This is a genomic window from Mycobacterium tuberculosis complex sp. N0072, from assembly GCF_030323725.1.
GTDB lineage: Bacteria > Actinomycetota > Actinomycetes > Mycobacteriales > Mycobacteriaceae > Mycobacterium > Mycobacterium tuberculosis.
In genome coordinates this window covers 4308886-4365175 of record NZ_CP040689.1, presented here as the reverse complement: position 1 = coordinate 4365175, position 56290 = coordinate 4308886, and the positions used below count along the sequence as shown (strand labels likewise).

Genomic DNA, 56290 nt, shown 5'->3' with positions numbered 1-56290 from the left:
CGCCGCTGGCAGTACCAAATCGGTCATCCGTCTGCCGGTCAGGATCGTCACCCGGGTGGTGGCAGGCCGCGCAGCGGTTGCCCCCGCGGCGGTAGGACCAGCAGCAACAGCAGGTGCGCTCAACGACGTCCAGCCCTCTCGAAATCGTCGGATAGCGCTGCGGCCAATTCGAGGACCTTGCGCTTGTAGATAGGGTCGAGCAAGTCGAGTGAAATCTCGGTTCCGGCCGCAATGTGCCTGTCCCACGGCATGACCACGACCCGGCCGGGTTGAACTTGCTGTTCGAAATGCCGCACCAGGTCTTTAACTGCGACATTGGGTTCTCCCGGCATGATGTGATTGATGACCACGCATGCGCGGCTCGCCAAATCTTGGTAACCGTTGTTGCGCAACCAGTCCAACGCGACCGACGCCTGTTGTGCGCCGTCGATTGAGACACTTGCCACGACCACGACACCGGACACCGTGGACAGCACGCCGCGGGTCAGCGGGTCGAAGAAGCCGGCCCCACAATCAGCCAAGACGAGGTTGTAAAACCTCGACGCAGGATCGGCGATGAAATGCCAGTCGGCGTCGCTGAGCGCGCGCTGCGCCGAGCTGTATTCCGGTGCCGGCAGCACTTCCAGATTGACCGCATTGACGCTAGTGTGTGCGCGGATGTCGTTGTAGTGCGACAGCTCTTTTTCTGCAAGCACATCAGCGATGGTCGCGCCCGATTGTCGCCCTACCCGATCGGCGAGGTTTCCGGCGCCTGGATCCGCGTCTAGAGCCAGGATCCGGTCGGCCCGCACCTGAGCCAACGTCGACCCCAACGCTGCTGTCAGCGTGGTTTTGCCAGCCCCACCTTTGAGACCGACGACGGCGATCTGATACGACCCGCGGGGATTGCGGCGGACTCGAGCGTGCAGGTCCAGCTCGTACTTCTCGTCGGGTGACAGGCCCAGGTTGATTCGCGTCAACGCATGCACCCAATGTCGCCAGCCGCGCTGCGACACCACTTTGGGCGGCTTCGTGGCCTTCGGTTTCTGGGGCTTCACCTTCTTCACCTTCGGCCCCTTGGCCGCCGGCCTTAAGGATTTCTGTGTCGCGTCGAGATCCGGCGCTGCACGCTTGCGGCGACGACCGCCAGTGGTTGCGGCCGTAATTGAATCGGGTTGCGCCGCGGCATGTTGGGCGGCTAAATCGGGGTGGACGCGTCGCTCGGCACGCCGACCGGAGTTGCGCTGCGGCGAGGGGCTGGGGGGAGGTTCTGTCGGCGCGGGGCGGGTGGGCGGAGCCAGATACGATCTCGGTTGGCCCAACGGCGCTGGCGAGGGCTCCGTTCCGGGGGCGAGCTGCGCGCCGGATGCTTCCTCTGCGCGCAGCCGCGCCTGGATGGATGGACCAGTTGCTACCTTCCCGACGTTTCGTTCGGTGTCTGTGCGATAGCGGTGACCCCGGCGCGCACGTCGGGAGTGTTGGGGGGCAGGCCGGGTCGGTGGTTCGGCCGGGGACGCAGACGGTCTGGACGGAGCGGGCGGGGGTTCGCCGATTGGCATCTTTGCCCAGGGCGGTGCTGGTGCGGTGCGCCGGGGTTGATGTGGCCCGTGCGAGGGTACGTGGGGCGCCGGTGATTCCGGTTGCTGCGGCGCTCCGGTTGGCGTTTGTGGTGTCGGTGGTCTGGGGGGCGCCAACTGGGATTCGGTTGGGGTGGGTGCAGGTCCGGCGATGGGCATCGGAGGTGTGGGTGGTTTGGGTGGGGCCGGTTCGGGTCCGGCGATGGGCATGGGGGGTGTGGGTGGTTTAGATGCGGCCGGTTCCGGCGAGGGCGGCTCTCCTGCGGCGATCGGCATCGGAGTTGGCGGAGGCGGAGGTGAGGGTGGGGGTGGCGGCGGCGGGGCCGACACGAACCGCTCCGACAGGTCGTCGGACGTCGGGGGCGGAGTCTGGCCGTTGGGCTTCGGTAGGTTTGCCGATGCGGGCGCCGGCGGAAACGAAGCACTGGGGTCGAAGAACGGCTGCGCTGCCATATCGTCCGGAGCTTCCATACCTTCGTGCGGCCGGAAGAGCTTGTCGTAGTCGGCCGCCATGACAACCTCTCAGAGTGCGCTCAAACGTATAAACACGAGAAAGGGCGAGACCGACGGAAGGTCGAACTCGCCCGATCCCGTGTTTCGCTATTCTACGCGAACTCGGCGTTGCCCTATGCGAACATCCCAGTGACGTTGCCTTCGGTCGAAGCCATTGCCTGACCGGCTTCGCTGATCGTCCGCGCCAGGTTCTGCAGCGCGTTGTTCAGCTCGGTAGCCGTGGCGTCCCATTTTTGCTGGACACCCTGGTACGCCTCCGAACCGCTACCGCCCCAGGCCGCTGCGAGCTTGGTCAGGGACTGCTTCCCCTCGTCAAGGAGGGAATGAATGGACGTGACATTTCCCTGGATTGCGCTTGCCGCGGCCTCGATACCCGCGAAATTCCACTGCTGCTCTGTCATGTTTTTGCTCCGTTTCTTTTCGTATTAGCGGGTCAGAAGCCCATTTGCGAGGACAGCGCCTGCTGCTGCTCCTCGTCGGCCCTCGAGTATTGGACGCCGGCCTGACGAATATTCGTCGAGATCTCGTCGAGTTCCTGCTTCTGCTTATTGGCTGCTTCTTGGAAGCGCACCACCGCGGCCTGGGCGGCCGTCCCCGCCGCGCCGCGCCACTGGCCCTGCAACGAACCTGCCGTCGACTCCACCTGGTCGATCTGGGTTTTCAGGTCGCCGGAGATCCGCTCGAAATTACCTGCCTCCTGCGCGAGGGTAGCGGCATCGGTCTTCATCTCTGCCATGCTGGACTACTTTCTCTCTTTACCTTCCTCGCCAAAATGTTGGCAAGTCTTCCGGCCCGGGTGGCCGGGAAGTCTGTTGTCATTACGGGAGCTCACCAGTCGTCCTCTTCGTCCCAGTCGTCCTCGTCGTCTTCTTCACGCTCCTGCGCGAGCGGTGCCGGCGCGACCAGACCCGGCCTGGTGGAGCCGCCGGATTGCGCACCCTGGCCCATCGCTCCCGCACCCACCGGAGCGGCGCCACCCGTCGCCGACGATCCGGCAGCAGCCGCCGGCATCACCGAGGGGGCAACCGGCTTTTCGATCAGCTGAGACATCAGCGGCGTGCGGGTCAACGACCCACCTGCGCCAGGTAGCGACTCCGCGCGCAGCAGGCCCGCGCCCGCGCTGGGGCCTGATCCACCAGCCAGCGGATGGTTCGACAGCGGACTGGTGCCGAGCAGGCCCATCTGCGCGGCTTCCTCGTCGGCTGGGTTGCCGCCGCCGGTGCCGCCCACCTGGCTGAACAACGACGTCAGCTGCTGCAGCGGCTGGGTCAGCTGCTGCATCGGGCCGCTCATCTCACCCAGTTGGCCGAGGGTCTGGGTAGCCGCCGGCGGCAACTGGCCAACCGGTGTTGAGCTGCCAGGGGAGGGCATTCCGAAGATCGGGTTCGTCGTGCTCTGGCTCGCGCCGGGATCAAGGATCGACGCCATCGGCTCGAGCTTCTCGAAAAGCGTGTTAACCGCGGTCTCGGCCTGGTAGACCTCCATTGCCAGGGCTGCCTGGTTCCACATACGGATGAAATAATCCATCTCGGTCAACGCGATCGGGATCGTGTTGATACCGAAGAAGTTGGTGGCCGTAAGGACGGCCTGGGTGATGTGGTTGGCGGCGATCTCCGGCAGCGACGGCGTCGTGGCCATGGCCTGGGTGTATGCCGCGGCTTGCGCCGTCGCCTGCATCGCACGGGTCTTGGCCTGTGTTGACGCGGTTTGTAGCCAGACCACCATCGGCGTTGCAGCCGCAAGCGCCTTGTCGCTGCCACCTCCAGTCCAGGCTTCTCCCAGAGAGTTCAGGCGCGCGGTCAACTCGACGGCCTGAGCGTCCAGAGCCGCCGAAAGCGTCTGCCATCCCGCGGCCGCCGCAAGCATTGGAGCCGGACCCGCGCCGGCCATCAGCCGTGCGGTATTTAGCTCCGGTGGCATTGCGTGCCACAGCATGGTGATCACTCCCTCCGATGTGTTGGGGGCCTATTAGGCGAAGACGCCGGCGGCGCCGTCGTCGATTTGCGAATAGGTGCGGGCGACGTCCTGGACCGCTTCGCCCGCACGGTGGAGCTGGTCTTGGGCCGATGCATTGGAAGCCAGCAATTGGATGCCCTCCGATGTGAACGCCGTCGCCGCTTGGGCGGAGACCTCATCGGCCCCCGCGGGAACCAGCCCGGTCACCGACGTCAGCGCCGTCGAGCCGGCCGTCACGCCGTGCAGAGCGTTGTCGCTCACTTGCGTGCCAATGTCGGCAGCGATCGGATCATGTGACATTTTTTCCATTTGCCTACTTCTTCCCTCCCTGTATTTGTATCCCGTACACAAACCGTTCGGTTATAGCCGGAAACAAACCCGATGGTCAGCATTGCCCGAACTCGATTACCGGGCTGAGCTCGGGTCCTGCTACACCGGCAATGAAATAATCTTAACCGGCGCTTGGGGGTGCTGCGAACACTTCTTCTGGAGGCTCGATGTAGGGGGCCTGGATGACCTCTTTGCCGTCTGGCGAGACGAGAAATGCCTGGCCAGGGGGGCGCCGCTTGACCTTGAACTCACTGGATGGGAATTCCTGCTTCTCGCCCGAAAGGAACATTGTCGGAGCGCCCGACCCGAATGCGGCGCCGACGAACTTGTCCATGGTTGCCTTGTAAGCCTGGCTCATCTGACAGGTGACAATGATGTGCAACCCGATATCTGCCGCCGCCGGCAATAACGGGGCCAGCGGTGCCATCGGCGGCATCCCCCCGGCGGCACCCACGATCATGTGCCAATCGTCGACCAGAAGCACGACGTCAAATCCGCTCCACCACGAACGCGAGCGTAGCTGCGCCGTCGTCAGGTCGGTCGGCGGCAACCGCTTCTTCAGGTTGACCGCCAGTGCTTGAACGGCCTCGTCTAGCGACGCGCTGTTGCGGTTGATCGCGCCGGCGCCCAGCAGATGGGTGTCCGGCACCGCGTCCAGCAGGCCCGAGCGGTAGTCCGCGAGCATGAACCGCACCTGCTGGGGACTGTTTCGGGCACAAATGGCGCGCGCGATCGCGTGGGCAATGGTCGTCTTGCCCGATTTGGCCGCACCGAAGATCAGTAGGTGCGGGTTCGTGTGCATGTGGCAGTGAGCCGGCGTCAGGTCCGTCTCGCGCAAGCCGATCGGAATCTCCCAGCGAGTGCGGTAGTCGGACTCTGGTCCCGGCGGGTTCGGGTCGAGTTCGTGCAGGTGGATACGCTCCGGCAGGACCCGCACCGGAGGTGCCTGTTCGGTGTGCTGGGAAGCGATCTGCGTCACCCCCGCGGTGATCGCCTCCACCAGGTTATCGGCGCTGTGCACGCCGTCGAACCTGGGCACGCCGATCATCAGATGGTGCTTTTCCATCGACACTGCCCGACCCGGACGATTCGCCGGGATCTCGCGGGTAATCCGGTCGATCTGGGTTTCATTGACGTCACCAAGCCGGAACTCGATCTTGGTGCCGAGGTAGTCGCGAACACGCGACTTCAGCTCTGTCCAGCGTGGCGTGGAGATGATGACGTGGACGCCGAACGCCAGCCCCTGGGCGGCCAGATCTTGAACCTGCCCCTCAAGGTCGGGGAACTCGCCGACAAAACCGGGCCATCCGTCGATGATCAGAAAGACGTCGCCGTATGGATCGGACGCAACGGGTTGACTTGGATCGTCACGCAGCTGCCGGTACATCCCGATCGAGCCCACTCGGTGTTCCTTGAAGGTGGTTTCCCGTTGCCGCATGACGGCTTGCATCTCTGCGACCACCCGGTTGACCTTGTCGGGCTCGGACCGATTGGCTACCCCACCGACGTGTGGAAGGTTTTCGAGATAGATCAGCCCGCCGCCACCTAGGTCGATGCAATAGAACTGAACGTTGCGCGGTGAGTGTGTGGCGGCAGCCGACATCACCATCGTCTGCAGTAGCGTCGACTTCCCGGTTTGAGGTGCGCCCCCAATACCGATGTTGCCGCCGGCCCCGGAAACGTCTACGCCCCACACATCCTGTAGATGGCGGCGCGGTTCATCCATGATCCCCAGGGCAAATCGCAGGGGTTGTCGCCGATCACGGGCGATGAGCTCGTTGAGCGGGACCGGATTGGTCAACGGCGGCAGCCACATCTTGTACGCACGCGATTCAGCAGTGCCGAGCTGGTCCAGCACAACCTCGCGCAGCGTCCGTACTTCCGGTTCAGCAGTCATGCGCGCCGCTCCTCCTCATCGCTGCGCTTTGCATCGTCGCCGGCGCGGGCCGTTGGCGCCGCTCCTCCTCATCGCTGCGCTTTGCATCGTCGCCGGCGCGGGCCGTTGGCGCCGCTCCTCCTCATCGCTGCGCTTTGCATCGTCGCCGGCGCGGGTCACGGTGTCGGCGCCTCCTCGAGAACCGGTGCCGCGGTGAACCTGTGAATGCGCGCGGCTTGTCTAGTGGTCTGTTGACCGGGCCCTCCGGCTTCACCATTGGTTTCGACGCCTGCCGCCGGCGGCATGTATGGCCCACTGATGTAGAAGGTGCTGAACTTGACCGGGTCTTCCATGCCGACCCGGAGAAACCCGACACCGCTCTCCTTGTTGGTGATGTACTGCGCCTCCGGTGTGCCGATTACCGCCTTGGATTCATGAGAGCTGGTGGTGCGCAATGCGATTCGATATGTCAGGTTTGGCTCCAGTTTGTCGATGCGAACACCGCCGGTCTGCAGCGACTGGGTAGCCAGCAGCAGATGGACCCTCAGCGACCGCCCGACGCGGCAGATCCGGTCGAACAGCCCGATGAAGTCCGGGTGACTCTGCAACAGCTCGGCGAACTCGTCGACGACGACGAAAAGCGTTGGCAGCGGGGGTAGGTCGGCACCGCGTTCGCGGTACTTCTCGTATTCGGCCACGCCGGACAGGGCTCCGGCCGCGCCGACTTTCATCCCGGCCTGTCGGAGGATCGACTGGCGCCGATCGAGTTCTCCGGTCAACACCTCGCCCATCCGGCTGACGAGCTCGGCTTCCTCGGCCATGTTGGTGACGACAGCGGCAGTGTGCGGAAGCTTTTCCATTCCCAGGAAGGTTGAACCACCTTTGAAGTCGGTGAGCAGGAGATTCACCTGATCTGGATGAGTCATTGCCACCAGCGACAGGATCAGGGTGCGCAGGAATTCGGACTTCCCAGACCCCGTGGTCCCGATGAGCATGCCGTGCGGTCCGGCGCCGAATTCCGCGCCCTCTTTGATGTCCAGGTACATGACGTTGCCGGTCTTTAGTTCATGACCAAACGGGATCTTTAGCCGGTCACGGTCGGTGTCGGTGTACATCCTCCAGCGGGAAGGTGTTATCTCCTCGACACTTTGCGCACCGACCAGCTGGTGCCAGTCGGTGGCCACCTTCTTCTGGACCCGCGACGTCTTGTCGAGGATGGTGCCCGTGATGGACCATCCGGCCAACTTTCGCGCGATACGGCTGGCTTGCTGCGGCGACATCCGATCGGTGACCGATGTCACCTGGCGAAACGATTGGTTAGGGAGCCGGTCATCAGCCGTCCCATCCTCGTGCACCCTGATGCGGTAGGCCGAGCCGCGATGGTTGCCCAACGTGACCACCGTGACACCGGCCCTACCGTCGGGCGGGAATCCAGCCTTGCCGCCGGTCAGGTCGACGACGACTACGTAGGGGCCGCCGGGAAGCGAATCGGGTGCGTGTGGCCCGCGCGCGGCCAGGTCCGACAGACCTTCCTGGCGCGTGAAGATCAGCCGGGTGGACCCGGCCGCATCGGTTTCGGTCTGGTGCTGTACGTGCGGAAGCCATTTGAGCCAGGACCAGTCGGGGTCGTCGGGTTCCTCGGTGAGCACCCGGATCTGCAGCAGGTCCGGTGGGTGGAACACGGCTAGGTGACAGATCATCGCCGTCATCAGGCCGGCTGCCCCCGCCAAGTCCCCGCCGATCGCGATAGTCGGAAAGGTACGGAGTTGCAGCAGTTTCGGGCAGTCATGGATCAATCCATGGGTTCGTAGAAACTTGACCACCCACATATGACTGACCGGCTCCAGGAACGGCTGAGGTGCTGCGCTGGCGGCGGCCAACTCCCCGCCGACGGCCGGCTTCAATAATCGATCCACCGCCGGCTGGTCACCGATACCGATTCGGGTGGCCGCATAGAAGTCGGCGTTGGCCGGCCGGGACCACTGCCGTTGGGTGCCGACGATCGACAACAGATCCTCGGGATGCGGTGCGTGGTAGGAGAAGAACGCCACCTGAGAGGTGGCCGAGGACGTCACTCGGGTGCGTAGTCCTGCCAAATACCGCAGGTACTCCTTGCGGTCGGCGTTGATTTCGGGCACCTTCTTGCCGCCACCACCGGTGCTACCGGCCAGACCGCCGACCATCATCACGATCATCATCAGCGGCATCATCAACATGTACGGCGACAGCTGCCTGGTGCCGCCGGCCACCATGATGGCGATCATGCCGAGCATGGCGCCACCCATCACGTAGGGAAGGATCTTTTGGACGCCCGACGGTGGGATGTCGATGCCCAGGTCATCGGGCGGCGTGAGGCTGATCTCGCCCGGGGTCAACCGGGGGCCACGGGTAATGGTGGGAGTGAACTTCTTGGTCGTCATCAGGGGGCTCCGGAGGCTCCGGCGGGAACTTTTCGGGGGCTAGGGTCAGCGGGCAGCGTGTCGTGCTCGAGCAGTGCGGCATCTTTCGACAGCACCGGACCGTCGACCAGGAGACGAACGATCTCCCAGGGCGCGTTTTGGGGTGAACTCAGGCCCAGCGACTTGGCTGTCTCCGCGTTAGGCACCCCATAACGCACGCCCTGTGGATCGATGTAGTACATCGATTCGGTGTATCGAGGATCGGGGGATTGCAGTGCCACGAATTTTCCGCCGTCGAGGTAAACGGTCGCCGTCCCGTGGATCTGCTTGATCCCCATGTTCATCGCTGAGGGCGATATCGGCAGATGCCGGCCGGACAGCACCGTTGACTGCGGCGACTGGTCGCCGGCGCTGCGTTGCCATGACCAGCACAGCGCGGGATCCTGCGGCCGGGACACGATCTTGAGCGGTTCATCGGGTAGCGGTGAGGGGTATACCCGTTCGGCGATTCTGACGACCAGACTGGGCACCATTGCCGGTGGCGCGACCAGCCCGTGCGCCTGGGTGGCGCGCAGCGCCGCAGCGGTTGTCGCGTTGACCTGCGCGATGCCGTCGGGCAGCACCACATAGTATTGCGGGCCCTTGTCGGTGTGGATCTGGAAGACCGATCCGATCACTAGATCATCAGGTAGGCCAAGCGAATTGGGCGCGCCCGCCGCCGGTATCGGCGGCAGCTGCCAGGGCCCCATATCAGGCAGCGCGTTGAACATGCCCTCCGAGATCGGGGTTGGCCTGGCCGTCACCGGTATCCCCATCGACGAGGTGAGGGCGCGGTCGGTCAGATCTATGGCGTGGCGTCCCTTAGTTGTGACGATCCAGGTTTCGCCCTGGTAGGACACCAGCACCGCTTCGTGTGACTGGAGCGGATCGATCGAAGCATCGATCTCCAACGGCATCGCGATGACCGCGGTCTGCACTACCGGGGAAGTGGAGTCGGCTCGGGCGACGGTGTCGCATAGGGTCCAGATCGAGGTGCTGCCCGCCGAAACAGGCGTGGCGTAGGGGGCGCCGGGGATTCCAACGGTCTGGCCCATCGGCAGCTTGCTCAGTTCGGAGGACTTCACGGTGGCCGGGTTGGCCGGATTGCCCAGCACCAGCCGCGCCGAAGTCAGGTTGTAGACCGGATGCAACTGTCCGGACAGCAGCACGTAAAGCTGGTTGGTCGCGCGGTCGGTGAACAGGCTGGTGCCGCCGAGTTTGCCTTGTGGTTTGAAGTACGCCAGCAGCGCGGCACCCGCCAGAATCAGGACCGCGACGACGATGCCAAGAGCGATCGAGCGGCTGTAGAACTGCAGCGGGTCGTCAAACATCCGGGTGTCCCGGCGCACGATGGCGTGTTCGAGCCGGCGCAGCAGAAAACGCCAGCCGCTAACCTGAACCTTGGTGGTGAGGCAAAGCCCCATAGTTCATTCTCTCATGTTGAGGTGTGCGTGCACCGCGGCGATAGCCTCCGCCATATCTGAGCCGTTGATCTCGCGAAGCCGGTCTTCGTCGAGGGTGTCGATATCGAGGACCTGGGCTAGACGCATGTCCCGGCATTGCTCGCTGGCCTCCACCAGCTGGCGCGCATACCGACCGTTGCCGGCGACGTCCAGGGCGCGCCGGCCGCGCAACATGCGCTGCTCCAACTGCTTGGCGGCCTGAAGAAAGTTCTCGGCCGCCTCTGCGGTCAACGCCGAATCATCAGCAGCGGCAATGACGTTGGCGATCTTGAGGAGTTCCTCGGGGGAATAGGTGTCGAACTCGATGCGAGTGGCGAACCGCGACCGCAGACCCTCGTTGGTTTCCAGCAGCCGATCTATGTCGGAGCTGTACCCGGCGATGATCACCACCAGCCGGTCCCGGTCGTTCTCCATCCGCGCCAGCAGCGTGTCCAGCGCCTCTTGACCGAACGGATCGGTGCGGCCGTCTCTTTCCTGCACCAGCGCATAAGCCTCGTCGATGAAAAGCACCCCGCCCAGCGCCTGATCGATCGTCTTAGCGGTCTTGACCGCCGATTGCCCCTCGTACTCGGCGACGAAGTCCTTGCGCGACGTCTCGACGAGTTTGGGTTCGGCAATGACGCCTAAGCCGGCCAGGATATTGGCCACCACCCGCGCGATCGTGGTCTTGCCGGTACCGGGCGGTCCGGTGAAGATCATGTGCTTGCTGGGCTGGGCGACCTTCATACCCTTGGCGGCGCGGACCCGGGCCATCAGCGTCGCCGCGCGGTAGCGTTCAATCTGATTTTTAACCCGGGTGAGCCCAATTTGGCGGTCGAGTTCGGCTTGGGCCTCGGCGAGCAGCCGCTCCCGGCCGGAGTTGTCGGTCACGACACTGCCCGGATCCCAGGGATCGGCGCGGGATGCGATCTGTTCGGCGGTGGTCGTCTTCAGCCGGTAGGGGGGATCCTTCAGCGCCGCAGCCACTTTGGGCTCGGGGTGAGTGGTCTGTAACCATTCCAGCAGCGCCACCGCGGCGCTTTCGTTGCCCTGGCTGCGCCGTGCCATCGCCAGATACCAGGCGATGGCGCGCGCACACGCCTCACCGGCGGGCGAGTCGTTGGCCTCGGTGAGTCGGCGTTCGGCTTCGGTGAACAAGGCCAGGTTTGCCGCGGCAACCCCGTGCGCCACACCGGCCGCGCCGGCCAAAAACTTGTCCGGCCATTTCCCAGCACTCTTGACCTGGTCGATCACGTCGGTCCAGCGTTCGGCCGCGCCGTAGACAACCGCCTTCATCCACGCCACCAGGTGCTCGGAACCCGCGACCGGGGCGGCCTCTAAGGCCTCCATGGCGTCGGCGTAATTGCCTTGCGCTGCCTCGCATGCGGCAAAGCCCATGGTGATCGCTAGCGGCGAGGTGACCGGGTAGGTGATATCGCCGTACAGCCCCCCGATGGCAATCCTGGCGTTTAACGTGCTCATCGAGATCTGGACCGATCCCGACAACTGTCCGAAATTGCGGCGCGAATACCAGGCGCGAAACAGCGTCACCCGGTCGGTGTCCCCACACCGGATCCGGCCGATCCATGCGTCGCAAGCGGATTCGTCGTAGTTGGTGATCTCGGTGAACAGATCTAGCGACCGCGCCTCCGACATCGGCAACATGCTGACGGCGCTTTCGAACAGACTGGCCAAGCGATCAGTCATCGGCCTTGTACCGGGAGGTGTAGTCGACATCGTAGCGGGTGGCGAACACTTCGGCTTCGGCTGCGGCAGCCTCTTCCGGCGTCGGCAGATTCAGGGTCATCCCCACGAATTCCCGCAGCAGGGCGCTGCCTTCTGCGTCTTCGTCGGTCAGTTCACCGATGTTCTCCACCATGAACGTGTACTGCGACGCCCGCGCCTTTTGGCGGGCCAGATCGGCAATAACGAAGATCTCGTCGGCCAGCTGCGCTTCGGACATGCTGGTCGCCTTGTCCGTCAGCTCGACGTGCTGGATTCTGCCGTCCATCAGGGTTGAGACCGACACCGACCCTTGAGGGTTGGTCACCGTGAACAACTCCAGCTCCGGCTCCTCGTCGCGTTCGGTGAGCGCATGGAGGGCGTCCAGGTCGCCTTCGGCGTCATCGGTCTGCACCGGCGCATAGTCGTCTAAGGCGTCCAGCGGCGACGCCTCGTTGGTGTGGGCGGCGGAGAAATCGAGGGCGTCGAGATCACCGTGGTCGTCGTCGTTGCCCGGCGGGTCCACCATGGCGTCCCTTTCTGAAGTCGTAGCGGAGATGTGAGGGGTCAGCCTCGGGAGGAGGCTTGTGCGTGATCTGAGGTGTGATCTAGCCAAGCGCCCGCAGGGAGCAGCTCTAGCAAGCCGTCCAGCGCACGCTCCAAGTTCTGCTGAGTGCCGGGCAGGAAGCTTCCGTACAGGTCGCCTCCAACACGGCGGGGAAGCGACACCAGCCTACCGAGCTTGGAGTCCAGGACGCCAGCGGCGGCGTCGGTCTGCGTCGTGGTGCCGCCGGGGTGGCGTTGGCTGGCAACGATCTCCACCCAGCCGGTCGGGTTACCCACGATCTCGGCATAGACGCGGGCCGAGGCCGGTGCGATACCGTATTGCGTCAATTGGGACGCGGTTGTGCATTCGGCTAGCTCGGTTGCCACACCCGTCAGGGGTTCGACGTTGGCGGGTTCGGCGGGCCCCAGCACCGCTGTCACCATGCCCGCCAAGCCGACCTGCGGCGCCACCAACTGCAGCACCAGCATGTCGCCGTCGCGCGCCGCGATCACATGGCGGTCGCCCCTGCGGCACACGACGAAGCGCACCATGACGCCGCCAATGTCGCGCCGCCACCAGCGACCCTCCAAGGTCCGATCTGGCCTGCCCAGGGTTTCGACCATCTCCGCGACCGTCGGTTGGGGCTCCCCGTGGAGGTCGAGCACCCCTTGCGCTGTGAGGTCACGCTGCACCTGTTCCCAGACGATGTCTCGCAGATCCTCTTGCGGGATATTCGGCCGAATCCCAAGCGTGACAGGGAAATCAACCAGGTGTAACCGATCGGCGATCACCAACATGCCGTCGATGGTTACCTCGACGCCGACCACGTTGTCGGCGGTGCCCGCGCGGCCTGCAGCGGACGGACCCGTCATGATCAACCGAAAATCTTGTCGATAACACCGGCTAGGCCATCGTCGGCCTTGAGGTAGGCGCCGGCGGCTGCGAGCAGATTATTGGCCAGTCCGCTGGTGACTCCCTGCAAACCCGTGCCCGTGCTGCTACGGGTGGTCTCAAACTCTTGCAGCGTGTCATTGAATTTCGACGTGAACGAACCATGGGTAAGCTGAACTCGTCCGCTAATCCCGGCGACCGTATCGGTCGCCCTTTTGATATCACCCACGATCTCGTTGTGCATGCCCGCCAGCACCTTCAGGAACGAAGGCACGACACCGAGAAATCCGGTCATGGGTTGAACCCTCCTCTACGTTTAACTTTCTACTCGCTATGGCTTCGACTCGCTATGGCACAGACCTGCTGGCGACTCGGTGTCCGATCAAAGGACGGTCCCCTCCTGCCCCCGTTGGCTGGCCGCGGTGCCAGCGTCGATGGGTGCACGCTCCGCCTCGGCCACGCCTGCGGCCGCGCCTTCCTCGTCTTCCTTCTTGTCGCTCACGAGGGTGGCGTGCTGCTGGCCTCCTTGCTGGGCCTGCGACGAGATCAGTTGCGCTTGTTGGCTGCCCATGCTGGCCAGTTGGCTGGGGCCACCGCCGGCCGCCACGAGCTGTTGCAGCTGACCCATGGTGGCGGTCACCTGACCCACGGTGGGCAAACTGGCAAAGCTGAGCAGATTGCCAAAACCCAAGCTGGGCAGGCCGGCGAAGCCGCCCAAGAAGTCAGGCAAAGCGGCCAGCTCAGTCCAGGTGGGTAACTTGCCCAAATCGCCTACGCCGGGCAGCAGGTCGCCCAGACCCGGCAAGCCGGGGAACAAGTTGGGAATGCTGGGCAACCCGGGCAGTGCGGGGAACCCGGGGATGGCGGGGAACTCCGGGAACCCGGGGAGCCCGGGGAAACCGGGTAGGGAGGGGAACCCGGGGAACCCTGGGAACGACGGGAGGTCGGGGAACAACGGGCTGCCGGGGGTGGGCGGCCATTTGAAGTCGGGTAGGCCCGGGATGTCGGGCAGGCCGGGGATCGGAATGTCGGGCAACTTCGGCGGCCAGAGGCCGTCGATGATGTCGGGCAGGCTGGGCAACCCGGGCAGGCCGGGGAACTTTGGCAAGGTCGTCAACATCTCGATCAGCCTGCCGAGAATTCCCCTCAGGTTGGTCGCATTCATCAGCGTCATAATCGTTAGATAGAGCAATGCGCCGCCGACAACGGCCATCGCGATGCCGGACATAGGGATTGCGAGCTCCCACGACCACAAGTGGCCGAGCAGCGGAATCTTTTCGAGGCCCTTACAAACCTTGTAGACACCGTCAATCATCTTCTTCATGGCCCGCAGGACGTCGCGCGTATCGGAGACGTATTTGGCCTGATTCGAGATCATGTTGCCGGTTAATTTGTCGAGATCGCCCATCACCTGTGCGCGAAGTTGTTGCGCGATGTTCTGGTTTAGGTAAGCTTCCGCCGCTTGGCCGATCCAGTTGGTGCCCGGAATGGCGAGTCCCATTTTGTCGCTGATTTGTTTGAACAGCGACGAACCGGTGTTGAAAATGTCGCCTGGGTCGGGGATTCCCTCTCCAAGCAAGAGTAACTGGCCCCAAATAAAGTTACTCGTCGTCTTGCAAAGACCGCTACCCGATGCCATTTATGTGTTTCCTTACGCTCGCCGTTCCGGTGCGCCATCATTATCTGCACCTTTGCACTGCACATTGAGCTTAGCAGCGCTCGGAGGGGGGTTGGTGCACGAATTTTTTGGTGACGCTGGCGTTTTCAAGTTCGCGGCACGATGGAACGCACCGTCAAACGCCGGAGAACGCGCGCGTTCCCCGGACCGTTGAACTTGAGCGTTACGGCGTGCCTGTACTTGTGGGACGCTCGGAGCCGACCTCAATTGATCTGACGGATCAGTGCTTCGATCGCTTCGGTGGCCTCGGCTGGCAACTCTTCCTCGGCTTCGGCGCCGACGATCATTTCTTCTGCGACGCCGGCCGCTTGGGCAGTCTCCAGGGTGGAAAGGTTCGCGCGCCGCCGTGCGGCATATAAGCGCTGCGCCAGTGTGGCACCAGGGGCGGTTGCTCCCAGCCTCATTAATTCGTCGTGGTGGCGACGTACCGCGCCCAACGCCTTGATCAATTCCGGGGTAATCCGGCTGATGCGGGTTGCTTGGACGGCAATCGCCTCGAGCTGGCGCAAATCAGCAAGGATCGGCGCGGCACGTTCGGTGAACTCGGGGTCCTCGGTCGCCGGCAACGCTGCGATAGCCAGACTGCAGCCGTCTACGGCGGCGGTGACAGCCTGCGCGATCAAGGACGCCGGGCCGTCGGCAGGCCGGAGTCCGGGGGACGCGTCGGGGTTTGTTGCGGGCTCGGTGGGCTCGCCCCGACGGATTCGCGCGATGGTTCCAGCGGGCCACTGCAGCACTTCTTCGAGTTTTGCCCGGGTCCGTTCCCGGGGCCAACTACGGCCTTTCTCGAACGCGATGAGCGCGCCCGCGTTGATGATCCCGTCGGCCGCCAAGCTGCGTTGGCTGATGTCAAGTTCACGACGGCGCGCAGCCGCGGCCGCCCCTGCGCGAACCACGCCGGGGTCCGGTGCGACCGGCGCAGCGTTGTGCGCCGGGTCGTCCGACAGGTCCGCTGATGGTTGTACGCGGCCGTGCTGTGCAGCGGAATCCGACGGCCTGACGACTTCGAACGTCAACGCCTTGCCTCCAGGGGGATCGCCGAATCGGATTAGGGTCTTATCGCTGACGGTCACCGAGCTGCCGCGTCGTCCGCCGACGAACATACCTCTCGGGATGTTGCCGACGATCCGCCACCGTCCATCATCGGATACCGCTCGCAGATGTGTCTGAGAGATTCGAGAATCGTCGATCTGGGTGCCGACTCGGCACGAGTGGCCAATGATCGCGACACCGCGACGGGGCTCAATCACGTCTGATGTGCCGCCGCTGCACGCGACCAGCGGCGCCGGTCCGACAGTCGACCCTGCTTTAGACATCTGCGTTGATCCCTTATTCGCGGGTACTAGCCGGGACGGTGGGCAGACTTTCCGCTCGCCCGCCATCCTAACCGTTGCACCCTTCTACTGCTATGACTTCGCTACATTTTGGATCTAGCGACGCGACGGCCCGCTATGGAAATAGTTTCCTAGCCAAACCGAACTGCCGCTACAGTTCACTTTACACCTGAACTGTCGCATGTCAGAACACTTTTCCTGGAAGATCTGCCCGAAGGGGTCGGATACGCGCCGGCGAGGCCAGATACACAGCTGATTAACAGGATCTATGCCCTGGTACTCGGCGGTGCGCGTACTAGACTCGGAGCTCGCCGAACCGGAGCCGCAGCACCGCTAGGCAGGCAGAGGAGGAAACTGTTGCATCGCTATGGTTAATGCGATACGCTTTCGCGGCAGAGGCTACAACCTGCAACGCTTTCTGGAGGAACGTAGACATGACAGTAACCGCCCTGTATGAGGTCCCGCTCGGCGTTTGCACGCAAGATCCCGATCGTTGGACGACGACTCCCGACGACGAGGCCAAGACCCTGTGCCGGGCTTGCCCGCGCCGGTGGCTGTGTGCACGCGACGCCGTCGAGTCCGCGGGTGCGGAAGGGCTGTGGGCAGGGGTCGTAATTCCCGAATCAGGCCGGGCGCGGGCATTCGCGTTGGGCCAGCTGCGATCCCTGGCCGAGCGCAACGGTTACCCGGTGCGCGACCACCGGGTGTCTGCCCAATCGGCATGACGCAACCGCCGCCTGGACCGCTGGTTCGAGGGGTCTGCGGAACAGTGGCGGTGAGATGCCCTGGATGTGGACAGCGCGAGAACATCGACAAGATTTCTCGCGCTGTCCACATTGCGCGCCGCGTTGCGCCCGCCAGGATTCGACGATGGGCGCCGAGATTGACGTTTTGCAGGCCTGCGCTCGGGCGATCCTGCTGTTGCCGACCGGGTCAGCCAGCCAGGTCACCGGGGCGGGCTGCCGTGTGCGTCGGCGGGTCGCGACGCGAAGTACGCCGTCACCGTCGCGGCGACCTGCAGGATTTTCAGCCGCGTCGTCGGGGCCATTTCGTGGCTCATATCGATGACCCCCCCGGGCCGCAAATGGGGATCGAAGGGCACCTCGACCACAGGCTGCCCGTGGTCGATGAATTCCTGGGCCAGCAATGACTTGGTGCGCTTGTCGGCGTGTCCGTCCGAATCGTTGAGCACCACGATGCTGCGTCGCAACAAACCTGTCAGGCCATAATCCGACAGCCATTCGATGGTGTTGGCGGCAGCGGAGGCACCATCCGCCCAGGGCGAGGACACCACGATCAGAGCATCCACATCGCGCAATACCTCCTGGGTGACCGCCGCCTCCATGGAGGAACCGCAGTCGATCACCGAGATTGCGAAATGGTGATCCAACCTTAGGGCGGCTTCGCGGTAGATGGCCGGATCGAGCACCCGGCGCGGACCGGATGCCGGCTGGCCTGCCAGGACGTACAGTCCCGCGGAATTTCGGCCCAGGCGCGCGGTGATATCGGTGAAGGACCGCAGATTCGTGTCGGTGGTCAGCTCCCAGAACGAACCAGCTGCTCGAGGATCGATTCGGCTGCTCAGCCTGCCGAAGGCGGTGTCGGCGTCGATCCCGACGATACGGTCCTGCTGGCGCAGTTCGGCAAGGATCGATCCGACGCACGCCGCAACCGACGTCTTTCCCACACCTCCTTTGCCCAGCACGGCGACCTTGTGGTTGCCATGCAGGACGGTTCGTATCGTTGCTTCGAATTGGGCCTCCTGGCGCTGCATGCCCGACCGGCCCAGGCCGACAAGGCCAAAGGTGACCAGCCGCACCATGCGTCGCCAACCACGCTCGCCGGGTCGCGTCCGACTGCGTATCGGCGCCAGGGCGGGGTCGGCCCAGGTGCTCGGTGGCGGGGCCTCCGGCTGGCGTGGCCAAGCCGGGTCCGGCAATGGACGCAGTGGAGCTGAAGGCAGGCGCGGCGGCCCTGGTGGCGTAGCGGCAGCAGCGTGCCGGCCAGGCGGTGGCGCGGGGCAGCGATCTCCGGACGGCGGACGGGGCGAGTATCCCCGCGGGGTGCCGGGCTGGTGTGGTCGGATCCGATCGCGCAGGAATTCGTCACGCTCGTACATAAGCTCCTCAGGTGACAGGCGATCGATTGTCGCGCCGGTGGCCGGCTGAGGCGAGCTCGCGGCTGATGAGCCCCACGGTAAGATCGCCCATGCCGGACGCCGACCAATATCGTCCCGTATCGGCTAGCTCCCTGGACTGACTGCTGGCTGTCTAGACGCCCTTTTTAGACCCCTTTTAGTATCGCGCAAACTCTGGGGGGTTGCGCTGGGTAGTCGTCGCGGCGGCATCGCCATGCAACAACACAGATACCCGCCGTTCCGGCGGTTGTTCCCACCGGCGCAAGTGGCGAAACAGCGGTGCTCCGGATTTCACAGCAAACGTATCTAAGCATTTCCTGTGGCTGGCGATCAGACCGCCACGCAGCTAGCGCAGCCGGATTTGGACGAGGAAAAATGCATGTGACGATACGGTCGGTTGCTGGCCACGCGGCAGCTACGGTGCCGCCGGCTGACGAGTTAGTATTGGGAAAGTTGGCATGTCAAGCGGGTTTTGTCATATCGTTTTACGACTTGTCGAGTCCGATTCCAGGGCCAAGCGTTCACTGCTGCACGGACGAAGCCCCGACCGGATCACGCCCGCTTGACGGACAGCCTATCGACAAGACCGAAGGGGTCTTGCCCGCTACCTCCGGGTGCGGCCCCGTCGAATCCGCAAAGGCGGCCGCGCAGAAAGTCTGCTGAAGGGTTAGGTGGGTATGACGCCTAAGCGCGTCGGGTTGTATAACCCCGCGTTCGAACACGATTCGTGCGGGGTTGCCATGGTTGTGGACATGCACGGCCGTCGTAGCCGCGACATCGTGGACAAGGCGATCACCGCCCTGCTCAACCTCGAGCATCGGGGCGCGCAAGGCGCCGAACCCCGCAGCGGTGACGGCGCGGGCATCCTGATTCAGGTTCCGGACGAATTCCTTCGCGAAGCCGTGGATTTCGAGTTGCCTGCCCCAGGCAGCTATGCCACGGGTATCGCGTTCTTGCCGCAGTCATCTAAAGACGCCGCCGCGGCCTGCGCCGCCGTACAGAAAATCGCCGAGGCCGAGGGGCTGCAAGTCCTGGGTTGGCGCAGCGTCCCCACCGACGACTCATCGCTGGGCGCGCTGTCCCGTGATGCCATGCCCACCTTCCGGCAGGTGTTCTTGGCTGGCGCGTCCGGCATGGCGTTGGAGCGGCGCTGCTATGTGGTCCGCAAGCGGGCCGAGCATGAACTCGGCACCAAGGGTCCGGGTCAAGACGGGCCGGGCCGGGAAACCGTGTACTTCCCGAGCCTGTCCGGCCAGACGCTCGTCTACAAGGGCATGCTGACCACCCCGCAGCTCAAGGCCTTCTACCTCGATTTGCAGGACGAGCGACTGACCAGCGCGCTAGGCATCGTGCACTCGCGGTTCTCCACGAACACTTTCCCGTCCTGGCCGCTGGCGCATCCATTCCGGCGGATCGCGCACAACGGGGAGATCAACACCGTCACCGGTAACGAGAACTGGATGCGGGCCCGCGAGGCGCTGATCAAGACCGACATCTTTGGGTCGGCGGCCGATGTCGAAAAGCTGTTCCCGATCTGTACCCCGGGTGCCTCGGACACCGCGCGCTTCGACGAGGTGCTCGAACTGCTGCACCTGGGCGGACGCAGCCTGGCCCACGCGGTGCTGATGATGATCCCTGAGGCCTGGGAGCGCCACGAGTCGATGGACCCCGCGCGGCGGGCGTTTTACCAGTATCACGCCTCGTTGATGGAGCCGTGGGACGGCCCGGCGTCGATGACGTTCACCGACGGCACCGTCGTGGGCGCCGTGCTGGACCGCAATGGCCTACGCCCGTCGCGAATCTGGGTCACCGACGACGGTTTGGTGGTGATGGCTTCCGAGGCCGGTGTGTTGGACCTGCATCCGTCGACGGTGGTGCGCCGGATGCGGCTGCAGCCGGGCCGGATGTTCTTGGTGGACACCGCGCAGGGCCGCATCGTCTCCGATGAGGAGATCAAGGCCGACCTGGCGGCCGAGCATCCGTATCAGGAGTGGCTTGACAACGGACTAGTTCCGCTCGACGAATTGCCGGAGGGCAAAGACGTGCGGATGCCCCACCATCGAATCGTCATGCGGCAGTTGGCATTCGGCTATACCTACGAGGAGCTCAACCTGCTGGTAGCGCCGATGGCTCGGCTCGGTGCCGAGCCAATCGGGTCGATGGGCACCGACACTCCAGTTGCGGTGTTGTCGCAGCGTCCGCGCATGCTCTACGACTACTTCCATCAGCTGTTCGCCCAGGTGACCAACCCGCCGTTGGACGCCATCCGCGAGGAGGTGGTGACCAGCCTGCAGGGCACCACCGGCGGCGAACGTGACTTGCTCAACCCGGACGAGAACTCCTGCCACCAGATCGTGCTGCCCCAGCCGATTCTGCGTAACCACGAGCTCGCCAAGCTGGTCAGCCTCGATCCCAACGACAAGGTCAATGGGCGCCCACACGGATTGCGGTCCAAGGTGATTCGCTGTCTGTACCGGGTCTCCGAGGGAGGTGCTGGGCTGGCTGCCGCGCTGGAAGAGGTACGTGGCGCGGCGGCGGCGGCAATCGCCGACGGCGCTCGGATCATCATCTTGTCCGACCGCGAGTCCGACGAGGAAATGGCTCCGATACCGTCGCTGCTCGCCGTTGCGGGAGTGCACCACCACCTGGTTCGGGAACGGACCCGCACCCAAGTGGGTCTGGTGGTCGAGTCCGGTGATGCCCGCGAGGTGCACCACATGGCCGCGCTGGTCGGATTCGGCGCGGCCGCGATCAACCCCTACCTGGTGTTCGAGTCGATCGAGGACATGCTCGACCGCGGTGTTATCGAGGGCATCGACCGTACGGCGGCGCTGAACAACTACATCAAAGCCGCAGGTAAGGGTGTGCTGAAAGTGATGTCGAAGATGGGCATCTCGACGCTGGCCTCCTACACCGGTGCGCAACTGTTCCAGGCTGTCGGCATCTCCGAGCAAGTGCTCGACGAATACTTCACCGGGCTTACCTGCCCCACCGGCGGGATCACCCTGGATGACATCGCGGCCGATGTCGCAGCCCGGCACCGGCTGGCCTATCTGGACCGGCCGGACGAACGCGCTCACCGCGAACTCGAGGTGGGTGGGGAATACCAGTGGCGCCGCGAGGGCGAGTACCACCTGTTCAACCCGGAGACTGTGTTCAAGCTGCAGCACTCCACGCGAACCGGCCAGTACAAGATCTTCAAGGAGTACACCCGTCTGGTCGACGACCAGAGCGAGCGGATGGCATCGCTGCGTGGTCTGCTCAAGTTCCGTACCGGGGTTCGTCCTCCAGTCCCGCTGGACGAGGTCGAGCCGGCCAGCGAAATCGTCAAGCGCTTCTCAACGGGGGCGATGAGCTACGGCTCGATTTCCGCTGAAGCGCACGAGACGCTGGCCATCGCAATGAACCGGCTTGGTGCCCGGTCAAACTGTGGTGAAGGCGGCGAGGACGTCAAGCGATTTGACCGCGACCCCAACGGGGATTGGCGCCGAAGCGCCATTAAGCAGGTAGCCTCCGCCCGGTTTGGCGTCACCTCGCATTACCTGACCAACTGCACCGACCTCCAGATCAAGATGGCGCAGGGCGCGAAACCTGGTGAGGGAGGTCAGCTTCCGGGGCACAAGGTGTACCCTTGGGTGGCCGAGGTCCGGCACTCCACGCCCGGTGTCGGTCTGATCTCACCGCCGCCCCACCACGACATCTACTCCATTGAGGATCTGGCGCAGCTGATCCACGACCTAAAGAACGCCAATCCATCCGCGCGGGTACACGTCAAGCTGGTCTCCGAAAACGGGGTAGGGACGGTTGCGGCTGGCGTTTCCAAAGCCCACGCCGACGTGGTCTTGATCTCAGGGCACGATGGTGGCACCGGCGCGACCCCGCTGACATCGATGAAGCACGCCGGAGCACCCTGGGAGTTGGGTCTGGCTGAGACACAGCAGACGTTGCTGCTCAACGGGTTACGTGATCGAATTGTGGTCCAGGTGGACGGTCAGCTCAAGACGGGTCGCGATGTGATGATCGCTACGCTGCTCGGGGCAGAAGAGTTCGGATTCGCGACCGCGCCGTTGGTAGTGGCCGGCTGCATCATGATGCGGGTGTGCCACCTGGACACGTGCCCGGTTGGTGTGGCCACCCAGAATCCGTTGCTCCGGGAGCGGTTCACCGGGAAGCCCGAGTTCGTGGAGAACTTCTTCATGTTCATCGCCGAGGAAGTCCGGGAATATTTGGCGCAGTTGGGCTTCCGCACTGTGAACGAGGCGGTTGGACAGGCAGGTGCGCTGGACACCACGCTGGCACGCGCGCACTGGAAGGCGCATAAGCTGGATCTGGCGCCGGTGCTCCACGAGCCGGAGTCGGCCTTCATGAATCAGGATCTGTACTGCAGTTCGCGCCAGGATCACGGTCTAGACAAGGCGCTCGATCAGCAGCTGATCGTGATGAGCAGGGAAGCACTGGATTCCGGCAAGCCGGTCCGCTTCTCCACCACCATAGGCAATGTCAACCGCACGGTGGGCACCATGCTCGGCCACGAGCTGACGAAGGCCTATGGCGGCCAAGGCTTGCCGGACGGAACCATCGATATCACGTTCGACGGATCCGCGGGAAACAGCTTCGGAGCCTTCGTGCCCAAGGGAATTACCTTGCGGGTGTATGGCGACGCCAATGACTACGTCGGCAAAGGGCTATCCGGTGGCCGGATTGTGGTGCGGCCGTCGGATGACGCGCCGCAGGATTATGTCGCCGAGGACAACATCATCGGGGGCAATGTGATTCTGTTCGGCGCAACCAGTGGCGAGGTTTACCTGCGCGGTGTGGTAGGCGAACGGTTCGCGGTGCGCAATTCCGGGGCCCACGCCGTGGTAGAGGGTGTCGGCGATCACGGCTGCGAGTACATGACCGGCGGCAGGGTTGTCATTCTGGGCCGCACCGGCCGTAACTTTGCGGCGGGTATGTCCGGCGGTGTGGCCTATGTTTACGATCCCGACGGTGAACTGCCGGCCAACCTCAACTCGGAGATGGTCGAACTCGAGACCCTCGACGAGGATGACGCGGACTGGCTGCACGGCACCATACAAGTGCACGTCGACGCTACCGATTCCGCTGTCGGCCAGCGGATTCTGTCCGACTGGTCGGGACAGCAGCGCCACTTCGTCAAGGTGATGCCGCGTGACTACAAACGGGTCCTGCAGGCGATCGCCCTGGCTGAACGTGACGGCGTTGATGTCGACAAGGCGATCATGGCGGCTGCGCATGGCTGATCCGGGCGGCTTCCTCAAATACACCCACCGGAAATTGCCGAAGCGACGGCCGGTCCCGCTGCGGCTGCGAGACTGGCGGGAAGTCTACGAGGAATTCGACAACGAGAGCCTGCGCCAACAGGCGACCCGCTGCATGGATTGCGGCATTCCGTTCTGTCACAACGGATGTCCGCTGGGTAACTTGATCCCGGAATGGAACGATCTGGTCCGCCGGGGCCGCTGGCGCGACGCAATCGAACGGCTGCACGCCACCAACAACTTCCCCGACTTCACCGGCCGGTTGTGCCCGGCTCCGTGCGAGCCGGCGTGTGTGCTGGGCATCAACCAGGATCCGGTGACGATCAAGCAGATCGAGCTGGAGATCATCGACAAGGCCTTCGACGAAGGATGGGTGCAACCACGTCCGCCGCGGAAGCTGACCGGGCAAACGGTTGCTGTGGTGGGTTCGGGGCCGGCGGGTTTGGCCGCCGCCCAGCAACTCACCCGGGCGGGTCACACCGTCACCGTTTTCGAGCGCGAAGACCGCATCGGCGGGCTGCTGCGTTACGGCATCCCGGAATTCAAGATGGAAAAGCGGCATCTTGATCGGCGTTTGGACCAAATGCGCTCCGAAGGAACCGAATTCCGGCCGGGCGTCAACGTCGGGGTCGACATTAGCGCCGAAAAGCTGCGCGCTGATTTCGATGCGGTCGTATTGGCCGGTGGCGCAACCGCTTGGCGCGAGCTGCCGATTCCCGGCCGCGAGCTGGAGGGCGTCCATCAGGCGATGGAGTTTCTGCCGTGGGCCAACCGGGTGCAAGAAGGAGATGACGTCCTCGATGAGGACGGGCAGCCGCCGATCACCGCAAAGGGCAAGAAGGTCGTCATCATCGGTGGCGGCGACACCGGGGCGGACTGCCTGGGTACCGTGCACCGCCAGGGCGCGATCGCCGTGCACCAGTTCGAGATCATGCCGCGTCCACCGGACGCCCGCGCCGAATCCACCCCATGGCCGACTTACCCGCTGATGTATCGGGTATCGGCCGCGCATGAGGAGGGTGGCGAGCGGGTGTTCTCGGTCAACACCGAGGCGTTCGTCGGCACGGACGGGCGCGTGAGCGCGCTGCGGGCACACGAAGTGACCATGCTGGATGGCAAGTTCGTCAAGGTTGAGGGCTCCGACTTCGAGCTCGAAGCCGACCTGGTGTTGCTGGCGATGGGTTTCGTCGGCCCGGAACGGGCGGGCCTGTTGACCGACCTCGGAGTGAAGTTCACCGAGCGTGGGAACGTGGCCCGTGGCGACGACTTCGACACCTCGGTTCCTGGTGTGTTCGTAGCCGGTGACATGGGCCGGGGCCAGTCATTGATCGTCTGGGCGATTGCCGAGGGCCGGGCCGCTGCCGCGGCCGTAGACCGGTACTTGATGGGTTCCAGTGCCCTGCCGGCGCCTGTTAAGCCGACCGCTGCACCGCTTCAATAATCACTAGAGTCACATCAGAAACATTTGATAATTGCTCGGCGCGCCGTTCACTGTTTGCCAGCTCCGAGGTGTCTAATGAGTCGATGTGGGCTTCGTCACATAGAGGTTTAATGTGAGGTGCCAGTCGAGTTGTCCGATCGCAGGAGTGTCGCTGTGCGTACCAACCCAGTACCCCGGTCACGGATGGGGCGAATCGCCTGGTCATGGTTTCGCCACCCGGTCAAAAGCCACGAGTTCCCCGCCAAGAACGAGCGCCTGATAACCACTGAAGAGCTGTTGCGCTTCGCTGTGTAGCCAACCTGATACGTGCCCGAGTGTGCACCACAGCTTGTTTGCTCCGCTTTATCAGATTGTTATCTAGGGCAATGGCGCCCCAGGCCGCGACGGCATCTGGGCCTAGGTCCCAACTAAACTCAGTGAAGCGATGAACTGTGCCCTCGGATTTGATACGAAACCCATCCTGTTGGCGAGTTATGTCACCCATGGCGCGCGCCGTGCCACCGCGAACCAATTCGAGCGTCCCGCAAAGGGTGCGGGGGTGTTAATGGCGTTGCTCATCCTCGGCGAAATGGCCGGCTTCGCGGTGGTTGTCACCGGGGTCGTCTTCGGGCAACTGGTGTGAGCCCGATAATGGACCCGGTAACAGCGCTGCGGCAGATCGCCTATTACAAGGACCGGAACCGCCACGACCCGAGGCGGGTGATGGCCTATCGCAATGCCGCCGACATTATCGAGGGCCTTGACGACGCGGCGCGGCAGCGGCACGGCCAGGCCAACAGCTGGCAGTCGCTGGCGGGTATCGGTCCCAAAACCGCGAAAGTCATCGCCCAGGCCTGGTCTGGCCGCGAGCCGGACCTGCTGGCTGAATTACGCGCTGACGCTGAGGATCTCGGTGGAGGGGCGATCCGTGCCGCATTGCGCGGGGATCTGCATCTGCATTCGAACTGGTCGGACGGGTCCGCGCCGATCGAGGAGATGATGGCCACCGCGGCGGCGCTAGGTCACCAGTACTGCGCATTGACCGATCACTCACCGCGGTTGACGATCGCCAACGGCCTGTCTCCGGACCGGTTGCGCAAGCAGCTGGACGTGATCGACGAGCTGCGCGAGAAGTTCGCGCCGCTGCGCATCCTGACCGGGATCGAGGTCGACATCCTCGAAGACGGGAGCTTGGACCAGGAACCCGAGATGCTGGACCGCCTCGACATCGTGGTGGCCAGCGTGCACTCCAAGCTGTCGATGGATTCGGCAGCGATGACGCGACGGATGGTGCGCGCCGTGGCCAACGGTCACACCGACGTGCTGGGCCACTGCACCGGCCGGCTGATCGCCGGCAATCGTGGCATCCGGCCAGAATCGAAGTTCGATGCAGAGGCGGTGTTCACCGCCTGCCGTGAGCACGGCACCGCCGTGGAGATCAACTCCCGTCCGGAACGCCGAGACCCACCGACGCGCCTGTTGCACCTAGCGCGCGACATCGGCTGCGTGTTCAGCATCGACACCGACGCGCACGCACCCGGCCAGCTGGACTTCCTCGGCTACGGCGCCCAGCGCGCCTTGGACGCGGAGGTGCCCGCCGACCGGATCGTCAACACCTGGCCGGCCGACACGCTCCTGGCGTGGACCGGGTCGCATTAGCCCGCTGTCGGCCACGAACACCGCGGTACCAGGCGGCAACGCCACGTGTCCGACATGCGAATGCACCCGCTCCTATATGACCGCACGCCATTGCCTACCCAAGGCGCCACTTCGGCTGCCAGATCGTCCACCGGACCTCCGTGAGATCTGCATGCCGCTTTGGCACTGAGCATCGACCGAGCACCCCCGACCGAGTGCGGCTTAGCGGTTCTCGCCGTAAATGCTGGTCACCCAGATGTGCACCAGCGTATCCAGCACGCGGGCTTCCGGCACCGAGGGCTGTTCGCCGGCGAATGACGCGAACAGCGTCCGCTCGTTCATCAGGTTGAGCGCTGTGGCCAGTTCATGGGCCGGCAGGGTGCGCGGCGCCGCGCCTCGGTCGCGTTCGGCGTCGATCACGGCGGCCGTGTAGGCGATCCACTTCTGCATAAACGTCGACCACAGTTCGGCGACTTCGACACTGGTTGCCCTGGCGGCCTGACCGGCTCGGGTTACCGCCTTGTGCGACCCGAATGTCTCGAAGAACACGTTGATCCCGGTGCGCCACATGTTCTCGCGGTCGGTGTCGGCGGGATTCTCGGCAAGGGTCTGTAGGGCCATGTCGGCTTGATTGACCACCCGGTCCAGCAGGGTCAGCAGCACCGCTTCCTTGGATGGGAAATAGAAGTAGAACGTCGGCCTCGAGATACCGGCGCCCTTGGCCAGATCGTCGACCGAGATATCGGCCAGCGGACGGTCCTCGAGAAGGTTCTCGGCGGTGGCGAGGATCGCCAGTTCACGATCGTCGCCGGACGGCCGCGCGGTGCGCCGGCCCCTAGGCAGCGAAGCCTGACTGGCCGCGGAGGTGGTCACCCTGGCAGCTTACTACGTGTCGATAGTGTCGACATCTCGTTGACGGCCTCGACATTACGTTGATAGCGTGGATCCATGACCGAGCACCTCGACGTTGTCATCGTGGGCGCTGGAATCTCCGGTGTCAGCGCGGCCTGGCACCTGCAGGACCGTTGCCCGACCAAGAGCTACGCCATCCTGGAAAAGCGGGAATCCATGGGCGGCACCTGGGATTTGTTCCGTTATCCCGGAATTCGCTCCGACTCCGACATGTACACGCTAGGTTTCCGATTCCGTCCCTGGACCGGACGGCAGGCGATCGCCGACGGCAAGCCCATCCTCGAGTACGTCAAGAGCACCGCGGCCATGTATGGAATCGACAGGCATATCCGGTTCCACCACAAGGTGATCAGTGCCGATTGGTCGACCGCGGAAAACCGCTGGACCGTTCACATCCAAAGCCACGGCACGCTCAGCGCCCTCACCTGCGAATTCCTCTTTCTGTGCAGCGGCTACTACAACTACGACGAGGGCTACTCGCCGAGATTCGCCGGCTCGGAGGATTTCGTCGGGCCGATCATCCATCCGCAGCACTGGCCCGAGGACCTCGACTACGACGCTAAGAACATCGTCGTGATCGGCAGTGGCGCAACGGCGGTCACGCTCGTGCCGGCGCTGGCGGACTCGGGCGCCAAGCACGTCACGATGCTGCAGCGCTCACCCACCTACATCGTGTCGCAGCCAGACCGGGACGGCATCGCCGAGAAGCTCAACCGCTGGCTGCCGGAGACCATGGCCTACACCGCGGTACGGTGGAAGAACGTGCTGCGCCAGGCGGCCGTGTACAGCGCCTGCCAGAAGTGGCCACGGCGCATGCGGAAGATGTTCCTGAGCCTGATCCAGCGCCAGCTACCCGAGGGGTACGACGTGCGAAAGCACTTCGGCCCGCACTACAACCCCTGGGACCAGCGATTGTGCTTGGTGCCCAACGGCGACCTGTTCCGGGCCATTCGTCACGGGAAGGTCGAGGTGGTGACCGACACCATTGAACGGTTCACCGCGACCGGAATCCGGCTGAACTCAGGTCGCGAACTGCCGGCTGACATCATCATTACCGCAACGGGGTTGAACCTGCAGCTTTTTGGTGGGGCGACGGCGACTATCGACGGACAACAAGTGGACATCACCACGACGATGGCCTACAAGGGCATGATGCTTTCCGGCATCCCCAACATGGCCTACACGGTTGGCTACACCAATGCCTCCTGGACGCTGAAGGCCGACCTGGTGTCGGAGTTTGTCTGTCGCTTGTTGAATTACATGGACGACAACGGTTTTGACACCGTGGTCGTCGAGCGACCGGGCTCAGATGTCGAAGAGCGGCCCTTCATGGAGTTCACCCCAGGTTACGTGCTGCGCTCGCTGGACGAGCTGCCCAAGCAGGGTTCGCGTACACCGTGGCGCCTGAATCAGAACTACCTACGTGACATCCGGCTCATCCGGCGCGGCAAGATCGACGACGAGGGTCTGCGGTTCGCCAAAAGGCCTGCCCCGGTGGGGGTTTAGCTTTAGCGACGGTTTAGCGCCGGTTTAGGCCATAGTCAGACGACGATGATGCCGTCGTCGTCGCTGTAGGCGATATCGCCTGGAACGAATGTCACCCCGCCCAGCGTGATTTCAACGTCGCGTTCTCCGGCACCGGTCTTGGTGCTCTTGCGGGGATTGGTGCCCAGCGCTTTGATGCCGATGTCGATGCCGCGCAGCGCGGCGGCATCTCGCACCGCGCCGTGGACGATCAACCCGGTCCAGCCGGTAGAGCGGGCCAACTCGGCGATGACATCACCGACCAACGCGGTGTGCAGGGACCCGGCGCCGTCGATGACCAGCACACCGCCCGCACTTGGCTGCGAGAGCACCGACTTCAGCAACGCATTGTCCTGAAAACACCGCACGGTGCTGATCGGTCCGGCGAACTGCGATCGGCCGCCGAATTGGCGGAACTGTAGGTCACAGCTGCGCACGTCGGGCCCGATGTCGTCGACGAGGTCAGCGGTTGGGCGAAATGAGATGGCCACTATGGTGCCAGCGCGTTCAGCGGCGGCGCAGTTGCCGGATCAGCAGCAGCGCCAGCAGGCTAAGCGTGACGGCAACGATCAGCGGCACGGGCGAGTGACTCGGCGCCGGCACTGATGCGTTGCGCGCCAGGGCGTCGTTGGCGCCTTCCACTGTCGACTTTGCTTGTGCCGCTGCATCCTTAGCAGCAGCTGCAAGCTGGCCGTTGGTTTCGATCCGCTGCTGCAAACTGACGGGCGCCTCGGCAGGCTTTGGTGGCGCGGACTTAGCACCCTTGGCGGGTGTTTTTTTGGCGGGTGCCTTCTTCGCCGGCGTCTTTCTTGCTGGTGCTTTCTTGGCGGCCTTCTTGGCCGGCAGCTTCTTAGCTGGCGGCGTCGATGCGTCGCTCGGCTCGCTGTCGGGTCGATCCTGCGGGTCTGGCATGTGGCCGCTCCTTTGCAGCATTGTCGTCGCTCACTAGATCGCAAACGCTCGGTCCCATCATGCCAGGACACGGTGCCGCACCTTCCGGGCTACCGGGGTTGATTGGTTAGCGCCCGCGCCGAACGGCCCACAATGCAGCCACGGCAACCGCCGCCACGGTCCCTACGACGAATGGCCACGTCGGGACGTCGTTCGCGTCGGTGGCGGCGACTGCGGGTGCGGGCGTAGCGGTGGACAGCTGCGCGGTGTGCGCAAACGCCGCAGGTGGGTTCGCGATGGTGGTCAGCACCAAGGCGGCCAGCAAGAGGCCGATGCCCGCGGTCAGTGCAGTGCGCTGCCCGCCGACCCGCCGATGCACGCGAGGCGGATGTGACATGCCAATTGCGGTCATCGGGCCGCCGGTTAGGTCAACCCGAGCCGGGCCATCAGGTCCGCCTCGATGCCATCCAGCTGCGACGAGATCGCCGAGTGGGCCGTCCGGCGCCGCTTTGCGGGCATGTGCTCCGCGGCCGCGACGGCCGCCGACAGATCGGTGAGCCGATTGGTCACCGCCGACACGAACTGTTTGGTTTCTACGTCCTTCGGCTTCTTTTCCTGCACCATCCGCAACGATCGCTCGGCTCCCCCAACCCGCGCCGACAACCGGGCGCCATGACCGGAGAACCGGCCGATCTGTGCCAGCGGGACCCCGAGCTGATCGGCGCGCCGCTGGTCGATCAACCCGCGGGCAGCCATCGCGGCCCGGTATATCACCGGCGTCAGTATCGGGGCCAGGAGCCGAGAAACCGTCAGCAACCGGCGAATCCGCGTCGGTGACAGCAACTTGCCTTCGCGTGCTACCTTGAGCTCGGCTTCGGCGACCTTGAGCGCCGCCCGGTCGCTGTCCCGCCGGGCCTTCAGCTGCGCCTTGAGCGCCTTTGATTCCGCGCGCTGGGCGGCCTTGATGCGGCGCGCCTCGTTCTTGGCCGACAGCTTGGCCTCGAGCTTGGCGCGGGCTTTGATCGCGCGGGCTTCCGCGCGACGGGTCGCGCGGCTCTTTCGCTTGCCGAACAGGCCCATTCCCGGCCGCCTCCCGGTATCTCGTGGACTATCGCGGTGATCGCTGGGGCAACCCTAATCGGGGCAGACCAACCCCAACCCGCCAGGTCGGGTGGAGCGGGCGGTCGGTATCAGGGACTAAGCGTCGATCCCTTCGGCACGCCGCAGCTCGTCGATCCGGTCCAACACCTTCTGCTGCGCCGCGGAGGGCAACCCGTGGGCCCGCTGCGCGATCCGGCGCACGCCGTCGTCGCGCATCGTGCACAGCCACTGCAATTCCTTGTCGAGCTTTTCGTAGTACTCGTCGTCGGTGAAGTAGGCCGCCTTGATGCGGAAGAAGTTGGCCAGGGCGGCCATGGTCGCCCCCGATGGGTTCGTACGGTTTCCTGAGCGTAGCTGTGATAGGTAGGGAGCCGACATCGTGATGCCCTCTGCCTTGAGCGCCGCGATCACCTCCGCGGAGGTATGTGGCCCGCGTCCGGGCGGATAAACCGTGTCGAACAGGCGGTTCAGGCGGGCAGCGAACGTCGTGCTCATCGATGTGACCTCCACCGGGCTCCAAGAGCAAACGGTTATCTGTATGTATTTGCTGATCATGGTAGCGACAGTTGTGTCCACAACCAAGTGCAAACCTGAGCGGATTGGGTGCTGACGTTGTGAGGGGTCAACGAAGACCCCCCCGATGAGGGTCCAACCGATTCGGTGATGTGTCCACACGACGAACGGATTTCACGGGTTATCCGCAGAATATCCGATGAAAACACGCGCGTTGGTCCGTCGCCCACGTGTTCGGCGAGCAGATCAGGATGACCGTGTCGGGCGGATGCGGCCGACTCCGGGCAACCAGCAGCCAACGGAGATTCGCCGAGAGCCTCCTTTGCTGCCTGGGTCCGCACAGCGCTCGTCAGGCGACCCTGAGGGCGGTCGGCGCCCCCGCAAAGACACTTCCGGAAGCGGTAGCAAGATGCTCCCGGGATGGCCCGGCGCGACCGACGACCGCTCGGGGCGTGTCGAGTCATCTTCTGGTGTTGCAGCAGCGGTTGGCCGCCGCCGACGAGTTTGCGCCACCCGCACCGATACCGCCGTAGTTGCCGCGGCCAGCACCACCGCCGCTGTCACGGCGATGGCAACCGATCTGAAGCCCAACGCGTCGTCGAACAGCAACCACAGTCCGAACAGCAGGAACAGCAGGCCAGTCAGGACCTGCAGCAACCGCTCCGGAAGGCGCCGGTGCAGCAGCAGCCCTGCGCCGATCGCCAGGCCGTCGGCCAGGATCATGCCCAGGGTGGTGCCGATCCATACGCCGGCCCAGTGGTGATCGCTGGCCAAGGTCACCGTCGCCAACGTTGTCTTGTCACCCAGCTCAGCCAGTGCGAACGACGAGACCACGGTGAACAGCGCGAGTCGGGGTTCGGCAGCGGTTGGCGAGGTTTCGCTGTCGCTGGCCGTGTCCTCCCGCCAGACCCACACGGCAAAGATCAGGAATGCGATCGCCGATACGCAGGCGGCCGGCCGGGCCGGCACGGTCGAGCCCAAAAAGTGGCCGATCGCCACCGCTACCCCGTGCACCGTGAACGCTGCGATCGCCACCCCGGTCAGCACCACCCACCAGCGGTAGCGAAGTGTGTAGGTCATCGTGATGAGCTGGGATCTGTCGCCGAGCTCAGCAAGGAAAACGGCTCCCAGACTTAGCAGTGTGGCGGCGAGCATGGCAGGCGACCTTTCGACGCGTTGTCGACGACCAGTCGGTCATCGAACATCGGTCGAAGGTCTCGCCCACCGTTGGTATCAAACGGTTCGCCAGCCGGGCTTTTCGCCAGTATGTCGACTCGACGATTCGGGACTACTCCCCTTCGCTAACGTCCCCAGGCTAGCGGTCATATTTGGTGTGCACCAGGATGTCGGACAAGTTCGGCCACCCGTATTTGGCGATTCGCCGCCCGAACAGACTCCTTCGAATTTCCTTATGCTGCAAGCAGCATTGCCAGAATTGCGGTGTCGGGATGGCTTATCGGGTCGACGCCCACCCGGCTCACCATAGATGTGATGGTGCCGTCGGCTTCAGCCTCCACCCAAGCCGCACGATGTTCCAATCCCAGATACGGTAATCCCGGCAGCAGCACGCACCCTGACGCCGCCCCGGTGCATTCCGGCAGCGACGGCGTGGTCTCCGAGGGTGGATGCAGCATCAGCAATGCAGGGGGTTGATGATCAGCGAAATATCCTGGCTGAATTGCTGATTCACCGAAGACGGTGCCCTCGGCCAGCACCAGACCGACGGTCCCCGGCTCGGGTTCGTCGGGCAACTCTTCGCGGGCACCAAACACCGTTGTGGTGGAGAGCAAGCCGGGCAACGACGCGACCCGAACTGCGACCATCAGCAGCTGGGCCCACTCTTTGGTCGAATCAGGCCAACGTCCAGAGATCACGAACCCTTTCAGGGCACCACGCGAATGGAAGGGAGAAACCCCAATAGGCCCACCTGACCCGGTACCCATCTCGCCCCTCCGCGACGCCTCCGTCCTAACCACGCTGGTAGCTCGAAATAAATGGTAGCTCGAGTAACCAAGCATGCGCGTGGTTTACGCGCCCTGCAACTCGACACGGCCACCGCGGCCGTGTTCACAAAGCTGCAATATAAGGCCAGGATAAGGGCGATGGTGATGCGCGACTCCGGAATACTGAGCCCGACGCTTGCGGCAGCGGGGTCAGCCGAATATCAACCCCTTGGTCTGCGAGGTCGCGGCCGCATACCGTGACTGCACATCGGCCCAGTTCACGACGTTCCAAAACGCCTTGGCAAAGTCGACTTTGACGTTCTTGTACTGCAGGTAGAAGGCGTGTTCCCACATGTCGAGCAGCAGCAGCGGAACAATGCCTAGCGGGAAGTTCGTCTGGTGGTCGTAAACCTGGAATATCAGCAGCTTGTTGCCGAGTGTGTCCCAGCCCAGTGCCGCCCAGCCCGACCCCTGCACGGTGGTAGCGGCCGCGTGGAACTGCGCACGGAACTTGTCGAACGAACCGAACGCGTCGGCGATGGCTGCGGCGAGTTCGCCGGTGGGCTTGTCACCACCGTTAGGCGACAGGTTCTTCCACCAGATGGTGTGATTGACGTGGCCGGCGAGGTTGAAAGCTAGATTCTTTTCGTTCAGCAAGATCGCTGAGTGATCTTCCTTGGCGCGCGCCTCTTCGAGTTTGGCGACGGCGTCATTGGCGCCCTTTACGTAGGTGGCGTGGTGCTTGCTGTGGTGAAGCTCGTTGATCTGACCCGAGATGTGCGGTTCCAGTGCTCCGTAGTCCCAGTCCAGGTCTGGCAAGGTGTATTCGGCCACGGCATTCCTTCCTTCGATGAAATGATCGTCCGATGTTTCTTTTCGCGCGGGTGCCTCCCACGCGATGGGCTGGCTCTAGCTTGACAAGTCAACCCTGCTCCATGACCGCTCGCGTCGCAACAACGACCTTGGGGTCGATGCCCCAGGGCGGACGGCATAGGCTACCAGGACGCCCCCAGGCTGATACCACGTCTATGGGCGCGTTCCTGGTCGCTGAAGTCCCCGTCGGGGGTCCGTCATCGGACCGCTGTTGGGTGGACGGAAGGCGCTGTGTGGCGAAGGTCTATGGGGTGGGTGGGCAAGAAGAAGTCGACGGCTGGGCAGTTGGCGGGGACGGCTAACGAATTGACCAAGGAGGTGCTGGAGCGGGCCGTGCACCGCGAGTCGCCGGTGATCCGGCCGGACGTGGTAGTGGGAATTCCCGCAGTGGATCGACGCCCAAAACAGTGACCACGGTCAACCCGCCGACCGAAGCGATCAGCGGCCGCGTCGAGCACCTCCGGGGATCGACCCTCGGCTTTCGCAATCTCACCAACTAAGCCGACAGATACCTACTGGAAACCGGCGGATTCAAACCCCAACTGCCCCCTCATTCGTGAAGAGATTCCCTATTGGTTGTCAAGGGGTTCTGCATCTGATGTGGGTGCGTGTTTTGGGCAGTGATCAGCTGCTGCCGTGCCGTTGTGTTGTTGCTGCGGGGGCGGGTGGGGCGAAGCTGCTCGTTAGCCGTCGTCGGCCGGAGTCGCGATGGTCGAGATGCTGGGTGTGTGTGTAGTCGCGACGGATCTCGACGGGCATCGGATTGTGTTGCGCGACTCTGAAAAGACGCTGAAAATGAGAAACCGATAGACAACTCACGGTGGGCTTGTCGAAGACCATTCCTCGTTGCCGGTTCTCGTTGCCGCTCGTCGGGCGTCAAGGTCGGTTTTCCTCGCTACGCTGCGGGGACTCCACTGTGACTCCTTGCTCGCCGACAACAATGGGCGGCAAGGAGCCAGGAATGGAGACGATCGCCTCAAGTGACCGTTGCGTGTGCAACCGGATCCCCTGCCGACAGTGGTGTTCAGCGTGCCGGTTTCGAGTTCTGCATGGTGTCAGTGTGGGCGCGGTTGTGTGGGTGGGTCCTGGTGTCGACGTGGTAGTGGGCGTCGATCAGTTCTTTCGCGCCGCGGGCGGTGACAGGGTCGCCGTTGGTGTCGCGCAGCTGGTAGGGGCGGCCGGTGGTGATCGTCACCCGGGTGCGTTCGGCCAGCTTGCGGGCTACGGCGATGGTGGCCTGGGTGTGGCAATGCCTCTGGGTGGTCATCAGCCGGTGGTAGAACGCCGCCAGTTGCGGGTCGGTGCGCCGGCCAGCAAGCGGATGTCGGGCCAACGCCCCAGCACCGCTGTCGCGGTCGGTAACGACCCGGCGAACGCGGTCCACACATCGGGGAACGCCTACCGCGCCAACGACATCAACCGACGCCAGGACCGGTTCGCGTCAATCACTGCGCCGGCACGTCGGATCACCGATCGACGTAACGCCAACTGCGCGGGCGTCGGCAGTGTCAGCGGCGTCAGGTCGAACACCTCGCTGGCGCGGGTGAGAACCTCGGCGTCGATGACGTCGGACTTGCTCTTGCCCACGATCGCACCCCGCAGCCGGGCGCAATGCCGCGCGCCGGCCATGTGCATGGTGTCACCGGCATTCTCGACAGCGATCGTGAGCGGCAGCCACGTCATCGAGGTCGGTTCCACGGTGGCGTCGATATCGTCGTAACCGCTGAGCTTGTCGGTGAGGGTGCGCAGTCCGGCCAGCGTGGGTTCGACACTGAATCGAATCGACCTCGCACCGACATCATCGCGGATCGCGATGTGGTGACAGGCCGTGATCGCCGCGTCGATTCCGACCAGCGTCCGCCTGCTCCGTCCTGGATTCTCGGCAGTCACGGGTTAGCGTTGTTGTGCATGGAGGTTCTCCCCTTCATCGTCAATCATGTTGTGTTGATGAAGAGTTCACGCATTCCAGGGCCCACCCAGCCGACCGTCGTGCGTGAACTCGTTGCGGTGGGAGAACCTTCGTACACAGCACTGCCGGCCGGTCTCCCACATCATCCCCGACCACAACGCGGCGGGAGTTCACGCGCGGCTCCGGTGCTTGTCGATGATTCGATGCCTCACCCAGGTACACGTCGATGCTGCGCACTTCCGCAACCTGGCCACCAATTCCCTAAACCGGGTCAGTTCAGGAGACAAAGCTGGAGCAGACGATCTCTTTCACGGGCCCAGACACTCAGCCCAAACGTCGAGCCCTCCAGCCTCTCCCGAGGCCACCGTACCTGACCACCACCCCGTCAAAGCGGCACTACAAGAGATACAAGCCACCAAAGTATGCTCACTCGGGGCCGCGCCTAGAAGATCAACCGGTCCAGTGCCTGCTTACTCTCTTCGCCTTTGACCGAAAACAGGTGCCGTAGGCCTTCTTTGAGTAGATGAGCGCGACAGCTTGGCATTCTGGTGTTCGGTGAGATCCTCCGGGTTCTTCCACAGCCCATCGCGGGCGCCGTTGCGCTTGCGTAGCCGCTGATGAGCTGGCCGCGCCGGGGCGTGCTTGGCGGGCCGGCGCCACTGGGGTTCGCTACGCGCCAACGCCCGCCCGCACAGATCACATTGACTGGGTGAGGCCAAACGGCGCCGAGCGTGAACTGAGGGCGAGATTCCGGCCGATTCTCCGCCCTCAGTTCACGTTGGGCGACGGGCGCCGACGAACGACGGTTTACGGCTGCGGATCGAAGACAACGGGGTGGTTGCCGCCAGCTGGCGCATTTGGCTATCAGGGTGGACCTTGACGGGCGCAAAGACGCCTCGGGCCGGCCGATCCAAGACAGCCCGGGGCGTCTCGTCGATGCCGGGATTCATGGCGCCGTCACCGTGGAGGCCGCCGAGCTCGCGCTCAAGGAATTTTGTCTGGGCGCATGCGTAGCCGGAATTCGTGCCATTCCTGGACTATCCGATCGAGCTGCGCAAGTTAATCAATAACCGCGGTCCTTTTGCCAGGCAAGGATTCGGCTATGAAGCTGATTTATCTTAGGCTGCGCAATATTTCGAGTGGGACGGGAGGTTATTCGAGTGCCGGAACGCAGAACAGGACGGTAGTGTTCAACACACTCACGAGTTGCCCTGTGCTAGAGCATGATTCATAATCAAGCCAACTCTGATCTACAGAATTTCTGGCTGGCTCCGTGGGGGTGCAACCAGCCTCGACGATTTCCTCACGACCGCGGTAATCCATGTCGCAGTTCTATGAAAGGCCACCCACAACAATTGCCGTGCTGTGACCACCGAAACGGCAGTGACACAAGGGGGGTTACCCAAATCCGAGAACCGGTTCTGACCAGGGCGTCCGGACCGACTCGGTGCCACCCGAGTGGCCGGGGACTCAAACCAAAGCGATGACGGCCAGAATCGCCAGTAACGCCAGAGCGATCAGGGCGGCCCGCAAAGCGGCAATGCCGTAGGCGTGGTTCCACTCCGGCGAGCCAGAGTTCGGCGGCGTTGTAGACCCTGGGCCGTACGAGTGTGTGGCCATCAGTCGCCTTTCACCTGCATGCTCACCTCACGACGGTGAGGTAAGTCACAACGAAGTGTCGTGCACGCGATAATAACTCCTGGTGAATGGTGGGGAAAAATTGGTACCTCGCAGCGCCACAAGACGTCCGGATACTGCGCCGGCAGCGCCGCGAAATGTGTGGTTTGACGATCGCAGGAGCAGGCCGGGCCCGGGCGGGCAGGCTGCTAGGTGCAGCCGGGGCAGATGTGGATGCTTAGTGCGACAATCCATTTCGCTCGGGTACCTGCCAGGCTGTCGATGAGAACGCATTGACGGGCGCTGTTATCCACAGTTGTGGGCCTGGCTGACGGATGGAGCCGGTGTTAACGCCATTCGTCGGATTCTTACCGCTGTGGATAAAGCTGTGGAAACTGTGGATAGTCGTAGGTAGCTGTGTCGTGCTGGACGTGCCGCGACCGGGCGCGCCCAATCCAGCGCGGAAGCCTGCCTCAACGCCTGTTGACGGCGCGGACAATGCCGTACCGGTGCGGGGCGGAGAAGTCACTAGGCTGGTCTGGTGATCCAAGTGTGCTCCCAGTGCGGAACTCGCTGGAACGTCCGTGAGCGGCAACGCGTGTGGTGTCCACGCTGTCGGGGGATGTTGCTGGCGCCGTTGGCGGATATGCCGGCCGAGGCGCGCTGGCGTACACCGGCGCGCCCGCAGGTGCCGACGGCCTCCGACACGCGGCGCACACCGCCGCGGCTTCCCCCAGGTTTTCGGTGGATAGCGGTGCGACCCGGGGCGGCACCGCCGCCACGGCACGGCCCACGGTTACGTGGGCCTACTCCCCGCTACGCCGGGATACCGCGGTGGGGGCTAACCGACCATGTCGACCAGGCTCCCGTGCCGGCCTCGGCGAAAGCAGGGCCATCGCCGGCGGCGGTGCGCACCACGCTGTTGGTGAGCCTGCTGGTGTTCAGCATCGCGGTCGTGGTGTTTGTGGTGCGGTATGTGTTGCTGGTCATCAACCGAAACACATTGTTGAACTCGGTGGTGGCCAGCGCCTCGGTCTGGCTGGGGGTTTTGGTCAGCTTGGCGGCGATTGCGGCGGCCGGCACTACCATTGTCCTGTTGGTCCGGTGGCTGGTCGCCCGTCGGGCCGCCGCGTTTATGCATCAAGGCTTGCCGGAGCGGCGTTCCGCCCGTGAGTTATGGGCCGGCTGCCTATTGCCGATGGTCAATCTGCTGTGGGCTCCGCTGTACGTCATCGAGTTGGCGCTGGTCGAGGACCGCTACACGCGGCTGCGCAGGCCGATCGTGGTGTGGTGGATCGTGTGGATCGTCAGCAACGCGATATCGATGTTCGCGTTCGCCACCAGCTGGGTCACCGACGCTCAGGGCATCGCCAACAACACCACCATGATGGTGCTGGCGTATCTGTGTGCGGCGGCCGCGGTGGCCGCTGCTGCGCGGGTCTTCGAGGGGTTCGAGCAAAAGCCGGTCGAACGCCCAGCGCATCGCTGGGTGGTGGTGAACACAGACGGGCGTTCCGCGCCGGCATCTTCTGTTGCGGTTGAGTTGGACGGGCAGGAACCGGCAGCATAGTGGACATGACATGGGCCGACGAGGTGCTCGCCGGACATCCCTTTGTGGTTGCTCACCGTGGTGCGTCGGCGGCTCGGCCGGAGCATACCCTTGCCGCCTACGACCTGGCGCTCAAAGAGGGCGCCGACGGCGTGGAATGTGATGTGCGGTTGACCCGGGACGGGCATCTGGTCTGTGTGCATGACCGCCGCCTGGACCGAACCTCGACGGGAGCCGGCTTGGTCAGCACGATGACGCTGGCCCAGCTACGCGAGCTGGAGTACGGCGCGTGGCACGACAGCTGGCGCCCCGACGGTTCGCACGGCGACACCAGTCTGGTGACCCTGGACGCGCTTGTTTCGCTGGTTTTGGACTGGCACCGGCCGGTGAAGATCTTCGTCGAGACCAAGCATCCCGTCCGATACGGCTCGCTGGTGGAAAACAAGCTGCTGGCGCTGCTACACCGGTTCGGTATTGCCGCACCCGCCTCCGCAGATCGATCCCGTGCGGTGGTGATGTCGTTTTCGGCCGCCGCGGTCTGGCGGATCCGGCGGGCTGCACCGCTGCTGCCGACGGTGTTGCTCGGCAAGACCCCCCGATACCTGACCAGCAGTGCGGCCACGGCGGTCGGGGCAACCGCCGTGGGACCCTCACTGCCTGCGTTAAAGGAATATCCGCAACTCGTTGACCGCTCGGCAGCTCAGGGCCGGGCGGTGTACTGCTGGAACGTCGATGAGTACGAGGATATCGACTTTTGCCGGGAGGTCGGGGTGGCCTGGATTGGTACTCACCACCCCGGCCGCACCAAGGCCTGGCTGGAAGACGGGCGGGCGAACGGGACCACTCGCTGATCCCCGCCAGGGATCTAGAGGCGGCCCCCGGCAGCGTGCGGGGCGCCTGATGCGGCCGGCGCCACATCCACTTCACGTGCGACGAAGTTCTCCAGCTCGAACAGGTTGGCCCCGGCCCGATCGGCAACCCGCACCAGGGTTGCCATCAAGGCCACCTCTTCGATCTGTTCCTGCAAGAACCACTGCATGAACTGCTCGCCGAGGAAATCGCCCTCGTCGCGGGCCACCGCTGTCAGCCGACCGACCTGGTCGGTGACTGTGCGTTCCTGATCGAGCGCCAGCGCCAGTGCCTCGCGGGGTCTGTCGAACTGGTTTCGCACCGTGTCTACGCCGGGAATTTCGACACGAAGGTCGCGGTCGAGCAGGTGTTGCACGAGCATCATTGCATGGTTTCGTTCCTCGACCGCTTGGCTGTAAAAATGCTTCGCCAACTGCGGCAGGTCTTCGCTGTCGAAATAAACCGCGATCGCGACATATTGTTGTGCCGCTGTGAATTCGTTATGAATCTGTTCCTGCATTAACGCGTGGAATTTTGTCTTAGGCCCTTCGTATTCTGTCATAAAATGCAGATTAACGCAGGTAAAGGGCGGTATGCAACGAAGGCAATACTTACTCAGGAAAGGCTTTCCTAGTTACCACAGGATGATAATAACCTCCTGGTTGAAGGCAGGTTTGCCTAAGTAAAGCAAGGCTATGTTGAGCCGCATTACTCTTGTCGCCCTAATTTCCGACACGGGTCATATTCGGCAGCGTGTCGTTAGGGCTGTGTTTCGAACGCGGCGGCTGGCACCGGCACGTCGGAGCCCTCTAGATCGGCCCGTGGTGTGGCCCGAGTCCGGACGTAGCCCAGCGCTGCACGTCCGTCAAGTGTTTGGCAGCCTGCCGGTAGATCGACGCCGGCCAACGGATCGAAGGCGTCGACGAGGTCGGCGAACTCGCTGAATCCGACCTCGGCATAGTGATCCAGGTGCAGGCCAGTAGCCAACTCGACCGTTTGGGTCAGCAGCCGCCCCCCGCCCAGCGCGAACGCGGCGTTGATTTTGTCCCGGCCGTGGCCAGGGATCGGTACATAAGAGTCACGCGGGATCGATATCAGTGTCGTCGGGTTGTCGGATGCCAACCCCGGACCTAGACAACGTACGTGGCTGAACCTTTGGATGCAGCCGGCCAACGCGGCCGAGCGGCGGCTGTGCCTGCTACCTGCGGGCGCGCAGCCCGTTGCGGAACGGGCAACCCATGAGCACCCGGATGGCCTGGCTTAGCCCGGTCATGTCGTCCACCGGCTTATGGAACGGCAGTCGGATGTCGCGGTCTCCGTCGCGAGCTTCAATGCGAAACCGGACGCCGTACCGATCGAGACCGAGGGGGCGGATCTGTCCGCGTCGTAGCGGTGCCGGCAGCCTGGATACCAGCCGCGCGACCACATCGTCATGGGCGGTGGCTAGGTGCCAGAGCAAGGTTGATTCGATTTCACAAAACGGATCGGGTCGGGCCGCGAGCAGGTCCGCCACGGTAACGGGTTCGGCGCCGGTGGCGTCGGTCACCACTACGGATTCGATCTCCAGCCGCTGCATGGTATACCGGGTCTCCGCCGCATCGGCCGGCCCGGACCTCGGGGTCTCGACTTGTAGCAGGGCCGGATTCGGATTATCGGTGGCGATCAGGTCCAGGGTCTCAACCAGCTCTGCGGGCGGGATCTGGTGGAGGCAGCCGCGGATCCACACCAGCGAACGGACGGGTTCACGCACCGGCAGCGGCGCATAGTCAGTCAACTCCAGCAGCGCTTGCGAACCGGACACCTCGCCACGATCGACCGGAACCGCCACGGCGAAGGACCCGTCGTACAACAAATGGTGTATGGGCACGGGGACCGGATCCTCCCGCTCAACCACCAGCAAGGCGCCCCCGGCCCGCGCGCAGGCGCTGCGAATTCGCTCGGCAGTAGTCGGCGCGAGACTGGTGAGCGGCGGCATCCACGACCTCCTGTGTTTAGGTAAGCCTAAGTTAACTAATGCACGGTCTGGTCGCAAGAGTTGGCGGTCGGCTTTGCGTCGTTAGGGTTGTGAGCGTGGTGCGTATCGCTTACCTCGGTCCGGAAGGGACATTCACCGAGGCAGCCCTGGTCCGGATGGTGGCCGCCGGCCTAGTTCCCGAGACCGGGCCCGATGCACTGCAGCGGATGCCGGTCGAGAGCGCGCCCGCAGCACTGGCTGCGGTCCGCGACGGCGGTGCGGATTATGCGTGCGTGCCGATCGAGAACTCGATCGACGGTTCCGTGCTGCCTACTTTGGATAGCCTGGCCATCGGTGTGCGCCTGCAGGTGTTCGCCGAGACAACGCTGGACGTGACGTTCAGCATCGTGGTCAAACCCGGGCGCAACGCCGCGGACGTGCGGACCCTGGCGGCCTTTCCGGTGGCGGCTGCACAGGTGCGGCAGTGGTTGGCGGCCCATCTTCCCGCCGCCGACCTGCGGCCGGCTTATTCCAACGCGGACGCGGCCCGGCAGGTGGCTGACGGCTTGGTTGACGCCGCGGTGACCTCGCCGCTGGCGGCCGCTCGTTGGGGATTGGCGGCCCTGGCCGACGGTGTCGTTGACGAATCCAATGCCCGCACCCGCTTCGTCCTGGTTGGTCGGCCCGGGCCGCCTCCGGCGCGCACCGGAGCCGATCGCACGTCTGCAGTGCTGCGCATCGACAACCAGCCCGGTGCGCTGGTAGCTGCGCTGGCCGAGTTCGGCATCCGCGGCATCGATCTCACTCGGATTGAATCCCGGCCCACCCGTACCGAACTTGGCACCTATCTGTTCTTCGTGGATTGCGTCGGCCACATCGACGACGAGGCCGTCGCCGAGGCACTCAAGGCGGTGCACCGACGTTGTGCTGATGTGCGATACCTGGGGTCCTGGCCGACGGGGCCAGCGGCAGGGGCGCAGCCGCCCCTGGTAGACGAAGCATCACGCTGGTTAGCGCGGCTCCGCGCGGGCAAACCCGAGCAGACCCTGGTTCGCCCGGACGACCAGGGGGCGCAAGCATGAGCGGTCGTTTGGTGCTGCTGCGGCACGGCCAGTCCTATGGCAACGTCGAGCGCAGGTTGGATACCCTGCCGCCGGGAACGGCGCTGACACCGCTGGGTCGTGATCAGGCCAGGGCGTTCGCGCGCAGCGGTTGTCGCCGGCCGGCACTGCTCGCACACTCGGTGGCTATCCGGGCCTACCAGACGGCCGCGGTGGTCGCTGCCGAACTCGACATGGTGGCCCACGAGGTTGCCGGCATTCACGAGGTACAGGTAGGGGAGCTGGAAAACCGCAACGACGACGAGGCGGTCGCCGAGTTCAACGCCACCTACAGCCGCTGGCATCGCGGGGAGTTGGATGTGCCGCTGCCCGGTGGCGAGACCGCCAACGACGTCCTGGATCGTTATCTGCCGGTGCTCGCCGACCTGCGCATGCGTTACCTCGACGACGGTGACTGGGACGGCGACATCGTCGTCGTGAGCCACAGCGCGGCGATCCGGCTGGCCGCCGCGGTGCTTGCCGGGGTGGACGGCAACTTTGTGTTGGACAACCACTTGGAAAACGTCGAGTCGGTGGTGCTGGCCCCGATAACCGATGGGCGATGGAGTTGTGTGCAGTGGGGCCTCCGGAAGCCGCCGTTTTGTCCGGACCCCGCTGAAGCCGCAGCCAGCCCGGTCACACACGCGGTGACGTCAAGCACCGACCCGATGGGCTGATCTGAAGGACCCGGGCGCCGTGGCCGATTCAGTGCATTCGCAGCTGACGGCATTGCAGTCTAGGACGAAGATATGGGGTTGCAGCTCGGGGCTGACACAGTCCGGCTCGGTGCATTCCGGCCGTGCCAAGGGATGACGAATGACGGTGCCGTGGCAGTGATCCAAGCCCGCCCGGCAGTCGCGGCAGTCCGTGCTCATGGGCCGTTCATAGCATCGGGTGCCGACAAATCCGGGTTGCCGCGCCCGGGCGCTGGTTCGTCACGCCCAGCCCAGTTGGTCCAAGCGCTCGTCGTCGATGCCGAAGTGATGGGCGACCTCATGGATCACCGTGATGGCGACCTGGTCGACGACCTCATCCTCAGAGTCGCAGGCGTCCAGCAGCGCCTCGCGGTAGATCGTGATGGCATCAGGCAGCGATCCGGCGTAGTCGGAGCCGCGCTCGGTTAACGCGACCCCTTCGTACTGGCCGAGCAGATTTTCGTGCTGGGGGTGGCGATTGGCGACTAACACGACGACGTTGTCCATGGCGTCCGCCAGTTCGGGCGGAATGAGGTCGAGTGCGTCGGACACCAGTTCGTCGAACCGCTGCGGGTCCATCCGTACTGTCACCCGGCTAGCCTGCCGGTGCGGGCTCGGCGGGGCCAGGCGGTGTGGCCTCTGGTGATTGGGTCGCCGGCGGCGCTCCGGCGTCTGGTGGCGGTGGCTGGGTCTCGGCCGGTGCTGCCGACGCTGGCGCATGCGATTCGGGTGGCCGGGTGGGCGTAACCACTGGCTGTTGGGCAGGGAGGTGCTGAGTGCCTGGTGGGGTACTTGGCAGCTGCTGAGCCGGGGGGGCGGGCCGAGGCGTTGGCAGCTGAAGCGGAATCGGCGGCAGGTTGAGCCGCTCCTCGGGAATGTCGGGTGGGGGTACCGGCGGCTGGCCGTTGATCAGCAGCGCCCCCTTAGCGCTGTTCACCAGGGTTGCCCACCCCCCGTTGCCCAGGGTCGCGCCGATACTGCATGCGACCACGCGGCTACCCGCCGACCAGCTGGGCAGCGTCAGCGTGGGGTAGATCAGCGTCAGGGTGGTGGTACGCAACTTGAGGGGTGCGAGGTAGGCGTCCGTCATCCGGGTGCACGCGTCCTTGATGAACCCGTCCTGCTCGGGTTCGCTCGGCAGCGCGTCGGGAAACCTCTCGGCCAGGTTGACCGTGCCGGATACCTCCATCGCGTGCGGTGCCGCGCAGTCCACCGGCACGTCGATCGGCTGGTTGGTGGTGGCATCGATGCCCAGGCAGGTACCGGCCGGCCAGACCTTGGACTGGTCGATGTCGGCGACCTTGCCCTTGAAGGCGAGCTGCTGGTTGTTCGGACCGGGCGACTGCAAGCCACAGAGCATGCGGCGCTCACCGGCCTGCCGCCACGCCCGGTCGCCGGGCCACAGCATGCTGATGGTGAACTTGCTGTTGGGATCGAACTTCGTGCCGAGGTAGCGGCGCACAGCAGCTTCGCACTGCTCCTCGCTGATCTGCTGAATGCGGGCGGGCGACGGGGGAGCAGCGTTTTGCCCGTACTCCATGCCGGGGAATGTCCGCATGTCAATGGACTCGGCGACTTCGAACCGGTGCTCGTCGGCACAGCTGACGATGGCGGCAGACTCCGGCGTGCCGTCCGGCCACATCAAGCAGTCACCACTGGCGACGCGGTTGAACGAAGCGTTGATCTTGGCGCCAGTGCTGGGCACCGGATTGCTGGCGATGTAGCCGGCCAGCCGCTCCGGCGCGCGGCCGACGGCGGGAATCGCGGTGACCAGCCCGGCAATCAGCAGGCCACCCAAAGCGGTGAGGAGTAGCGCTCGCCGGGTCGCCGACGCGCGCAGGGCGCGTGGCCACCGAGGCCCGGGCAGCGGCTGTTCCGCCTCCCCGTGCGGGGGGCTGGCCGGGTCGCCGGGATCGACGGGGTCCTGCTCGGGCGCGTCCAACATCCGCTCCATTCTGACAGGGTCGGCGGGGCCGCATGACCAATGTTGCAGTTGTCAGCTTGCGGGATCGCTTCATCGCGGGTGGATGGTCCTCTGCCGCCACCCTGACTGGGCGTCAAAAGTAGTCTTGCGGCCGTGATCGACCTGAAGCTGCTTCGTGAAAACCCCGACGCGGTACGCCGCTCACAACTCAGCCGCGGCGAGGACCCGGCGCTGGTAGATGCCCTGCTGACGGCCGACGCCGCCCGCCGGGCCGTGATCTCGACCGCCGATTCGTTACGGGCCGAGCAGAAAGCCGCCAGCAAAAGCGTGGGTGGCGCGTCTCCCGAAGAGCGCCCGCCGCTGCTGCGGCGCGCGAAGGAACTCGCCGAGCAGGTCAAAGCCGCTGAGGCCGACGAGGTCGAAGCGGAGGCGGCGTTCACCGCGGCGCACCTGGCGATCTCGAATGTCATCGTGGACGGGGTACCCGCCGGCGGGGAGGACGACTACGCGGTGCTCGACGTCGTCGGCGAGCCCAGCTACCTCGAGAACCCCAAGGACCACCTGGAGCTCGGCGAGTCGCTGGGCCTGATCGACATGCAGCGCGGCGCCAAGGTGTCGGGTTCACGGTTCTACTTCCTGACCGGTCGGGGTGCCCTACTGCAGCTTGGATTGCTGCAGCTGGCGCTGAAGCTAGCCGTCGACAACGGCTTTGTCCCTACGATCCCGCCGGTGCTGGTGCGCCCGGAAGTGATGGTAGGCACGGGATTTCTAGGCGCCCACGCCGAGGAGGTGTACCGGGTAGAGGGCGACGGCCTCTACCTTGTGGGCACCTCCGAGGTACCGCTGGCGGGGTATCACTCCGGCGAGATTCTGGACCTTTCCCGCGGGCCGCTGCGGTATGCGGGCTGGTCGTCGTGTTTCCGACGTGAGGCCGGCAGCCATGGCAAGGACACGCGCGGCATCATCCGGGTGCACCAGTTCGACAAAGTCGAGGGCTTCGTCTACTGCACACCGGCCGACGCGGAGCACGAACATGAGCGGCTGCTGGGCTGGCAGCGCCAGATGCTGGCACGCATCGAGGTGCCGTATCGGGTCATCGACGTGGCCGCGGGTGATCTCGGCTCGTCGGCCGCCCGCAAGTTCGACTGCGAGGCGTGGATTCCGACGCAGGGGGCCTATCGCGAGCTGACGTCGACGTCGAACTGCACCACCTTTCAGGCGCGCCGGTTGGCGACCCGCTACCGGGATGCCAGCGGCAAGCCGCAGATCGCGGCCACCCTCAACGGAACGCTGGCCACCACCCGGTGGCTGGTTGCGATCCTGGAGAACCACCAGCGGCCCGACGGCAGCGTTAGAGTCCCGGACGCACTGGTTCCGTTCGTGGGTGTCGAAGTGCTGGAGCCGGTCGCTTAGCGGCGATCGCGAGCGCGGCGGAGCCGGGTGAGGCGGGTCGCCGCCATTGGCTTAGCGGCTTGGCCGGGAGTGTGTCCGAAGGCTTGTCGGTAGGTGTCAATGAACGCGCTTGGTGTGGCCCAACCGCATTCGGACGCCACGGACGTGACGTCGTGGCGCTCGGCGAGCAACACGAGCGCATGTTGCAGGCGCAGCTGGGTGCGCCATTGCGGGAACGTCATACCCAGCTCGTCGCTGAACAGACGGCTCAGCGTGCGCTGGCTGACACCGATCCGGCCGCCGATCTGCTGCAGCGTCAAGGGCTGGGTCACGTTGTCGGCGATCAACGCGCACGCGTGCCGCAACCGGCGATCGGTTGGTGAGGGAACCCACAGTGGCTCGCGGATGCTCGTTGTTGGCAGTTGATCCTGCAGTACGGCCAACATCCGGTGGTGCTCGTCGGTGTCGGTTCGGTCGGCCTGCGAACACGCGATGATGAGTTCGCGCATCAACGGATTGACCGCGAGCACCGTCGGGGTTGCCGGGCCGCCGCGATAGCGCTGCGGATCCAGCGCTACGCCGTGAAATTGCGTGTGGCCGTGGAACTTGTGTTGGTGCCAACAGCCCGCCGGTATCCAGATTGCCCGATTTACCGGCGTAATCCAGGTTCCCGCGTGAGTGGTGACCGAGACCGCCCCTGCGGACGGATAGACGATCTGGTGTGACGGATGGCGGTGGCGTTCGATCCGCGCTCCCGGCGGGAGCGTCAACGAGGTTGTGGCCAGCCTGTGGTGGCTGTTTTCCGACATATTAAGGCAGAATATCGGAAGACTGCCGGCCGGTGGCTAACTAGTGTTCTGGGCCATGGCCATGAATCTTCTACATCGGCGTCATTGCAGCTCGGCAGGCTGGGAAAAAGCGGTGGCCAATCAGCTCCTGCCCTGGGCGTTGCAGCACGTCGAACTCGGCCCCCGGACGCTGGAGATCGGCCCCGGTTATGGGGCGACACTGCAAGCGCTCCTTGGCCTGACCGCCTCGCTCACCGCCGTTGAAGTCGACAACTCGATGGTCGAGCGCCTGAACCGCCGCTACGGCCAGCGGGCGCGCATCATCCGCGGCGATGGCACCCAGACCGGGCTGCCCGATGATCACTTCACGTCCGTGGTGTGTTTCACGATGCTGCACCATGTTGCCAGCGCCCAACTGCAGGACCAGCTATTCGCTGAGGCGTACCGGGTGCTGCAACCAGGTGGCGTCTTTGCCGGCAGCGACGGTGTGCCGTCGCTGCCGTTTCGCCTAATACACATCGCCGACACCTACACTCCGATCGCCCCGGAGGACCTCCCCGGTCGGCTGCGAGCTGTGGGATTCACTGATATCCACGTCGATGTCGCGGGCGCTCGCCTGAGGTGGCGGGCCACCAAGCCAGTCGCCGCCTAGGCGCCGACCGTCGCACGGGAACGTTCGTGTCGGTGCTGACGTTCGATGGTGGCGAAGTAGAACGCGAACGCGAATGCAAAACTGGTGAACAGGCTGCTCACGAAATACAGCCAGGGCCGCCGCAGACCACGTCGGTAGCCGTCGGTGGTGGAAAACAGCGGCAGCAGGATCACGTTGGCAATGGTGTAGTCCTGGCCGGCCGAACTGGCCGCCGGGTTGGTGAACATCAGCCGGACGTACTCCGCCCAGCTGCCGGGACCCCAGAGAGGGTTGGCGGCTCCGTGCGCGTACTGCTGCACAAAACGAATGTTGAAGTACCACCCCAGCGCGATCGAGGCAATACCGACGACGTAGTACACACACTCCGGCAGCGAGAACCACGATCCGCCGGCCGGCCTGGTGAAAACCTTCGGGTTCGACGAGACGATCCAGCCGATGACGACTACTCCCAGCGCAGCGTGAACAAGAAGCGACACCATGCGCGCAGTCTCGCCGTGGCCAACAGTTTTGTCAATGTTGACAGAACGAAAATTGACGATAGCTTGCAGTCATGGTCCGGCCCCCGCAGACGGCGCGCAGCGAACGCACTCGCGAGGCACTGCGCCAGGCCGCCCTGGTGCGATTTCTGGCCCAGGGCGTCGAGGCTACCTCAGCCGAGCAGATTGCGGAGGACGCCGGGGTGTCGCTGCGTACTTTCTATCGCCACTTCAGATCCAAGCACGATTTGCTGTTTGCCGACTACGACGCCGGACTGCACTGGTTTCGCGCGGCGCTGGATGCTAGACCGGCCGACGAATCGATCATCGATTCCGTGCAAGCGGCTATCTTCTCGTTTCCTTATGACGTTGACGCAGTGACGAAGATTGCGTCGTTGCGGCGCGGCGAGTTGGAGCCGAGCCGGATCGTCCGCCATATGCGCGAGGTGGAAGCCGACTTCGCCGATGCCATCCAGGCCCAATTGCGGCGACGTAACTGCGATATCGCGGGTGCACCCGATGCCCGATTGCACATCGCCGTCACCGCACGATGCGTCGCCGCGGCGGTGTTCGGCGCGATGGAAGCCTGGATGCTTGGGAGTGACCGGTCGCTCGGGGAGCTGGCGCGGGTCTGCCACGTCGCACTGGAGTCGCTGCGCGTCGGCATCTCCGACACCTGGACCACCCTCACAGTTTCGTCATAATTGACAAAACATCGAGCGCGTGCGAGCCTGCATTGCTGGAGACGCGTATGACTGGTTATGACGCGATAGTTATCGGCGCCGGGCACAACGGGCTGACCGCGGCAGTGCTGCTGCAGCGAGCCGGACTGCGGACCGCGTGTCTGGACGCTAAGCGCTACGCCGGCGGGATGGCCTCCACGGTGGAGCTGTTCGACGGGTACCGGTTCGAGATCGCCGGATCGGTGCAGTTCCCGACCTCCTCGGCGGTCAGCAGCGAGTTAGGCCTGGACAGCTTGCCGACGGTCGATCTGGAGGTGATGTCGGTAGCGTTGCGCGGTGTCGGGGACGATCCGGTGGTCCAATTCACCGACCCGACGAAGATGCTTACCCACCTCCATCGGGTGCACGGGGCAGACGCCGTCACCGGGATGGCGGGCCTGCTGGCGTGGAGCCAGGCGCCGACCCGGGCGCTGGGGCGTTTCGAAGCCGGAACTCTGCCCAAGAGCTTCGACGAGATGTATGCCTGTGCCACAAATGAATTCGAACGGTCAGCGATCGATGACATGCTGTTCGGATCGGTCACCGACGTGTTGGACCGCCATTTCCCGGACCGCGAGAAGCACGGCGCCCTGCGCGGGTCGATGACCGTGCTGGCCGTGAACACGCTCTATCGCGGGCCGGCCACACCGGGCAGCGCTGCCGCGCTCGCCTTCGGATTGGGTGTCCCGGAGGGCGACTTCGTGCGGTGGAAGAAATTGCGCGGTGGCATCGGCGCGCTTACCACCCATCTGTCGCAATTGCTGGAACGCACCGGCGGCGAGGTCCGGTTACGTTCCAAGGTGACCGAGATCGTGGTTGACAATAGTCGGTCGTCAGCCCGCGTGCGGGGCGTGCGCACCGCGGCGGGGGACACCTTGACCTCCCCGATCGTGGTCTCCGCCATAGCACCCGACGTCACCATCAACGAGCTGATCGATCCGGCAGTGTTGCCGTCGGAAATCCGCGATCGCTATTTGCGCATCGACCACCGCGGCAGCTATCTGCAGATGCATTTTGCGCTCGCGCAGCCACCGGCCTTCGCGGCGCCCTACCAGGCACTCAACGATCCAAGCATGCAGGCATCGATGGGCATTTTCTGTACACCGGAGCAGGTTCAGCAGCAGTGGGAGGATTGCCGGCGTGGGATCGTCCCGGCCGATCCGACCGTGGTGTTGCAGATCCCGTCGCTGCATGATCCCAGCCTGGCCCCGGCGGGTAAGCAGGCCGCGTCGGCGTTCGCAATGTGGTTCCCGATCGAGGGTGGCTCAAAATACGGAGGGTACGGCCGGGCAAAGGTCGAAATGGGGCAGAACGTGATCGACAAGATCACTAGGTTGGCACCGAACTTCAAAGGCAGCATTCTCCGGTACACCACCTTTACCCCCAAACACATGGGTGTGATGTTCGGTGCCCCGGGTGGGGACTACTGCCATGCCCTGCTGCACTCGGACCAGATCGGCCCCAACAGGCCTGGCCCGAAAGGCTTTATCGGCCAGCCGATCCCGATAGCCGGGTTGTACCTGGGCAGTGCCGGTTGTCACGGTGGGCCGGGAATCACGTTCATCCCTGGATATAACGCCGCCCGTCAGGCGCTGGCCGATCGTAGGGCTGCCAACTGTTGCGTTTTGAGGGGTCGGTAGTTGTCGGTGGTGTGCTGTAGGAACAGATGGATGAATTTGGCGGTGTGGGCGGAGCGCAACGGTGTTGCGTGGGTGATCGCGTATCGCTGGTTTCGAGCCGGGCTGTTGCCGGTTCCGGCGCAGCGAGTGGGTCGGCTCATTCTGGTGAACGATCCGGCAGTCGAGGAGTCTGGGCGCGGGCGGACGTTGGTGTACGCGCGGGTATCGTCAGCGGATCAGAGGTCCGATCTGGATCGGCGGGTCGCGCGGGTGACCGCGTGGGCCACATCGCAACATCTCTCTGTCGACAAGGTGGTGGCCGAGGGTGGTTGGGCGTTGAATGGACATCGCCGTAAGTTTTTTGCGCTGCTGGGTGATCCGGTGGTGACGCGGATCGTGGTGGAGCACCGGGATCGGTTCTGCTGGTTTGGCTCTGAGTACGTCGAGGCCGCTCTTGTCGCCCAGGGCCGGGAATTGGTGGTGGTCGACTTGGCTGAGGTTGATGACGACCTGGTGGGCGATATGACCGAGATCCTGACCTCGATGTGTGCTCGGCTCTATGGTGAACGCGCTGCACAGAACGGGGCCAAGCGTGCCCTTGCTGCTGCGGTCGGGGACGCGGAGGCAGCTTGATGGCCAGATTCGAGGTGCCAGAAGGCTGGTGTGTGCAGGCGTTCCGGTTCACGCTGGACCCAACCGAGGACCAGGCCCGCGCGCTGGCGCGGCATTTCGGCGCTCGCCGCAAGGCCTACAACTGGGCGGTCGCTACTTTGAAAGCCGATATCGAGGCGTGGCGCGTTACTGGTATCGGGACTGTCAAGCCGTCGCTGCGGGTGCTTCGTAAACGGTGGAACACCGTCAAGGACGAGGTGTGTGTCAACGCCGAGACCGGGGCGGTGTGGTGGCCGGAGTGCTCGAAAGAGGCTTACGCCGACGGCATTGGCGGCGCTGTCGATGCGTACTGGAACTGGCAGAACTCCCGATCCGGTAAACGTGAGGGCAAGACAATGGGCTTCCCCCGGTTCAAGAAGAAAGGCCGCGATCAGGACCGCGTGACATTCACGACCGGAGCGATGCGCGTCGAACCTGATCGCCGTCATCTCACACTTCCGGTCGTCGGGACCGTCCGTACGCACGAGAACACACGCCGGATTGAACGGCTCATCGCCACAGGCCGGGCGCGGGTGCTGGCAATCTCGGTGCGCCGTAACGGCACCCGGCTCGACGCCAGTGTGCGGGTCCTCGTGCAACGCCCGCAGCAGCCCAACGTGGCACAGCCCGGTTCACGGGTTGGCGTTGACGTCGGGGTGCGCCGGCTGGCCACGGTCGCCAACGAGGCGGGCGCAGTGCTCGAAGAAGTGCCCAATCCACGGCCACTCGACGCGGCACTCAAAGAGCTACGGTACGCCAGCCGTGCGCGGTCGCGGTGCACGAAAGGCTCACGGCGCTACCGCGAGCGCACCACCGAGATTTCCCGGCTGCATCGCCGGGTCAACGATGTCCGCACTCATCACCTGCATGTCCTGACAACACGATTGGCTCAAACCCACGGCCACATCGTTGTTGAAGGTTTGGACGCTGCGGGGATGCTGCGGCAAAAGGGGCTTCCCGGCGCCCGCGCCCGCCGGCGCGGACTGTCGGACTCGGCCCTGGGCACTCCGCGCCGGCACTTGTCCTACAAGACGGGCTGGTACGGGTCGGCGCTGGTGGTCGCCGACCGCTGGTTCCCGTCGTTAAGCGTGGAGCCGACCGTAAGACCGGGCCTTGCCCGGCTGGTGGCTGTGAAGCGCGGAAGGGAGGCAGCCGCATGGCTGCCGAACAACCCCGAGACGGGGTGCAAGTCGCGTGACCACTAAAGATCGCTCGCTTGCAACGGCTTAGCGTCCAACCGGGTGAACTCGTTGTGTCGATACAGCTTCACACACTCGGCACGTCTGACCTTGCCGCTCGTGGTGATCGGAATCGAGCCGGGCGCCACCAGAACCAGATCCGACACGCTCAATCCATGCGAGGTGGATATCGCCGAGGTGACTTCACGCGTGACGAAGCTCAGCCTCTCTGTGTCCAAGTTGCCGCGGTTGTTGAGTTCGACGATGGCAACGAGCTTCTCCACGCCATTGCTCGGAACCGCTATCGCCGCACAGCGGCCCCGAGTGATCTCCTGGATCGTTGCCTCGATGTCGTCGGGAGAATGATTGCGGCCGTAAACAATCAACAGATCCTTTATTCTGCCGATGATGAAAAACTTGTCCTCAGACACGAAGCCCGAGTCGCCAGTTCGTAGCCAAGGCCCTACGGGTGTGCCGGCCGAGGGAGCGACCAGTGCTCCTCCGAAGGTGCGTTCAGTCTCGTCAGGCTTTTCCCAATAGCCGCCGGCGACATTGTCGCCGTGTACCCAGATCTCACCGATTGTTCCGGGTGGGCACTCGGTATTGGTGTTGGGATCGACGATCCGAACAATGGGTGATTGCGGCAGCGGGTAACTGACCAGAGCTGTGCCCGCCCCGGTTGCGCACGGCTTGGCCTGCCCAGCGGAAAGTTCGTGGGGTTCGAAGTAACGGATTTCTGGGGGTTGGCCGGCTTGGCTGGTCGCCACATACACCGTGGCTTCCGCGAGTCCGTACGCGGGCCGAATTGCGAATTCTCGAAGATTGAAACGGCTAAACCGGTCGACAAAGCGCTTGAGGGTCGCCGGATGCACCCTTTCACTGCCGCAGAGGATGGTTTTGATCCGTCCAAGGTCGAGCCCGGCCAAGTCGTCATCTATTGCTTTTGCTGCCGTCAGTTCGAAGGCGAAGTTCGGTGCCGCCGAAAACGCCTGGCCCTCGCGTGCCATCAATTGCAGCCACCGGGCTGGTCGCTGCAGAAACGCCACCGGGCTTGTGAGCACAGCGCCGCATCCTACGATAATCGGCGCACAAACTCCCAGAACCAAACCCATGTCATGATAGAACGGTAGCCACGACATAATGAAAAGGTCCAATGGCGGTACGGCTCCGGTGTCGGCGAAATAGGCGGAAATCATCTGCTGGAAATTTGCCAATATATTCTTGTAGGTAATCATTACACCGGCAGGTGTGCGGGTCGATCCCGACGTATACTGCAAATATGCGGTTGTTTGGAGAGAATCGTCCACAATATTAGATCGTATCGGCGAGTCCAGATCTAGTTGATCGACCGCAACCGTTGGCGGGCTGGCAATACCGGGCGGTGGCGTAACGCGCGGGACGACATCGCCCATTATCGCGGATGTTGTCAGAACGACATTGGGTTTCGCGTCACGCACTACCGCGTCAACACGTTCATCGCTGGCGCCGCCGAGCGGAGCCGAAAGTGGAACCGCAATAAGACCGGCCTGTAAAGCGCCCAGAAAAGCAACAATATAATCGAGTCCTTGTGGGGCCAATATCACTGCACGGTCACCAATTGCGGCATGGCGGCGGACTTCTGCTGCAACGTTTAGGGTTCGCCGATACACCTGCGACCACGTCAGGCTTTCACTTATGCCCTCCGAATCCCGTTCGTAATCGATGTAAGTGAATGCCGTGCCGTCCGGGTGCAGGTTGACGCACTGGCGCAACATCGAGGGGATGGAAAGCGAAACCATGAAGCGTCAGACTACCGGCCCGGCGTGGAAGATAGCGCGCGCTCAGGCCGCGAACTTCAGACTGCGGCAGACCGCGGGCTGCCCATGCCACGACAAACCGAAGTAGGGCCCAGTGCCCCAGTAGCACAGCCGCTTAGAACTAAAGAGCCACCAAAGACACAGCTACATCGAAGGATTGCTAGTTAGGCTACGTATCGCCTCCGGCATTGGGCTTGGGGTCGGCGGCGTCAGGCACTGGTGCAGATAGGGGTGCATGGACGTTGGCTGAACCACGTGTGACTCCGGTTGCTGTTATCGGCATGGCTTGCCGGCTGCCCGGCGGGATCGATTCCCCCGAGTTGTTGTGGAAGGCGTTGTTACGAGGCGACGACCTGATCACCGAGGTGCCGCCGGACCGGTGGGATTGCGACGAGTTCTACGACCCGCAGCCGGGCGTGCCCGGTCGGACGGTGTGCAAGTGGGGCGGTTTCCTGGATAACCCCGCGGATTTCGATTGCGAGTTCTTTGGCATCGGCGAGCGGGAGGCGATTGCGATCGATCCGCAGCAACGTCTGTTGCTGGAGACGTCCTGGGAGGCCATGGAGCACGCCGGTCTTACTCAGCAAACGCTGGCAGGCTCGGCGACCGGCGTGTTCGCGGGTGTCACCCATGGTGACTACACGATGGTGGCGGCCGACGCCAAACAATTGGAGGAGCCGTACGGATATCTGGGCAACAGCTTCAGCATGGCGTCGGGCCGGGTCGCCTACGCGATGCGACTGCACGGTCCGGCAATAACCGTTGATACCGCATGCTCGTCCGGCCTGACGGCCGTGCACATGGCGTGTCGCAGCCTGCACGAGGGTGAAAGCGACGTTGCCTTGGCGGGGGGTGTCGCCTTGATGCTGGAGCCACGCAAGGCCGCTGCTGGATCCGTTTTGGGC

Annotated in this window: 53 protein-coding genes and 5 pseudogenes (2 of these 58 running past the window's edge); 18 read left to right on the top strand and 40 right to left on the bottom strand. The window is 64.1% G+C overall.

Annotation, left to right across the window (positions count from 1 at the left end):
* The 16 genes and pseudogenes from eccD1 to espM form a co-directional block, all read right to left on the bottom strand.
* Window positions 1-123, bottom strand: partial view of a type VII secretion system ESX-1 subunit EccD1 gene (eccD1, locus tag FF952_RS20420; RefSeq protein WP_031680863.1) — the 5' end (the start) only. It extends 1413 nt beyond the left edge of the window; only the first 123 of its 1536 coding nucleotides appear in the window; it begins with the start codon at window positions 121-123; the stop codon falls past the left edge of the window.
* Window positions 120-2069 carry a type VII secretion system ESX-1 associated protein EspI gene (espI, locus tag FF952_RS20415; RefSeq protein WP_003905180.1) on the bottom strand — a complete coding sequence of 650 codons (1950 nt, stop codon included), beginning with the start codon at window positions 2067-2069 and terminating at the stop codon, window positions 120-122. The genes eccD1 and espI overlap by 4 nt, the downstream gene beginning before the upstream one ends.
* Window positions 2070-2182: 113 nt before the next feature.
* Entirely contained in the window at window positions 2183-2470 is a 288-nt protein-coding gene (gene esxA, locus FF952_RS20405; protein ID WP_003399963.1) for a type VII secretion system ESX-1 WXG100 family target ESAT-6, read from the bottom strand.
* A gap of 32 nt (window positions 2471-2502) precedes the next feature.
* Window positions 2503-2805: a type VII secretion system ESX-1 WXG100 family target CFP-10 gene (gene esxB / locus FF952_RS20400; RefSeq protein ID WP_003399940.1), complete on the bottom strand. Its 303-nt coding sequence runs from the start codon at window positions 2803-2805 to the stop codon at window positions 2503-2505.
* A 92-nt stretch (window positions 2806-2897) separates the two neighbouring features.
* On the bottom strand, window positions 2898-4004 hold the full coding sequence (locus FF952_RS20395) for a type VII secretion system ESX-1 target PPE68 (RefSeq protein WP_003902771.1): 1107 nt from the start codon (window positions 4002-4004) through the stop codon (window positions 2898-2900).
* 33 nt (window positions 4005-4037) lie between these two features.
* Window positions 4038-4334 carry a type VII secretion system ESX-1 target PE35 gene (locus FF952_RS20390; RefSeq protein ID WP_003399870.1) on the bottom strand — a complete coding sequence of 99 codons (297 nt, stop codon included), beginning with the start codon at window positions 4332-4334 and terminating at the stop codon, window positions 4038-4040.
* Window positions 4335-4476: 142 nt separating this feature from the next.
* Window positions 4477-6252 carry a type VII secretion system ESX-1 FtsK/SpoIIIE family ATPase EccCb1 gene (gene eccCb1, locus FF952_RS20385; protein ID WP_003399865.1) on the bottom strand — a complete coding sequence of 592 codons (1776 nt, stop codon included), beginning with the start codon at window positions 6250-6252 and terminating at the stop codon, window positions 4477-4479.
* Between the two features lie 66 nt (window positions 6253-6318).
* Window positions 6319-6392 (bottom strand): annotated as a pseudogene (locus tag FF952_RS21055) (hypothetical protein); the annotation flags it as partial.
* Between the two features lie 15 nt (window positions 6393-6407).
* Window positions 6408-8651: a type VII secretion system ESX-1 FtsK/SpoIIIE family ATPase EccCa1 gene (gene eccCa1 / locus FF952_RS20380; protein ID WP_031680861.1), complete on the bottom strand. Its 2244-nt coding sequence runs from the start codon at window positions 8649-8651 to the stop codon at window positions 6408-6410.
* On the bottom strand, window positions 8651-10093 hold the full coding sequence (gene eccB1, locus FF952_RS20375; RefSeq protein ID WP_031656910.1) for a type VII secretion system ESX-1 subunit EccB1: 1443 nt from the start codon (window positions 10091-10093) through the stop codon (window positions 8651-8653). Before eccB1 ends, eccCa1 begins: the two co-directional genes overlap by 1 nt.
* A gap of 3 nt (window positions 10094-10096) precedes the next feature.
* Window positions 10097-11818 (bottom strand): type VII secretion system ESX-1 AAA family ATPase EccA1, encoded by a 1722-nt coding sequence (gene eccA1 / locus FF952_RS20370; RefSeq protein WP_031680860.1) that lies wholly within the window; start codon window positions 11816-11818, stop codon window positions 10097-10099.
* Entirely contained in the window at window positions 11811-12362 is a 552-nt protein-coding gene (gene espH / locus FF952_RS20365; RefSeq protein ID WP_003399844.1) for a type VII secretion system ESX-1 associated protein EspH, read from the bottom strand. Before espH ends, eccA1 begins: the two co-directional genes overlap by 8 nt.
* Before the next feature lie 38 nt (window positions 12363-12400).
* Window positions 12401-13252 carry a type VII secretion system ESX-1 adaptor EspG1 gene (gene espG1 / locus FF952_RS20360; RefSeq protein WP_003399839.1) on the bottom strand — a complete coding sequence of 284 codons (852 nt, stop codon included), beginning with the start codon at window positions 13250-13252 and terminating at the stop codon, window positions 12401-12403.
* Between the two features lie 2 nt (window positions 13253-13254).
* A complete protein-coding gene (espF, locus tag FF952_RS20355) occupies window positions 13255-13566 on the bottom strand; it encodes a type VII secretion system ESX-1 associated protein EspF (protein WP_003899737.1) in 312 nt (103 codons plus the stop codon).
* Window positions 13567-13653: 87 nt separating this feature from the next.
* Window positions 13654-14910: a type VII secretion system ESX-1 associated protein EspE gene (espE, locus tag FF952_RS20350; RefSeq protein WP_003399828.1), complete on the bottom strand. Its 1257-nt coding sequence runs from the start codon at window positions 14908-14910 to the stop codon at window positions 13654-13656.
* A gap of 242 nt (window positions 14911-15152) precedes the next feature.
* Window positions 15153-16265 (bottom strand): ESX-1 type VII secretion system transcriptional regulator EspM, encoded by a 1113-nt coding sequence (espM, locus tag FF952_RS20345; RefSeq protein WP_015288657.1) that lies wholly within the window; start codon window positions 16263-16265, stop codon window positions 15153-15155.
* 392 nt (window positions 16266-16657) lie between these two features.
* Here espM and whiB6 point away from each other — a divergent pair, with 392 nt between their 5' ends.
* Window positions 16658-17008, top strand: coding sequence for a transcriptional regulator WhiB6 (gene whiB6, locus FF952_RS20340; protein ID WP_003899734.1), 351 nt, complete (start codon window positions 16658-16660; stop codon window positions 17006-17008).
* Here whiB6 and FF952_RS20335 read toward each other — a convergent pair.
* Both FF952_RS20335 and FF952_RS20330 read right to left on the bottom strand, forming a co-directional pair.
* On the bottom strand, window positions 16907-17233 hold the full coding sequence (locus FF952_RS20335; protein ID WP_003902567.1) for a hypothetical protein: 327 nt from the start codon (window positions 17231-17233) through the stop codon (window positions 16907-16909). The two genes, whiB6 and FF952_RS20335, sit on opposite strands and share 102 nt — an antisense overlap.
* On the bottom strand, window positions 17230-18402 hold the full coding sequence (locus tag FF952_RS20330) for a MinD/ParA family ATP-binding protein (RefSeq protein ID WP_003399818.1): 1173 nt from the start codon (window positions 18400-18402) through the stop codon (window positions 17230-17232). Before FF952_RS20330 ends, FF952_RS20335 begins: the two co-directional genes overlap by 4 nt.
* 695 nt (window positions 18403-19097) lie before the next feature.
* On the opposite strand from FF952_RS20330, the gene gltB reads away from it, so the two are divergent.
* From gltB to FF952_RS20310, 4 genes are all read left to right on the top strand, one after another.
* Window positions 19098-23681, top strand: a complete 4584-nt coding sequence (gene gltB, locus FF952_RS20325) for a glutamate synthase large subunit (protein WP_003399810.1) — start codon at window positions 19098-19100, stop codon at window positions 23679-23681.
* Window positions 23674-25140 carry a glutamate synthase subunit beta gene (locus FF952_RS20320; protein WP_003899732.1) on the top strand — a complete coding sequence of 489 codons (1467 nt, stop codon included), beginning with the start codon at window positions 23674-23676 and terminating at the stop codon, window positions 25138-25140. Before gltB ends, FF952_RS20320 begins: the two co-directional genes overlap by 8 nt.
* Window positions 25141-25564: 424 nt before the next feature.
* A complete protein-coding gene (locus FF952_RS20315) occupies window positions 25565-25762 on the top strand; it encodes a hypothetical protein (RefSeq protein ID WP_003399803.1) in 198 nt (65 codons plus the stop codon).
* An 8-nt stretch (window positions 25763-25770) separates the two neighbouring features.
* A complete protein-coding gene (locus tag FF952_RS20310) occupies window positions 25771-26778 on the top strand; it encodes a PHP domain-containing protein (protein ID WP_003399801.1) in 1008 nt (335 codons plus the stop codon).
* Between the two features lie 201 nt (window positions 26779-26979).
* On the opposite strand, the gene ethR is transcribed toward FF952_RS20310, so the two are convergent.
* Entirely contained in the window at window positions 26980-27630 is a 651-nt protein-coding gene (gene ethR / locus FF952_RS20305) for an HTH-type transcriptional regulator EthR (protein WP_003399797.1), read from the bottom strand.
* Window positions 27631-27705: 75 nt separating this feature from the next.
* Here ethR and ethA point away from each other — a divergent pair, with 75 nt between their 5' ends.
* The gene (gene ethA, locus FF952_RS20300) at window positions 27706-29175 is read left to right on the top strand and encodes an FAD-containing monooxygenase EthA (protein WP_003899731.1); all 1470 of its coding nucleotides are present in this window, start codon (window positions 27706-27708) and stop codon (window positions 29173-29175) included.
* A 35-nt stretch (window positions 29176-29210) separates the two neighbouring features.
* Here ethA and rraA read toward each other — a convergent pair whose 3' ends face one another.
* From rraA to FF952_RS20260, 8 genes are all read right to left on the bottom strand, one after another.
* Window positions 29211-29684, bottom strand: a complete 474-nt coding sequence (gene rraA, locus FF952_RS20295; RefSeq protein WP_003399786.1) for a ribonuclease E activity regulator RraA — start codon at window positions 29682-29684, stop codon at window positions 29211-29213.
* A gap of 16 nt (window positions 29685-29700) precedes the next feature.
* Window positions 29701-30105: an Rv3852 family protein gene (locus tag FF952_RS20290; RefSeq protein ID WP_003399779.1), complete on the bottom strand. Its 405-nt coding sequence runs from the start codon at window positions 30103-30105 to the stop codon at window positions 29701-29703.
* Window positions 30106-30211: 106 nt separating this feature from the next.
* The gene (locus FF952_RS20285; RefSeq protein ID WP_003399775.1) at window positions 30212-30496 is read right to left on the bottom strand and encodes a hypothetical protein; all 285 of its coding nucleotides are present in this window, start codon (window positions 30494-30496) and stop codon (window positions 30212-30214) included.
* Window positions 30497-30507: 11 nt separating this feature from the next.
* Window positions 30508-31164, bottom strand: a complete 657-nt coding sequence (locus FF952_RS20280; protein WP_003399771.1) for a DUF6474 family protein — start codon at window positions 31162-31164, stop codon at window positions 30508-30510.
* Window positions 31165-31281: 117 nt separating this feature from the next.
* A complete protein-coding gene (espR, locus tag FF952_RS20275; protein WP_003399759.1) occupies window positions 31282-31680 on the bottom strand; it encodes a type VII secretion system ESX-1 transcriptional regulator EspR in 399 nt (132 codons plus the stop codon).
* 264 nt (window positions 31681-31944) lie between these two features.
* Window positions 31945-32853: a TMEM165/GDT1 family protein gene (locus FF952_RS20270; protein WP_003399745.1), complete on the bottom strand. Its 909-nt coding sequence runs from the start codon at window positions 32851-32853 to the stop codon at window positions 31945-31947.
* Between the two features lie 254 nt (window positions 32854-33107).
* Window positions 33108-33641, bottom strand: a complete 534-nt coding sequence (locus tag FF952_RS20265) for a hypothetical protein (RefSeq protein ID WP_003899730.1) — start codon at window positions 33639-33641, stop codon at window positions 33108-33110.
* Between the two features lie 210 nt (window positions 33642-33851).
* The gene (locus FF952_RS20260; RefSeq protein WP_003399735.1) at window positions 33852-34475 is read right to left on the bottom strand and encodes a superoxide dismutase; all 624 of its coding nucleotides are present in this window, start codon (window positions 34473-34475) and stop codon (window positions 33852-33854) included.
* 285 nt (window positions 34476-34760) lie between these two features.
* Between FF952_RS20260 and FF952_RS20255 the strand changes: the two genes are divergently transcribed.
* Entirely contained in the window at window positions 34761-34925 is a 165-nt protein-coding gene (locus FF952_RS20255; RefSeq protein ID WP_003399671.1) for a hypothetical protein, read from the top strand.
* Window positions 34926-35538: 613 nt separating this feature from the next.
* Here the strand turns inward: FF952_RS20255 and FF952_RS20250 are convergent.
* From FF952_RS20250 to FF952_RS20235, 4 genes and pseudogenes are all read right to left on the bottom strand, one after another.
* The gene (locus tag FF952_RS20250; protein ID WP_003900767.1) at window positions 35539-35898 is read right to left on the bottom strand and encodes a hypothetical protein; all 360 of its coding nucleotides are present in this window, start codon (window positions 35896-35898) and stop codon (window positions 35539-35541) included.
* A 14-nt stretch (window positions 35899-35912) separates the two neighbouring features.
* Entirely contained in the window at window positions 35913-36404 is a 492-nt protein-coding gene (locus FF952_RS20245; protein WP_003422266.1) for an IS110 family transposase, read from the bottom strand.
* Between the two features lie 467 nt (window positions 36405-36871).
* Window positions 36872-37109 (bottom strand): annotated as a pseudogene (locus FF952_RS20240) (ISL3 family transposase); the annotation flags it as partial.
* Window positions 37110-37893: 784 nt separating this feature from the next.
* Window positions 37894-38043 (bottom strand): hypothetical protein, encoded by a 150-nt coding sequence (locus tag FF952_RS20235; RefSeq protein ID WP_003420934.1) that lies wholly within the window; start codon window positions 38041-38043, stop codon window positions 37894-37896.
* Between the two features lie 538 nt (window positions 38044-38581).
* On the opposite strand from FF952_RS20235, the gene FF952_RS20230 reads away from it, so the two are divergent.
* Window positions 38582-39610, top strand: coding sequence for a DUF4328 domain-containing protein (locus FF952_RS20230; RefSeq protein ID WP_003909098.1), 1029 nt, complete (start codon window positions 38582-38584; stop codon window positions 39608-39610).
* Window positions 39611-39615: 5 nt separating this feature from the next.
* Window positions 39616-40440, top strand: coding sequence for a glycerophosphodiester phosphodiesterase (locus FF952_RS20225; RefSeq protein ID WP_003905172.1), 825 nt, complete (start codon window positions 39616-39618; stop codon window positions 40438-40440).
* Window positions 40441-40454: 14 nt separating this feature from the next.
* On the opposite strand, the gene bfrB is transcribed toward FF952_RS20225, so the two are convergent.
* The 3 genes and pseudogenes from bfrB to FF952_RS20210 form a co-directional block, all read right to left on the bottom strand.
* On the bottom strand, window positions 40455-41000 hold the full coding sequence (bfrB, locus tag FF952_RS20220; RefSeq protein WP_003420920.1) for a ferritin BfrB: 546 nt from the start codon (window positions 40998-41000) through the stop codon (window positions 40455-40457).
* A gap of 245 nt (window positions 41001-41245) precedes the next feature.
* Window positions 41246-41566: pseudogene (locus FF952_RS20215) on the bottom strand (LCP family protein); the annotation flags it as partial.
* Between the two features lie 70 nt (window positions 41567-41636).
* Window positions 41637-42413, bottom strand: coding sequence for a DUF2470 domain-containing protein (locus FF952_RS20210; protein ID WP_003420910.1), 777 nt, complete (start codon window positions 42411-42413; stop codon window positions 41637-41639).
* A 95-nt stretch (window positions 42414-42508) separates the two neighbouring features.
* On the opposite strand from FF952_RS20210, the gene pheA reads away from it, so the two are divergent.
* Complete coding sequence (gene pheA / locus FF952_RS20205; protein WP_003420906.1) at window positions 42509-43474, top strand: prephenate dehydratase; 966 nt, start codon at window positions 42509-42511, stop codon at window positions 43472-43474.
* Complete coding sequence (locus FF952_RS20200; RefSeq protein ID WP_003899720.1) at window positions 43471-44169, top strand: histidine phosphatase family protein; 699 nt, start codon at window positions 43471-43473, stop codon at window positions 44167-44169. Before pheA ends, FF952_RS20200 begins: the two co-directional genes overlap by 4 nt.
* On the opposite strand, the gene FF952_RS20195 is transcribed toward FF952_RS20200, so the two are convergent.
* From FF952_RS20195 to FF952_RS20185, 3 genes and pseudogenes are all read right to left on the bottom strand, one after another.
* On the bottom strand, window positions 44146-44367 hold the full coding sequence (locus tag FF952_RS20195) for a hypothetical protein (protein ID WP_003912385.1): 222 nt from the start codon (window positions 44365-44367) through the stop codon (window positions 44146-44148). The genes FF952_RS20200 and FF952_RS20195 overlap by 24 nt on opposite strands.
* A pseudogene (locus FF952_RS20190) lies at window positions 44364-44778 on the bottom strand (metallopeptidase family protein). Before FF952_RS20190 ends, FF952_RS20195 begins: the two are co-directional and overlap by 4 nt.
* Window positions 44779-44782: 4 nt before the next feature.
* Window positions 44783-46132: a septum formation family protein gene (locus FF952_RS20185; protein WP_003420892.1), complete on the bottom strand. Its 1350-nt coding sequence runs from the start codon at window positions 46130-46132 to the stop codon at window positions 44783-44785.
* 132 nt (window positions 46133-46264) lie between these two features.
* On the opposite strand from FF952_RS20185, the gene serS reads away from it, so the two are divergent.
* Complete coding sequence (gene serS, locus FF952_RS20180; RefSeq protein WP_003420889.1) at window positions 46265-47524, top strand: serine--tRNA ligase; 1260 nt, start codon at window positions 46265-46267, stop codon at window positions 47522-47524.
* Here the strand turns inward: serS and FF952_RS20175 are convergent.
* Entirely contained in the window at window positions 47521-48312 is a 792-nt protein-coding gene (locus FF952_RS20175) for an AraC family transcriptional regulator (RefSeq protein WP_003905170.1), read from the bottom strand. The two genes, serS and FF952_RS20175, sit on opposite strands and share 4 nt — an antisense overlap.
* A 55-nt stretch (window positions 48313-48367) precedes the next feature.
* Between FF952_RS20175 and FF952_RS20170 the strand changes: the two genes are divergently transcribed.
* Window positions 48368-48943: a class I SAM-dependent methyltransferase gene (locus FF952_RS20170; protein ID WP_003902756.1), complete on the top strand. Its 576-nt coding sequence runs from the start codon at window positions 48368-48370 to the stop codon at window positions 48941-48943.
* On the opposite strand, the gene FF952_RS20165 is transcribed toward FF952_RS20170, so the two are convergent.
* On the bottom strand, window positions 48940-49422 hold the full coding sequence (locus FF952_RS20165; RefSeq protein ID WP_003420879.1) for a DUF2834 domain-containing protein: 483 nt from the start codon (window positions 49420-49422) through the stop codon (window positions 48940-48942). The genes FF952_RS20170 and FF952_RS20165 overlap by 4 nt on opposite strands.
* Window positions 49423-49493: 71 nt before the next feature.
* On the opposite strand from FF952_RS20165, the gene FF952_RS20160 reads away from it, so the two are divergent.
* The 4 genes and pseudogenes from FF952_RS20160 to tnpB all read left to right on the top strand — a co-directional run bounded on the left by FF952_RS20160 (window position 49494) and on the right by tnpB (window position 53609).
* On the top strand, window positions 49494-50123 hold the full coding sequence (locus tag FF952_RS20160) for a TetR/AcrR family transcriptional regulator (protein WP_003899717.1): 630 nt from the start codon (window positions 49494-49496) through the stop codon (window positions 50121-50123).
* Between the two features lie 47 nt (window positions 50124-50170).
* Window positions 50171-51781, top strand: coding sequence for a phytoene desaturase family protein (locus FF952_RS20155; RefSeq protein ID WP_003902755.1), 1611 nt, complete (start codon window positions 50171-50173; stop codon window positions 51779-51781).
* 30 nt (window positions 51782-51811) lie between these two features.
* Window positions 51812-52393, top strand: coding sequence for an IS607-like element IS1537 family transposase (locus tag FF952_RS20150; RefSeq protein WP_003420870.1), 582 nt, complete (start codon window positions 51812-51814; stop codon window positions 52391-52393).
* Window positions 52393-53609, top strand: a pseudogene (tnpB, locus tag FF952_RS20145) (IS607 family element RNA-guided endonuclease TnpB). The gene FF952_RS20150 and the pseudogene tnpB overlap by 1 nt, the downstream one beginning before the upstream one ends.
* A 3-nt stretch (window positions 53610-53612) precedes the next feature.
* Here tnpB and fadD23 read toward each other — a convergent pair.
* Window positions 53613-55367, bottom strand: coding sequence for a long-chain-fatty-acid--CoA ligase FadD23 (gene fadD23, locus FF952_RS20140; protein ID WP_003899713.1), 1755 nt, complete (start codon window positions 55365-55367; stop codon window positions 53613-53615).
* Window positions 55368-55573: 206 nt separating this feature from the next.
* On the opposite strand from fadD23, the gene pks2 reads away from it, so the two are divergent.
* On the top strand, window positions 55574-56290 hold the 5' end (the start) of the coding sequence (gene pks2 / locus FF952_RS20135; RefSeq protein WP_003905168.1) for a phthioceranic/hydroxyphthioceranic acid synthase. It continues 5664 nt past the right edge of the window; only the first 717 of its 6381 coding nucleotides appear in the window; its start codon is at window positions 55574-55576; its stop codon lies off the right edge, out of view.

Excerpts from the sequence above, each read along its gene's own strand:
- espI (WP_003905180.1), bottom strand. The coding sequence starts at position 2,069 with ATGGCGGCCGACTACGACAAGCTCTTCCGGCCGCACGAAGGTATGGAA.
- esxA (WP_003399963.1), bottom strand. The coding sequence starts at position 2,470 with ATGACAGAGCAGCAGTGGAATTTCGCGGGTATCGAGGCCGCGGCAAGC.
- esxB (WP_003399940.1), bottom strand. The coding sequence starts at position 2,805 with ATGGCAGAGATGAAGACCGATGCCGCTACCCTCGCGCAGGAGGCAGGT.
- FF952_RS20395 (WP_003902771.1), bottom strand. The coding sequence starts at position 4,004 with ATGCTGTGGCACGCAATGCCACCGGAGCTAAATACCGCACGGCTGATG.
- FF952_RS20390 (WP_003399870.1), bottom strand. The coding sequence starts at position 4,334 with ATGGAAAAAATGTCACATGATCCGATCGCTGCCGACATTGGCACGCAA.
- eccCb1 (WP_003399865.1), bottom strand. The coding sequence starts at position 6,252 with ATGACTGCTGAACCGGAAGTACGGACGCTGCGCGAGGTTGTGCTGGAC.
- eccCa1 (WP_031680861.1), bottom strand. The coding sequence starts at position 8,651 with ATGACGACCAAGAAGTTCACTCCCACCATTACCCGTGGCCCCCGGTTG.
- eccB1 (WP_031656910.1), bottom strand. The coding sequence starts at position 10,093 with ATGGGGCTTTGCCTCACCACCAAGGTTCAGGTTAGCGGCTGGCGTTTT.
- eccA1 (WP_031680860.1), bottom strand. The coding sequence starts at position 11,818 with ATGACTGATCGCTTGGCCAGTCTGTTCGAAAGCGCCGTCAGCATGTTG.
- espH (WP_003399844.1), bottom strand. The coding sequence starts at position 12,362 with ATGGTGGACCCGCCGGGCAACGACGACGACCACGGTGATCTCGACGCC.
- espG1 (WP_003399839.1), bottom strand. The coding sequence starts at position 13,252 with ATGACGGGTCCGTCCGCTGCAGGCCGCGCGGGCACCGCCGACAACGTG.
- espF (WP_003899737.1), bottom strand. The coding sequence starts at position 13,566 with ATGACCGGATTTCTCGGTGTCGTGCCTTCGTTCCTGAAGGTGCTGGCG.
- espE (WP_003399828.1), bottom strand. The coding sequence starts at position 14,910 with ATGGCATCGGGTAGCGGTCTTTGCAAGACGACGAGTAACTTTATTTGG.
- espM (WP_015288657.1), bottom strand. The coding sequence starts at position 16,265 with ATGTCTAAAGCAGGGTCGACTGTCGGACCGGCGCCGCTGGTCGCGTGC.
- whiB6 (WP_003899734.1), top strand. The coding sequence starts at position 16,658 with ATGCGATACGCTTTCGCGGCAGAGGCTACAACCTGCAACGCTTTCTGG.
- FF952_RS20330 (WP_003399818.1), bottom strand. The coding sequence starts at position 18,402 with ATGTACGAGCGTGACGAATTCCTGCGCGATCGGATCCGACCACACCAG.
- gltB (WP_003399810.1), top strand. The coding sequence starts at position 19,098 with ATGACGCCTAAGCGCGTCGGGTTGTATAACCCCGCGTTCGAACACGAT.
- FF952_RS20320 (WP_003899732.1), top strand. The coding sequence starts at position 23,674 with ATGGCTGATCCGGGCGGCTTCCTCAAATACACCCACCGGAAATTGCCG.
- FF952_RS20315 (WP_003399803.1), top strand. The coding sequence starts at position 25,565 with ATGAACTGTGCCCTCGGATTTGATACGAAACCCATCCTGTTGGCGAGT.
- FF952_RS20310 (WP_003399801.1), top strand. The coding sequence starts at position 25,771 with ATGGACCCGGTAACAGCGCTGCGGCAGATCGCCTATTACAAGGACCGG.
- ethA (WP_003899731.1), top strand. The coding sequence starts at position 27,706 with ATGACCGAGCACCTCGACGTTGTCATCGTGGGCGCTGGAATCTCCGGT.
- FF952_RS20290 (WP_003399779.1), bottom strand. The coding sequence starts at position 30,105 with ATGCCAGACCCGCAGGATCGACCCGACAGCGAGCCGAGCGACGCATCG.
- FF952_RS20285 (WP_003399775.1), bottom strand. The coding sequence starts at position 30,496 with ATGACCGCAATTGGCATGTCACATCCGCCTCGCGTGCATCGGCGGGTC.
- FF952_RS20280 (WP_003399771.1), bottom strand. The coding sequence starts at position 31,164 with ATGGGCCTGTTCGGCAAGCGAAAGAGCCGCGCGACCCGTCGCGCGGAA.
- espR (WP_003399759.1), bottom strand. The coding sequence starts at position 31,680 with ATGAGCACGACGTTCGCTGCCCGCCTGAACCGCCTGTTCGACACGGTT.
- FF952_RS20270 (WP_003399745.1), bottom strand. The coding sequence starts at position 32,853 with ATGCTCGCCGCCACACTGCTAAGTCTGGGAGCCGTTTTCCTTGCTGAG.
- FF952_RS20265 (WP_003899730.1), bottom strand. The coding sequence starts at position 33,641 with ATGGGTACCGGGTCAGGTGGGCCTATTGGGGTTTCTCCCTTCCATTCG.
- FF952_RS20255 (WP_003399671.1), top strand. The coding sequence starts at position 34,761 with ATGGGGTGGGTGGGCAAGAAGAAGTCGACGGCTGGGCAGTTGGCGGGG.
- FF952_RS20235 (WP_003420934.1), bottom strand. The coding sequence starts at position 38,043 with ATGGCCACACACTCGTACGGCCCAGGGTCTACAACGCCGCCGAACTCT.
- FF952_RS20225 (WP_003905172.1), top strand. The coding sequence starts at position 39,616 with ATGACATGGGCCGACGAGGTGCTCGCCGGACATCCCTTTGTGGTTGCT.
- bfrB (WP_003420920.1), bottom strand. The coding sequence starts at position 41,000 with ATGACAGAATACGAAGGGCCTAAGACAAAATTCCACGCGTTAATGCAG.
- FF952_RS20210 (WP_003420910.1), bottom strand. The coding sequence starts at position 42,413 with ATGCCGCCGCTCACCAGTCTCGCGCCGACTACTGCCGAGCGAATTCGC.
- FF952_RS20200 (WP_003899720.1), top strand. The coding sequence starts at position 43,471 with ATGAGCGGTCGTTTGGTGCTGCTGCGGCACGGCCAGTCCTATGGCAAC.
- FF952_RS20195 (WP_003912385.1), bottom strand. The coding sequence starts at position 44,367 with ATGAGCACGGACTGCCGCGACTGCCGGGCGGGCTTGGATCACTGCCAC.
- FF952_RS20185 (WP_003420892.1), bottom strand. The coding sequence starts at position 46,132 with ATGTTGGACGCGCCCGAGCAGGACCCCGTCGATCCCGGCGACCCGGCC.
- FF952_RS20175 (WP_003905170.1), bottom strand. The coding sequence starts at position 48,312 with ATGTCGGAAAACAGCCACCACAGGCTGGCCACAACCTCGTTGACGCTC.
- FF952_RS20170 (WP_003902756.1), top strand. The coding sequence starts at position 48,368 with ATGGCCATGAATCTTCTACATCGGCGTCATTGCAGCTCGGCAGGCTGG.
- FF952_RS20165 (WP_003420879.1), bottom strand. The coding sequence starts at position 49,422 with ATGGTGTCGCTTCTTGTTCACGCTGCGCTGGGAGTAGTCGTCATCGGC.
- FF952_RS20160 (WP_003899717.1), top strand. The coding sequence starts at position 49,494 with ATGGTCCGGCCCCCGCAGACGGCGCGCAGCGAACGCACTCGCGAGGCA.
- FF952_RS20155 (WP_003902755.1), top strand. The coding sequence starts at position 50,171 with ATGACTGGTTATGACGCGATAGTTATCGGCGCCGGGCACAACGGGCTG.
- FF952_RS20150 (WP_003420870.1), top strand. The coding sequence starts at position 51,812 with ATGAATTTGGCGGTGTGGGCGGAGCGCAACGGTGTTGCGTGGGTGATC.
- fadD23 (WP_003899713.1), bottom strand. The coding sequence starts at position 55,367 with ATGGTTTCGCTTTCCATCCCCTCGATGTTGCGCCAGTGCGTCAACCTG.